Origin of the sequence: Pseudomonas sp. N-137, assembly GCF_034555295.1 — a bacterium.
Lineage (GTDB): Bacteria > Pseudomonadota > Gammaproteobacteria > Pseudomonadales > Pseudomonadaceae > Aquipseudomonas > Aquipseudomonas rhizophila.
The window spans coordinates 55,242-110,730 of record NZ_JAXUDQ010000019.1; the positions used below are offsets into that span (position 1 = coordinate 55,242).

Annotated in this window: 54 protein-coding genes (1 of these 54 running past the window's edge); 22 read left to right on the forward strand and 32 right to left on the reverse strand. The window is 60.3% G+C overall.

The genetic code is table 11. The annotated features are described in order from the left end of the window. Window positions 1-138: 138 nt before the first annotated feature. The 3 genes from T3A99_RS16610 to algW form a co-directional block, all read right to left on the reverse strand. Window positions 139-858, reverse strand: a complete 720-nt coding sequence (locus T3A99_RS16610; RefSeq protein ID WP_047228653.1) for a DUF4198 domain-containing protein — start codon at window positions 856-858, stop codon at window positions 139-141. Window positions 859-870: 12 nt separating this feature from the next. Next, window positions 871-2,976, reverse strand: coding sequence for a TonB-dependent siderophore receptor (locus T3A99_RS16615; protein ID WP_173406565.1), 2,106 nt, complete (start codon window positions 2,974-2,976; stop codon window positions 871-873). Between the two features lie 170 nt (window positions 2,977-3,146). Next, window positions 3,147-4,307: a Do family serine endopeptidase AlgW gene (gene algW, locus T3A99_RS16620; RefSeq protein ID WP_047228651.1), complete on the reverse strand. Its 1,161-nt coding sequence runs from the start codon at window positions 4,305-4,307 to the stop codon at window positions 3,147-3,149. Window positions 4,308-4,411: 104 nt separating this feature from the next. Between algW and T3A99_RS16625 the strand changes: the two genes are divergently transcribed. The 3 genes from T3A99_RS16625 to cysN all read left to right on the forward strand — a co-directional run bounded on the left by T3A99_RS16625 (window position 4,412) and on the right by cysN (window position 8,249). Continuing rightward, complete coding sequence (locus T3A99_RS16625; protein ID WP_047228650.1) at window positions 4,412-5,170, forward strand: Nif3-like dinuclear metal center hexameric protein; 759 nt, start codon at window positions 4,412-4,414, stop codon at window positions 5,168-5,170. A gap of 253 nt (window positions 5,171-5,423) precedes the next feature. Beyond that, a complete protein-coding gene (cysD, locus tag T3A99_RS16630) occupies window positions 5,424-6,341 on the forward strand; it encodes a sulfate adenylyltransferase subunit CysD (RefSeq protein ID WP_003178041.1) in 918 nt (305 codons plus the stop codon). 9 nt (window positions 6,342-6,350) lie between these two features. Further along, the gene (cysN, locus tag T3A99_RS16635; protein ID WP_160893404.1) at window positions 6,351-8,249 is read left to right on the forward strand and encodes a sulfate adenylyltransferase subunit CysN; all 1,899 of its coding nucleotides are present in this window, start codon (window positions 6,351-6,353) and stop codon (window positions 8,247-8,249) included. A 180-nt stretch (window positions 8,250-8,429) separates the two neighbouring features. Here the strand turns inward: cysN and T3A99_RS16640 are convergent, their stop codons facing one another. Genes T3A99_RS16640 through T3A99_RS16650 form a run of 3 tightly spaced genes read right to left on the reverse strand, consistent with a single transcriptional unit; the run spans window position 8,430 to window position 11,835 of the window. Then, the gene (locus T3A99_RS16640) at window positions 8,430-9,338 is read right to left on the reverse strand and encodes an acyltransferase (RefSeq protein ID WP_322834580.1); all 909 of its coding nucleotides are present in this window, start codon (window positions 9,336-9,338) and stop codon (window positions 8,430-8,432) included. Then, entirely contained in the window at window positions 9,339-11,438 is a 2,100-nt protein-coding gene (gene pta / locus T3A99_RS16645) for a phosphate acetyltransferase (protein ID WP_047228647.1), read from the reverse strand. A 58-nt stretch (window positions 11,439-11,496) separates the two neighbouring features. Further along, window positions 11,497-11,835, reverse strand: a complete 339-nt coding sequence (locus tag T3A99_RS16650; protein ID WP_076383569.1) for a DUF3565 domain-containing protein — start codon at window positions 11,833-11,835, stop codon at window positions 11,497-11,499. Here T3A99_RS16650 and T3A99_RS16655 point away from each other — a divergent pair. From T3A99_RS16655 to T3A99_RS16665, 3 genes are all read left to right on the forward strand, one after another. Next, on the forward strand, window positions 11,804-12,289 hold the full coding sequence (locus T3A99_RS16655; RefSeq protein WP_047228645.1) for an FKBP-type peptidyl-prolyl cis-trans isomerase: 486 nt from the start codon (window positions 11,804-11,806) through the stop codon (window positions 12,287-12,289). The genes T3A99_RS16650 and T3A99_RS16655 overlap by 32 nt on opposite strands. A 113-nt stretch (window positions 12,290-12,402) precedes the next feature. Beyond that, window positions 12,403-12,885: a glutathione peroxidase gene (locus T3A99_RS16660; RefSeq protein ID WP_047228644.1), complete on the forward strand. Its 483-nt coding sequence runs from the start codon at window positions 12,403-12,405 to the stop codon at window positions 12,883-12,885. Between the two features lie 159 nt (window positions 12,886-13,044). Further along, window positions 13,045-14,148, forward strand: coding sequence for an NADH:flavin oxidoreductase (locus T3A99_RS16665; RefSeq protein WP_047228643.1), 1,104 nt, complete (start codon window positions 13,045-13,047; stop codon window positions 14,146-14,148). 129 nt (window positions 14,149-14,277) lie between these two features. Here T3A99_RS16665 and T3A99_RS16670 read toward each other — a convergent pair whose 3' ends face one another. Together T3A99_RS16670 and cysZ are read right to left on the reverse strand one after the other, a co-directional pair. Beyond that, entirely contained in the window at window positions 14,278-15,477 is a 1,200-nt protein-coding gene (locus T3A99_RS16670) for a glycosyltransferase family 4 protein (protein ID WP_047228642.1), read from the reverse strand. 39 nt (window positions 15,478-15,516) lie between these two features. Further along, on the reverse strand, window positions 15,517-16,272 hold the full coding sequence (gene cysZ, locus T3A99_RS16675; RefSeq protein ID WP_047228641.1) for a sulfate transporter CysZ: 756 nt from the start codon (window positions 16,270-16,272) through the stop codon (window positions 15,517-15,519). 300 nt (window positions 16,273-16,572) lie between these two features. Here cysZ and trxB point away from each other — a divergent pair, with 300 nt between their 5' ends. After that, window positions 16,573-17,535: a thioredoxin-disulfide reductase gene (trxB, locus tag T3A99_RS16680; protein ID WP_047228640.1), complete on the forward strand. Its 963-nt coding sequence runs from the start codon at window positions 16,573-16,575 to the stop codon at window positions 17,533-17,535. A 187-nt stretch (window positions 17,536-17,722) separates the two neighbouring features. Here the strand turns inward: trxB and T3A99_RS16685 are convergent, their stop codons facing one another. From T3A99_RS16685 to T3A99_RS16715, 7 genes are all read right to left on the reverse strand, one after another. Continuing rightward, window positions 17,723-18,973: an aspartate aminotransferase family protein gene (locus T3A99_RS16685; protein ID WP_322834581.1), complete on the reverse strand. Its 1,251-nt coding sequence runs from the start codon at window positions 18,971-18,973 to the stop codon at window positions 17,723-17,725. Window positions 18,974-19,277: 304 nt separating this feature from the next. Continuing rightward, on the reverse strand, window positions 19,278-19,616 hold the full coding sequence (locus T3A99_RS16690; RefSeq protein ID WP_322834582.1) for a HopJ type III effector protein: 339 nt from the start codon (window positions 19,614-19,616) through the stop codon (window positions 19,278-19,280). Then, the gene (locus T3A99_RS16695; protein WP_076383573.1) at window positions 19,609-19,905 is read right to left on the reverse strand and encodes a DUF1244 domain-containing protein; all 297 of its coding nucleotides are present in this window, start codon (window positions 19,903-19,905) and stop codon (window positions 19,609-19,611) included. The genes T3A99_RS16690 and T3A99_RS16695 overlap by 8 nt, the downstream gene beginning before the upstream one ends. 97 nt (window positions 19,906-20,002) lie before the next feature. Continuing rightward, the gene (folX, locus tag T3A99_RS16700) at window positions 20,003-20,383 is read right to left on the reverse strand and encodes a dihydroneopterin triphosphate 2'-epimerase (RefSeq protein ID WP_047228636.1); all 381 of its coding nucleotides are present in this window, start codon (window positions 20,381-20,383) and stop codon (window positions 20,003-20,005) included. After that, window positions 20,384-20,941: a GTP cyclohydrolase I FolE gene (folE, locus tag T3A99_RS16705; protein WP_047228635.1), complete on the reverse strand. Its 558-nt coding sequence runs from the start codon at window positions 20,939-20,941 to the stop codon at window positions 20,384-20,386. Between the two features lie 20 nt (window positions 20,942-20,961). Further along, the gene (gene folM, locus T3A99_RS16710) at window positions 20,962-21,672 is read right to left on the reverse strand and encodes a dihydromonapterin reductase (RefSeq protein WP_076383574.1); all 711 of its coding nucleotides are present in this window, start codon (window positions 21,670-21,672) and stop codon (window positions 20,962-20,964) included. 134 nt (window positions 21,673-21,806) lie between these two features. Continuing rightward, entirely contained in the window at window positions 21,807-22,376 is a 570-nt protein-coding gene (locus tag T3A99_RS16715) for an antibiotic biosynthesis monooxygenase (RefSeq protein WP_047228633.1), read from the reverse strand. 219 nt (window positions 22,377-22,595) lie between these two features. Between T3A99_RS16715 and T3A99_RS16720 the strand changes: the two genes are divergently transcribed. Beyond that, complete coding sequence (locus T3A99_RS16720) at window positions 22,596-23,555, forward strand: MerR family transcriptional regulator (protein ID WP_322834583.1); 960 nt, start codon at window positions 22,596-22,598, stop codon at window positions 23,553-23,555. A 27-nt stretch (window positions 23,556-23,582) separates the two neighbouring features. Here the strand turns inward: T3A99_RS16720 and T3A99_RS16725 are convergent, their stop codons facing one another. Both T3A99_RS16725 and T3A99_RS16730 read right to left on the reverse strand, forming a co-directional pair. Beyond that, window positions 23,583-24,188: a hypothetical protein gene (locus T3A99_RS16725; RefSeq protein ID WP_047228631.1), complete on the reverse strand. Its 606-nt coding sequence runs from the start codon at window positions 24,186-24,188 to the stop codon at window positions 23,583-23,585. 54 nt (window positions 24,189-24,242) lie between these two features. Further along, a complete protein-coding gene (locus T3A99_RS16730; protein WP_047228630.1) occupies window positions 24,243-24,719 on the reverse strand; it encodes a PAS domain-containing protein in 477 nt (158 codons plus the stop codon). A gap of 157 nt (window positions 24,720-24,876) precedes the next feature. Here T3A99_RS16730 and T3A99_RS16735 point away from each other — a divergent pair, with 157 nt between their 5' ends. The 4 genes from T3A99_RS16735 (at window position 24,877) to T3A99_RS16750 (ending at window position 28,351) form a co-directional block, all read left to right on the forward strand. After that, a complete protein-coding gene (locus tag T3A99_RS16735) occupies window positions 24,877-25,332 on the forward strand; it encodes a flavodoxin (RefSeq protein WP_047228629.1) in 456 nt (151 codons plus the stop codon). A 158-nt stretch (window positions 25,333-25,490) separates the two neighbouring features. Next, the gene (locus T3A99_RS16740; protein ID WP_047228628.1) at window positions 25,491-26,273 is read left to right on the forward strand and encodes a class II aldolase/adducin family protein; all 783 of its coding nucleotides are present in this window, start codon (window positions 25,491-25,493) and stop codon (window positions 26,271-26,273) included. After that, entirely contained in the window at window positions 26,273-27,175 is a 903-nt protein-coding gene (locus T3A99_RS16745; protein WP_139049181.1) for an alpha/beta fold hydrolase, read from the forward strand. The genes T3A99_RS16740 and T3A99_RS16745 overlap by 1 nt, the downstream gene beginning before the upstream one ends. A gap of 264 nt (window positions 27,176-27,439) precedes the next feature. Beyond that, the gene (locus T3A99_RS16750; protein ID WP_076383577.1) at window positions 27,440-28,351 is read left to right on the forward strand and encodes an SDR family oxidoreductase; all 912 of its coding nucleotides are present in this window, start codon (window positions 27,440-27,442) and stop codon (window positions 28,349-28,351) included. 43 nt (window positions 28,352-28,394) lie between these two features. Here T3A99_RS16750 and T3A99_RS16755 read toward each other — a convergent pair whose 3' ends face one another. Both T3A99_RS16755 and T3A99_RS16760 read right to left on the reverse strand, forming a co-directional pair. Further along, window positions 28,395-29,162 carry an N-acetylmuramoyl-L-alanine amidase gene (locus tag T3A99_RS16755; protein WP_047228626.1) on the reverse strand — a complete coding sequence of 256 codons (768 nt, stop codon included), beginning with the start codon at window positions 29,160-29,162 and terminating at the stop codon, window positions 28,395-28,397. A gap of 287 nt (window positions 29,163-29,449) precedes the next feature. Further along, window positions 29,450-30,232, reverse strand: a complete 783-nt coding sequence (locus T3A99_RS16760) for an ATP-grasp domain-containing protein (protein WP_322834584.1) — start codon at window positions 30,230-30,232, stop codon at window positions 29,450-29,452. 761 nt (window positions 30,233-30,993) lie between these two features. On the opposite strand from T3A99_RS16760, the gene T3A99_RS16765 reads away from it, so the two are divergent. The 3 genes from T3A99_RS16765 to T3A99_RS16775 all read left to right on the forward strand — a co-directional run bounded on the left by T3A99_RS16765 (window position 30,994) and on the right by T3A99_RS16775 (window position 36,897). Next, window positions 30,994-32,787, forward strand: coding sequence for a DUF1302 domain-containing protein (locus T3A99_RS16765; protein ID WP_107321887.1), 1,794 nt, complete (start codon window positions 30,994-30,996; stop codon window positions 32,785-32,787). 22 nt (window positions 32,788-32,809) lie between these two features. Further along, window positions 32,810-34,177 (forward strand): DUF1329 domain-containing protein, encoded by a 1,368-nt coding sequence (locus T3A99_RS16770; RefSeq protein ID WP_076383580.1) that lies wholly within the window; start codon window positions 32,810-32,812, stop codon window positions 34,175-34,177. A 167-nt stretch (window positions 34,178-34,344) separates the two neighbouring features. Beyond that, a complete protein-coding gene (locus T3A99_RS16775) occupies window positions 34,345-36,897 on the forward strand; it encodes a helix-turn-helix transcriptional regulator (RefSeq protein ID WP_322834585.1) in 2,553 nt (850 codons plus the stop codon). Between the two features lie 66 nt (window positions 36,898-36,963). On the opposite strand, the gene T3A99_RS16780 is transcribed toward T3A99_RS16775, so the two are convergent. Continuing rightward, on the reverse strand, window positions 36,964-37,776 hold the full coding sequence (locus tag T3A99_RS16780) for an IclR family transcriptional regulator (protein ID WP_047228622.1): 813 nt from the start codon (window positions 37,774-37,776) through the stop codon (window positions 36,964-36,966). Between the two features lie 163 nt (window positions 37,777-37,939). Here T3A99_RS16780 and hmgA point away from each other — a divergent pair, with 163 nt between their 5' ends. The 3 genes from hmgA to maiA are packed head-to-tail and all read left to right on the forward strand — an operon-like array spanning window position 37,940 to window position 41,198. Next, window positions 37,940-39,244, forward strand: coding sequence for a homogentisate 1,2-dioxygenase (gene hmgA / locus T3A99_RS16785; RefSeq protein ID WP_076383582.1), 1,305 nt, complete (start codon window positions 37,940-37,942; stop codon window positions 39,242-39,244). A gap of 3 nt (window positions 39,245-39,247) precedes the next feature. After that, the gene (gene fahA / locus T3A99_RS16790; RefSeq protein ID WP_274089997.1) at window positions 39,248-40,552 is read left to right on the forward strand and encodes a fumarylacetoacetase; all 1,305 of its coding nucleotides are present in this window, start codon (window positions 39,248-39,250) and stop codon (window positions 40,550-40,552) included. Between the two features lie 10 nt (window positions 40,553-40,562). Further along, on the forward strand, window positions 40,563-41,198 hold the full coding sequence (gene maiA, locus T3A99_RS16795; RefSeq protein WP_322834586.1) for a maleylacetoacetate isomerase: 636 nt from the start codon (window positions 40,563-40,565) through the stop codon (window positions 41,196-41,198). Window positions 41,199-41,352: 154 nt separating this feature from the next. On the opposite strand, the gene T3A99_RS16800 is transcribed toward maiA, so the two are convergent. After that, complete coding sequence (locus tag T3A99_RS16800) at window positions 41,353-42,156, reverse strand: SirB1 family protein (protein WP_076383584.1); 804 nt, start codon at window positions 42,154-42,156, stop codon at window positions 41,353-41,355. 186 nt (window positions 42,157-42,342) lie between these two features. On the opposite strand from T3A99_RS16800, the gene T3A99_RS16805 reads away from it, so the two are divergent. Further along, window positions 42,343-43,362: a Glu/Leu/Phe/Val dehydrogenase family protein gene (locus tag T3A99_RS16805; RefSeq protein ID WP_047228617.1), complete on the forward strand. Its 1,020-nt coding sequence runs from the start codon at window positions 42,343-42,345 to the stop codon at window positions 43,360-43,362. 72 nt (window positions 43,363-43,434) lie between these two features. Here T3A99_RS16805 and T3A99_RS16810 read toward each other — a convergent pair whose 3' ends face one another. Then, a complete protein-coding gene (locus T3A99_RS16810) occupies window positions 43,435-43,695 on the reverse strand; it encodes a YebG family protein (RefSeq protein WP_047228616.1) in 261 nt (86 codons plus the stop codon). Window positions 43,696-44,000: 305 nt separating this feature from the next. On the opposite strand from T3A99_RS16810, the gene T3A99_RS16815 reads away from it, so the two are divergent. Next, complete coding sequence (locus T3A99_RS16815) at window positions 44,001-44,501, forward strand: phosphate-starvation-inducible protein PsiE (RefSeq protein ID WP_076383585.1); 501 nt, start codon at window positions 44,001-44,003, stop codon at window positions 44,499-44,501. Here T3A99_RS16815 and T3A99_RS16820 read toward each other — a convergent pair. After that, window positions 44,498-44,815 carry a DUF3509 domain-containing protein gene (locus tag T3A99_RS16820; RefSeq protein ID WP_047228614.1) on the reverse strand — a complete coding sequence of 106 codons (318 nt, stop codon included), beginning with the start codon at window positions 44,813-44,815 and terminating at the stop codon, window positions 44,498-44,500. The two genes, T3A99_RS16815 and T3A99_RS16820, sit on opposite strands and share 4 nt — an antisense overlap. A gap of 499 nt (window positions 44,816-45,314) precedes the next feature. Here T3A99_RS16820 and T3A99_RS16825 point away from each other — a divergent pair, with 499 nt between their 5' ends. Then, window positions 45,315-45,725 carry an HPF/RaiA family ribosome-associated protein gene (locus T3A99_RS16825; protein ID WP_047228613.1) on the forward strand — a complete coding sequence of 137 codons (411 nt, stop codon included), beginning with the start codon at window positions 45,315-45,317 and terminating at the stop codon, window positions 45,723-45,725. Between the two features lie 85 nt (window positions 45,726-45,810). Here T3A99_RS16825 and fecA read toward each other — a convergent pair whose 3' ends face one another. From fecA to T3A99_RS16845, 4 genes are all read right to left on the reverse strand, one after another. Then, window positions 45,811-48,150 (reverse strand): TonB-dependent Fe(3+) dicitrate receptor FecA, encoded by a 2,340-nt coding sequence (fecA, locus tag T3A99_RS16830; RefSeq protein WP_107321891.1) that lies wholly within the window; start codon window positions 48,148-48,150, stop codon window positions 45,811-45,813. 110 nt (window positions 48,151-48,260) lie between these two features. Beyond that, on the reverse strand, window positions 48,261-49,208 hold the full coding sequence (locus T3A99_RS16835) for a FecR domain-containing protein (protein WP_172833786.1): 948 nt from the start codon (window positions 49,206-49,208) through the stop codon (window positions 48,261-48,263). A gap of 8 nt (window positions 49,209-49,216) precedes the next feature. After that, window positions 49,217-49,705: a sigma-70 family RNA polymerase sigma factor gene (locus T3A99_RS16840; RefSeq protein WP_047228610.1), complete on the reverse strand. Its 489-nt coding sequence runs from the start codon at window positions 49,703-49,705 to the stop codon at window positions 49,217-49,219. Window positions 49,706-49,834: 129 nt separating this feature from the next. Further along, window positions 49,835-50,710, reverse strand: coding sequence for a helix-turn-helix domain-containing protein (locus tag T3A99_RS16845; protein ID WP_173406571.1), 876 nt, complete (start codon window positions 50,708-50,710; stop codon window positions 49,835-49,837). 139 nt (window positions 50,711-50,849) lie between these two features. On the opposite strand from T3A99_RS16845, the gene T3A99_RS16850 reads away from it, so the two are divergent. Further along, complete coding sequence (locus tag T3A99_RS16850; RefSeq protein ID WP_274089995.1) at window positions 50,850-51,752, forward strand: DMT family transporter; 903 nt, start codon at window positions 50,850-50,852, stop codon at window positions 51,750-51,752. A gap of 42 nt (window positions 51,753-51,794) precedes the next feature. On the opposite strand, the gene T3A99_RS16855 is transcribed toward T3A99_RS16850, so the two are convergent. The 5 genes from T3A99_RS16855 to norR all read right to left on the reverse strand — a co-directional run. Then, window positions 51,795-52,766: a 2-hydroxyacid dehydrogenase gene (locus tag T3A99_RS16855; RefSeq protein ID WP_173406572.1), complete on the reverse strand. Its 972-nt coding sequence runs from the start codon at window positions 52,764-52,766 to the stop codon at window positions 51,795-51,797. Between the two features lie 263 nt (window positions 52,767-53,029). After that, window positions 53,030-53,779: a YkgJ family cysteine cluster protein gene (locus T3A99_RS16860; protein ID WP_107321895.1), complete on the reverse strand. Its 750-nt coding sequence runs from the start codon at window positions 53,777-53,779 to the stop codon at window positions 53,030-53,032. A gap of 77 nt (window positions 53,780-53,856) precedes the next feature. After that, window positions 53,857-54,183: a hypothetical protein gene (locus tag T3A99_RS16865; RefSeq protein WP_076383591.1), complete on the reverse strand. Its 327-nt coding sequence runs from the start codon at window positions 54,181-54,183 to the stop codon at window positions 53,857-53,859. Window positions 54,184-54,281: 98 nt separating this feature from the next. Continuing rightward, window positions 54,282-55,184, reverse strand: a complete 903-nt coding sequence (locus T3A99_RS16870) for a chemotaxis protein CheV (protein WP_047228604.1) — start codon at window positions 55,182-55,184, stop codon at window positions 54,282-54,284. Between the two features lie 200 nt (window positions 55,185-55,384). Then, a protein-coding gene (norR, locus tag T3A99_RS16875; RefSeq protein ID WP_160893378.1) for a nitric oxide reductase transcriptional regulator NorR crosses the window boundary here: on the reverse strand, window positions 55,385-55,489 show its 3' end. The gene runs 1,452 nt beyond the window's last position; the window shows 105 of its 1,557 coding nt (coding positions 1,453-1,557); its start codon lies off the right edge, out of view; it ends in the stop codon at window positions 55,385-55,387.

The window sequence follows — 55,489 nt, forward strand, 5'->3', positions numbered from 1 at the left end:
CGTTGCGAATACAAATTTTGTAACCAGCAGAGGCACCCTGTGGGAGCGAGCCTGCTCGCGATGGCGTAGTGTCAGTCAACATCCATCTGGCTGATCCACCGCCATCGCGAGCAGACTCGCTCCCACAGTTGTTGGGCCTTACTCGTGATGCTCTTCACCCAGGAAGGTCAGCGAGGTGAACACCCCGCGCGTGGCCACGTCCTTGTTGTCCTTGAGCGCAATTTCCATCTGCGCGGCGATCACATTCAACCCTTCGTTACGCACCAGCACCTTGGCCCGGCCTTCGGCGTCGGTTTCTGCTGATACGGTGTCCGGTGCGCTGCGGTAATCACCCACCAGCTTCACCCCGGCGGCCGGTTTCCCGTCCAGCAGCACCCGTACCGGCAGTGACTGGCCCGGGCCTACGGTCAGCGGGTCGACTTCCGGCAGGATCAGGAACTTGACCTGATCAAGTTTCGGCAACTTCGCTCCCGGCTCGTAGATCGCCAGGCTGTACTTGAAGGTGTGGGTCGATTCAATCGCCCCGGGCACCTTCGTGCGGCCTTCGTTGATCCATTTCTTGTCAGCGGTCTGGGACCACATGCCATTGTCCAGTTCCACGGCCATCACGGCCGGTGGCTTGAGGGGTTGCAAGCGAGCATGGTCGGGCAAGCGTTCGACGGTGACCGGGATCATCTTGCCGCCCAGGTCATAGGCCCACGCACCGCTGATTTTCTGCGCCTTGAAGGCATTGTCCTCGGCGCCGTGGCCGTAGATCACTTCGATATTGCCGCGCCGTTGTTCGGTCCACAGGCCATGGGCCGAGGCTTGTGTGGCCAGGAACAGGCTGAGAAGGGCGAAGGTCTTGGGGTATTTCATTGATTTTCCTTTTTACAGATCAAGGGTGAGGCTGACGGTAAAGTTGCGTGGCTCGCCGGGGTTGACCCAGTAGTTGCTGTACGAGCGCTCGTAGTATTTTTCGTCGAAGACGTTGTTCAGGTTCAGGCCCACGGTGACGTTGTCGCTGGCTTTGTAATGGGCCAGCAGATCCACGGTGTGGTAGGCCGGCAGTTCGAAGTCCTTGCCGGCTTCGCCGGAGCGATCTCCGACGTATGTGAATGCCGCACCCACGTCGGAGCCGCGCAGGTGGCCGTCCTGGAATTCGTAGACGCCGAGCAGGCTGCCGCTGTGCTTGGCGACGCCAAGAATCCGGCTGCCAGTGGGAATGGTTTCGTCACCCTTGGTCACTTCGGCATCGATGTAGGCGAAGGCGCCGATCACCCGGATGGCGTCAGTTACCTGCCCGGTGACCTGCAGATCGAGTCCCTGGCTGCGGGCCTTGCCCATGGCGCGGTTGGAGTCTGTGGCCGGGTCCCGCGCCAGGACGTTTTCCTTTTCGATATGGAACGCCGCCAGGGTGGTGCTCAGGCGATCATCGAACAGCTCGCTCTTGATCCCCACTTCATAGCCAACGCCTTCCTCCGGATCGAAGGTATTGCCCCCGGCATCCAGGCCATTGTTGGGCTTGAACGAGGTGGAGGCGTTGGCGAACAGTCCGACCTCGGGTGTCAGTTGGTACAGCAGGCCGGCCCGTTGCGTGAAGGTGTCATGACGCTGGCGGCTGGTGAGCTGCGTGGTGTGGTCGTCAATGCTCTGCTCGAAATGCTCATAACGCACGCCGAGCATGCCCCGCAGTTTGTCGGTGAAGACGATCTGGTCCTGAAGATTCAGCGCACGGCTTTTCACACGCTCGAAAAAATCGGTGCCGGTACGTTGACCATCAGGTTTCGGCTGGCCATAGACCGGTTGATAGATGTCGATGGGGTAAGTGCCACCGTTGATCGTGGTCACGCGCTCGTTCTTGCGATAGTCCTCGTATTCGGTGCCGATCAGCAATTCGTGCTGCCAGGGCCCGAGGTCAAACAGCCCGCGTAATTCAAGTTGGGTAATGCTGTCGTGCCAATTGTTGTCGCGCTCGCGGTAGCGGCGGTTCACCGTACGACCGTCGGCGTTCAGCGGCCGCGCTTCGGAGGCGAATCCCCAGAGTTCGCCCTGTTTGTAATGGCTGGCCAGGCGCAGTTGCCAGGCGTCGTTGAGCTGATGTTCGAGGGCCGCCTGGAGCATGTTGTTGTGGTTGTCGATGTCGCCGTCGTTGGGTTCGCCCAAAAAGGTCGAGCGGGAAACACCGCTCCAACGGTTGTTCGGCGCCACGATGCCGCGATCGAACGTTGAGCTGTGACGCACGATTTCACTTTCCACCAGCAGGCGCGTATCGGGGCTCAGTTGCCAACTGAGGGAGGGGGCGACGAAGACGCGCTTGCTCTGGACGTGATCGCGAAAGCTGTGATTGTCCTCGATCGCCAAGTTGACCCGCGACAGCAGATTGCCCTCAGCGTCCAGTGGTGTGTTGACGTCCAGCGCGGTGCGGTAGCGATCCCAACTGCCGGCGCTGGTTTGCAGGGTGGTGAAGGCTTCGGGCTGGGGCTTCTTGGTGACGATGTTCACCGTACCGCCGGGGTCGCCGCGCCCGTACAGGCTGGCCGCCGGTCCTTTAAGCACCTCGATGCGTTCAATGTTGGCCGCATCCGGCGTACTCGGATAACCGCGGTTGGCGCTGAAGCCGTCCTTGTAGAACTCCGAAGTGGTAAAGCCACGCACGCTGTATTCGTAGAGTGTCAGGCCGCCGAAGTTGTTTTGCTTTGACACGCCGCCGGCATATTCCAGGGCCCGTTCGACGTTGGTGCTGCCCAGATCATTGAGGACGCTGGCGGGGATCACACTGATCGATTGCGGGATGTCCCGCAGGGCGGTGTCGGTTTTGGTGGCGCTGGCGGAGCGAGTGGCGCGATAGCCCGTCACCGGCCCGGTAGGGGATTCGTAGTCGGCAGAGACGTTGATGGCGTCCAGTTCCATCGGCTGGATTTCCTCGGCGATCACCGGGTCACCCAGCAGACCCAAGGCCAGGCTGGCGAGGGAAATCCGTTTTAGAGATGACATGTTATCTTGTTCCAATTTTTAGTATTGAAACAATATAACACTACTAATGAGAATTTATGCTATTCCTGGCCGACTAAAATAACCGCGGCGAACACGGTTTTTTGTGGCGAGGGAGCAAGCTCCCTCACCACAAGGGACTCTTGGCCAGCAAGGCCGTTGCTATCGCGCAGTTACTCTTCTTCCTTCACCACCACCGGTGCCGGCGGTGGGCGCAAACCGATTTCTGCGGTGAGCTTGAGCTCCTTGCCGTTGCGCATCACCTGGATGGCGACCTTGTCGGTGGGTTTGATCCGCGCCACCTGGTTCATCGAGCGACGGCCGTCACCGGCGGGTTCGCCGTCGATGCTCAGGATCACGTCGCCCAGTTGCAGGCCGGCCTTCTGGGCCGGGCCATCGCGGAAAATGCCTGCTACCACGATCCCGGGACGCCCGGACAGACCGAAGGACTCCGCCAGCTCCTGGGACAGCGGCTGCACTTCAATACCCAGCCAGCCGCGAATCACCTGGCCGTGTTCGATGATGGACTTCATCACTTCCATGGCCAGCTTCACCGGAATCGCAAAACCGATGCCCTGGCTGCCGCCGGACTTGGAGAAGATCGCCGTGTTGATCCCGGTCAGATTGCCGTTGGCATCCACCAGCGCGCCGCCGGAGTTCCCGGGGTTGATCGCGGCATCGGTCTGGATGAAGTCTTCGTAATTGTTCAGGCCCAACTGATTGCGCCCAGTGGCGCTGATGATGCCCATGGTCACGGTCTGGCCGACGCCGAAGGGGTTGCCGATGGCCAGGGTGACATCGCCGATGCGGATGCTGTCCGAACGCCCAATGGTGATGGCCGGCAGGTTCTTCAGGTCGATCTTCAGCACCGCAAGGTCGGTTTCCGGGTCGCTGCCGATCACCCGGGCCAGGGTTTCGCGACCATCCTTGAGCGCCACCACAATCTGGTCGGCGCCGCTGGTGACGTGGTTGTTGGTCAGGATATAACCTTCAGGGCTCATGATCACGCCCGAACCCAGGCTCGACTCCATGCGTTTCTGCTTGGGTGAGTTGTCGCCGAAGAAGCGCCGGAACTGCGGGTCTTCGAACAGGGGATGGCTGGATTTGTTGACGACCTTGGTGGTGTACAGGTTGACCACGGCCGGTGCCGCGATCGTCACGGCATCGGCGTAGGACACCGGCCCTTGTTGCAGTGCCTTGGTCTGTGGCGCCTGCTGCAGGTTGACGTCGAGGCTCGGTAGGCCGACCCACTCCGGATAACGCTGGATAATCAGTAGAGCGACAAGCACGCCGGCCAACAGAGGCCAGCCGGAAAAACGCAGCGCCTTGAGCATTAAGCACGTCCTACAAAGGTTGCAGGCGGTGTGAGACCGCCCATAATGTCGCGCATTATACGAGGCCGCGCGCGCCTCTGAACGGGATATTTAGGAGTCTTTTCATGGCCGTAGCCCTGAACACCCTGGTAGAAGAAGCGGATCGTTACCTGGCCGCCGCCAGGATTGCCGATTACTGCCCCAACGGTTTGCAGGTCGAAGGCGCCCCTCAGGTGACGCGCATTGTCAGCGGTGTCACCGCCAGCCAGGCATTGCTCGATGCTGCAGTGGAGGCTGACGCTGATCTGGTGCTGGTGCATCACGGGTATTTCTGGAAAGGCGAAAATCCGTGCGTCACCGGCATGAAGCAACGTCGCCTCAAAACCTTGCTCAAGCACGATATCAGTCTGCTGGCCTACCACTTGCCGCTGGATCTGCATGCCGAGGTGGGCAATAACGTGCAATTGGCTCGCCAGTTGGACATTACCGTCGAAGGGCCGCTGGACCCGGACAATCCCAAGGTCGTCGGCCTGGTGGGCTCCTTGTCCGAACCGATGACGCCCAGGGACTTCGCCCGTAAAGTGCAGGAAGTCATGGGCCGCGAACCTTTGTTGATCGAAGGCGAGCAGATGATCCGCCGGGTCGGCTGGTGCACGGGCGGAGGCCAGGGCTACATCGATCAGGCCGTGTTGGCCGGGGTTGATCTGTTTCTCAGTGGCGAGGCGTCCGAGCAGACCTTTCACAGCGCCCGGGAAAACGGCATCAGCTTCATCGCCGCCGGGCACCATGCGACCGAGCGCTATGGTGTGCAGGCATTGGGCGATTACCTGGCGCGGCGCTTTGCTTTGGAGCATATCTTCATAGATTGCCCGAATCCCATTTGATCACGTGTAATCCCCTGTGGGAGCGAGCTTGCTCGCGATAGCGGAGGGTCAGTCAACTTCAATGCCGACTGATACACTGCTATCGCGAGCAAGCTCGCTCCCACAAAAGGCTGTTGCAACGCCCGAACCGGCAGGCATATCCATATGCTGTTTCGATCTAGTTGGCGCCCTGATTAGAAGAGGTCGCTGTGCTAGGATTCCCCGCTCGAACACGGCCCGCTGGCCGTTCATAAGAAAGTTTTCGTGAGTAGCCATGGTCGACAAACTGACGCATCTGAAACAGCTGGAGGCGGAAAGCATCCACATCATCCGCGAGGTGGCCGCCGAGTTCGATAACCCGGTGATGCTGTACTCCATCGGTAAAGACTCCGCCGTGATGCTGCACCTGGCACGCAAGGCGTTTTTCCCCGGCAAGCTGCCGTTTCCGGTGATGCATGTCGACACCCGCTGGAAATTCCAGGAAATGTACAAGTTCCGCGACCGCATGGTTGAAGAGCTGGGCCTGGACCTGATCACTCACGTGAACCCGGACGGCGTGGCGCAAGGCATCAACCCGTTTACTCACGGCAGCGCCAAGCACACCGACATCATGAAGACCGAAGGCCTGAAACAGGCTTTGGACAAGTATGGTTTCGACGCCGCTTTTGGTGGTGCCCGCCGCGATGAAGAGAAGTCCCGCGCCAAGGAGCGCGTGTACTCGTTCCGCGACAGCAAGCATCGCTGGGATCCGAAGAACCAGCGCCCGGAGCTGTGGAACGTCTACAACGGCAAGGTCAACAAGGGCGAGTCGATCCGCGTATTCCCGCTGTCGAACTGGACCGAGCTGGACATCTGGCAGTACATCTACCTCGAAGGTATCCCGATCGTGCCGCTGTACTTCGCCGCCGAGCGCGAAGTGATCGAGAAGAACGGCACGCTGATCATGATCGACGACGAGCGCATCCTCGAGCACCTGTCCGATGAAGACAAAGCCCGTATCGTCAAAAAGAAAGTGCGGTTCCGTACCCTTGGCTGCTACCCGTTGACGGGCGCGGTGGAGTCCGAGGCCGAAAGCCTGACGGACATCATTCAGGAAATGCTCCTGACGCGAACTTCCGAGCGCCAGGGCCGGGTCATCGACCACGATGGCGCAGGCTCGATGGAAGATAAGAAACGTCAGGGTTATTTCTAAGGGGTTGTCATGTCGCACCAATCTGATTTGATCAGCGAGGACATCCTCGCTTACCTGGGCCAGCACGAGCGCAAAGAGCTGCTGCGTTTTTTGACCTGCGGTAACGTCGACGACGGCAAGAGCACCCTGATCGGGCGCCTGCTGCACGACTCCAAGATGATCTACGAAGATCATCTGGAAGCCATTACCCGCGATTCGAAGAAAGTCGGCACCACCGGTGACGACATCGACCTGGCGTTGCTGGTCGATGGCTTGCAGGCCGAGCGCGAGCAAGGCATCACCATCGATGTCGCGTACCGCTATTTCTCCACGGCCAAGCGCAAATTCATCATCGCCGACACCCCGGGCCATGAGCAGTACACCCGCAACATGGCCACCGGTGCTTCCACCTGTGACCTGGCGATCATTCTGGTGGATGCCCGCTACGGCGTGCAGACCCAGACCCGTCGCCACAGCTTTATCGCCTCGTTGCTGGGCATCAAGCACATCGTCGTGGCCATCAACAAGATGGACCTCAAGGACTTCGACCAGGGCGTGTTCGAGTCGATCAAGGCCGATTATCTGAAGTTCGCCGAAGGCTTGAAGATGAAGCCCACCAGCATGCACTTCGTGCCGATGTCGGCCCTCAAGGGCGACAACGTGGTGAACAAGTCCGAGCGCTCGCCGTGGTACACCGGCCAGTCGCTGATGGAAATCCTCGAGACCGTGGAAGTGGCGGGTGACCGCAACTTCACCGACCTACGTTTCCCGGTGCAGTACGTCAACCGTCCGAACCTGAACTTCCGCGGTTTCGCCGGCACCCTGGCCAGCGGCATCGTGCACAAGGGCGACGAAGTGGTGGTGCTGCCTTCGGGCAAGAGCAGCCGCGTGAAGTCCATCGTCACTTTCGAAGGCGAGCTGGAACACGCCGGCCCTGGCCAGGCAGTGACGCTGACCATGGAAGATGAGATCGACATCTCCCGTGGCGACCTGCTGGTGCATGCCGACAGCGTGCCGCCGGTCACCGACAGCTTCGAAGCGATGTTGGTGTGGATGGCCGAAGAGCCGATGCTGCCGGGCAAGAAATACGACATCAAGCGCGCCACCAGTTATGTGCCGGGCTCGATTGCCAGCATCGTCAACAAGGTCGACGTGAACACCTTGGAAGAGGGACCGGCCAGCGCGTTGCAGCTCAACGAAATCGGCAAGGTGAAGATCGCCCTGGATGCGCCGATCGCCCTGGACGGTTACGAGAGCAACCGCACCACCGGCGCGTTCATCGTCATCGATCGCCTGACCAATGGCACTGTCGGCGCCGGCATGATCGTCGCCCAGCCGCTGGCTCACGGCACCAGCACGCACCACGGCAAACTGGCTCATGTGTCGGTGGAAGAGCGCGCCCAACGCTTCGGCCAGCAACCGGCCACGGTGCTGTTCAGCGGCCTGTCGGGTGCTGGCAAAAGCACGCTGGCCTATGCGGTGGAACGCAAGCTGTTCGACATGGGTCGTGCGGTCTTCGTGCTCGATGGCCAGAACCTGCGTCATGACTTGAACAAGGGCTTGCCACAGGACCGTGCCGGACGTACCGAGAACTGGCGTCGTGCGGCCCACGTTGCCCGTCAGTTCAACGAAGCCGGGCTGCTGACCCTCGCCGCGTTCGTCGCGCCGAATGCAGAAGGGCGCGAGCAGGCCAAAGACCTGATCGGCAAGGAACGTCTGCTGACGGTCTATGTCCAGGCCTCGCCAATCGTCTGCGCCCAGCGTGATCCGCAAGGTTTGTACGCTGCTGCCGGCGACAACATCCCCGGTGAGTCCTTCCCGTATGACGTGCCGCTGGACGCCGATCTGGTGATCGACACCCAGTCGCTGTCGTTGGAAGAGAGCGTCAAGCAAGTGCTGGATCTGCTGCGCAAGCGTGGGGCGATCTAAGGGAAGCAGTTACAAGCTTCAAGCGGCAAGTAAAAGCCCGCGGATGAGTGATCATCTGCGGGCTTTTTTGTTGTCTGGAGGGACGTCATCGCGAGCAAGCTCGCTCCCACAGTAGATTCGTGGTGTTCACACATACCCTGTGGGAGCGAGCTTGCTCGCGATGAGGCCAGTACAGGCGCCTCAAGACTTGCAGGGATACTCCCGATGCATCTGTTCCAGCAACGCATCCTTGTCCTGCCACAACTGATTGATCCAGCCCTGGAACTCCAGGCGATAGGCGCCGTCCTGGTCGTAGTTCCTGCCGATGAACTGCGGCGGAATCTTCAGTTCCTGGAAATGCACCACCACTTCGTCAACTTTTCCGCAGAGCAAATCCCAGTACCCCGGTCGGCCGCCGGGATAGTGGATGGTCACGTTGATGATCGACTCCAGCTGTTCGCCCATGGCATCGAGCACAAACGCAATCCCACCGGCCTTGGGTTTGAGCAGGTAGCGAAAGGGTGACTGTTGCTGGGCATGCTTGCCTTCGGTGAAGCGTGTGCCTTCGACGAAGTTGAAGATGCCCACGGGGTTGTTGCGAAATTTCGCGCAGGTCTTGCGGGTGGTTTCCAGGTCCTTGCCTTTCTTTTCCGGGTACTTCTCCAGGTAAGCCTTGGAGTAGCGCTTCATGAACGGGAACCCCAGGGCCCACCAGGCCAGGCCGATCACCGGTACCCAGATCAGTTCCTGCTTGAGAAAGAACTTCAATGGGCGAATGCGCCGGTTCAGCACGTACTGCAACACCATGATATCGACCCAACTCTGGTGGTTGCTGGTGATCAGGTACGAGTGCTGGTAGTCCAGGCCTTCCAGGCCGCTGAGGTGCCAGCGGGTGCGGCGCAGCAGGTTCATCCAGGCCTTGTTGTTGCTGATCCAGACTTCATGAATGTGGCCCATCAGCCAGTCGGTGAAACGCTGGGCGGCGGGGAAGGGCAGCAACAGCTTGAAGATTGCCACGATGAACAGCGGGGTGCAGCAGGCGATGGTGTTCAACGCCAACAGCAGCGAGGCAATGACGCCGCGCACAGGAGCAGGCAGGAAATCCAGCATTTAAATATCCATGGGTCGGTTGGCGGCCTGGATCGCGGTCAGGGCGATGGTGTACACGATGTCGTCGACCTGAGCGCCGCGGGGCAAGTCGTTTACGGGTTTGCGCAGGCCTTGCAGCATGGGCCCGAGGCTGACGCAATCGGCGCTGCGTTGCACGGCCTTGTGGGTGGTGTTGCCGGTGTTCAGGTCCGGGAAGATGAACACCGTCGCCCGGCCGGCCACCTGGCTATTGGGCGCCAGTTGTCGGGCCACGGTTTCGTTGGCGGCGGCGTCGTATTGCAGCGGCCCGTCGATCAGCAAGCCGTGTTGCGCCTCGTGGGCCAGCAGGGTGGCTTCGCGGACTTTCTCCACCTCTTCACCGCTGGCCGACTCGCCGCTGGAATAGCTGAGCATTGCCACCCGTGGCGTGATGCCGAACGCGGCAGCCGAGTCGGCGCTTTGCAGGGCAATCTCCGCCAGCTCCGCGGCGCTGGGATGCGGGTTCATCACGCAGTCGCCATAGACCAGCACTTCTTCGGGGAACAGCATGAAAAACACCGAAGACACCAGCGAACATCCCGGGGCGGTCTTGATCAGTTGCAAGGCCGGGCGGATGGTGTTGGCGGTGGAGTGGATAACACCGGATACCAGCCCGTCGACTTCATCGAGCGCCAGCATCATGGTGCCGATCACCACGGTGTCTTCCAGTTGCTGTTCGGCCATCGGCGCGTTCAGGCTTTTGCTCTTGCGCAGCCGCACCATCGGTTCGACGTAACGCTCACGAATCGAATCCGGGTCGAGGATCTCCAGCCCCGGCGGCAGTTCGATGCCCTGGGCTCGAGCCACTGCCTCGACGTCCGCCGGTTTGGCCAGTAGCACGCAGCGAGCGATGCCTCGGGCCTGGCAAATGGCGGCGGCTTGGACTGTCAGCGGTTCACTGCCCTCAGGCAGCACAATGCGTTTGTCGGCGGCCTGGGCGCGCTGGATCAATTGGTAGCGGAACACGGCCGGCGACAAGCGCATTTCCCGTGGCGTACCGCAACGCTGATGCAGCCATTTGGCATCCAGGTGGCTGGCGACAAAATCGGTGATGATCTCCGCACGTTCGCGGTCGTCGATCGGAATTTCCTTGTTCAAGCCATTGAGCAGGTTGGCGGTGTCGTAAGACCCGGTACTGACCGACAGCACCGGAAGCCCCGCCTGTAAGGCGCCTCGACAAAGGTCCATGATGCGCGGGTCGGGCAGGGTGTCGCTGGTCAGCAGCAGGCCGGCCAACGGTACGCCGTTGAGCGCTGCCAGACTCACGGCCAGGATGATGTCGTCGCGATCACCCGGGGTCACCACCAGCACGCCGGGCTTGAGCAGCTCCACGGTGTTGCGCATGGTGCGGGCGCAAATAATGATGTTGCTCATGCGCCGGGTTTCGTAATCGCCGGCATTGAGCACCTGCGCGCCCATCAGGTCGGCCACGTCACGGGTGCGTGGGGCGTTGAGTTCGGGGCGGAACGGGATGCAACCCAGCAGGCGGAAATCGCCGCTGCGCAACAGCGGCGAGTGCTCCTTGAGCCGCGCGGAGAAGGCCTCCATGCTTTCCTCGGTATGGACTTTGTTCAGGATCACGCCGAGGACTTTCGGGTCTTTGGGCCCGCCGAACAACTGCGCCTGCAGCTCGACGCGACCGGAAAGCTCGGTCAGCACTTCGTTCTCCGGCGCCGACACCAGGATGACCTCGGCGTCCAGGCTCTTGGCCAGGTGCAGGTTGACCCGCGCGGCATAGCTGGCGTTGCGGGTCGGGACCATGCCCTCGACGACCAGCACGTCCTTGCCGATGGCAGCCTGCTGGTAGAGGGTGATGATTTCTTCCAGCAACTCATCGAGCTGGCCGTCGCCGAGCATGCGTTCGACGTGCGCCAGGCCCAGCGGCTGCGGCGGCTTGAGGCCGTGGGTGCGGGCCACCAGTTCGGTGGAGCGTTCCGGTCCGGTATCGCCGGGATGGGGCTGGGCGATAGGTTTGAAAAAACCGACTTTCAGCCCGGCCCGTTCGAGTGTGCGCACCAGCCCGAGGCTGATGGAGGTCAGACCCACACCAAAATCGGTGGGCGCGATAAAAAAAGTTTGCATGCGGATTCTCTAAAGGTGCATGGCAAAGGCGAGGCTATAACTGCCGTCTACCGTCAATTCAGGCGCCAAGGTTATCGCTAACCGGGGCCTGTGCGCACCAGCCGCAGTCAAAGGACTGGCCTATTTTTTCAATACGTTGCGCCGGGTCCAGCACCCAGGCCCGGGACTGCCACGGCGGCAGGTGGCGCAGATGCTGGGTGTGGCCACAGGACAGCTCGGCCACCCAGTGCCCGTCCTCATCCTGATGAAAACCGGTGACCGTCGGTCTGTTCGAACAAGCCCGTTTGTCCGGGTTCCGTTCGCTTTCGGGCAAATCCTTGTTTAGACTTGTCCGTTCTTCATTCTTATGCAAAAGGTCTCGCCCCATGCTGATCGCCGCCAATAAGGCTGTCTCCATCGACTATACCCTGACCAACGACGCTGGTGAGGTCATCGACAGCTCTGCCGGCGGCGCTCCGCTGGTCTACCTGCATGGCGCAGGCAACATCATCCAGGGTCTGGAAAAAGCCCTGGAAGGTAAAACTTCCGGTGACGAGCTGAACGTTACCGTTGAGCCGGAAGATGCTTATGGCGAATACTCCGCCGAGCTGGTCAGCACCCTGAGCCGCAGCATGTTCGAGGGCGTGGATGAGCTGGAAGTAGGCATGCAGTTCCACGCTTCGGCCCCCGATGGCCAGATGCAGATCGTCACCATCCGCGACCTGGAAGGCGATGACGTCACCGTTGACGGCAACCACCCGTTGGCCGGTCAGCGCTTGAACTTCCAGGTCAAGATCGTCGACATTCGTGATGCCAGCCAGGAAGAAATCGCCCATGGTCACGTCCATGGCGAAGGTGGTCATCACCACTGATTTGTGCGCTACGCTCAAGTGAACTGGAAAGGCGCCTTACGGCGCCTTTTTAGTCTGTTGCTGTTAGCATCGTCCATGGCTGTTCGAAAAGATCCGCAAACCTGGAGTTCGTCATGAGTGCTTTCCACGACCTTAAACTTAAAGCCCTGGATGGTCAGGAACTTGATCTGGCGCCGTTCAAGGGGCAAGTCGTGCTGGTGGTCAATGTCGCCTCCAAATGTGGCCTGACACCTCAGTACGCTGCGTTGGAAAACCTCTATCAGCAATACAAGGCCAAGGGGTTCTGTGTGCTGGGCCTGCCTTGCAACCAGTTCGCCGGACAAGAGCCGGGGACGGAACAGGAAATCCAGGATTTCTGCAGCCTCAATTATGGTGTGACGTTCCCGTTGTCCAGCAAACTGGAAGTGAACGGGCACGACCGTCATCAGTTGTACCGTCTGCTGGCAGGCGAGGGGGCCGAGTTTCCGGGGGACATCACCTGGAACTTCGAGAAGTTCCTGCTGGGCAAGGACGGTCGGGTGCTGGCGCGTTTCTCACCGCGCACGGCGCCGGATGATCCGGCCGTGATCCAGGCTATCGAAAAAGCCTTGAGCTGAACCTCCGGAGCAACCATCACCCTGTTGTGTGCGGGCACACTCCTCTCGGCTTCCTTTTGATCCACAATCATTCAAATCAATAGTGCTACCCATTGCTTTCCACGGTCCATATTATCGCTGTCATATTCGACCTGCGACCCTGTTTCCGTGGAGTGTCCCATGCCTGTAAAAGCCTTGTTCAAACCCTTCCATCTCGGTGCGCTGGAGCTGCCGACCCGGGTCGTGATGGCGCCGATGACTCGCTCCTTTTCCCCAGGCGGCGTGCCGAACGCCAAGGTCGTGGAATATTACCGCCGTCGCGCGGCGGCCGGCGTCGGTCTGATCATTACCGAAGGCACGACCGTCGGGCACAAGGCCTCCAACGGTTATCCGAACGTGCCGCATTTTTACGGCGAGGCCGCGCTGGCCGGCTGGAAACAAGTGGTTGATGCCGTGCATGCCGAAGGCGGCAAGATCGTTCCGCAGCTCTGGCACGTAGGTAACGTGCGGCGCTTGGGGACCGAGCCGGACGCGAGCGTGCCGGGCTATGGTCCTTCGGAAAAACTCAAGGACGGCCAGGTCGTGGTTCACGGCATGACCCAGGCGGATATCGACGAAGTCATCGCAGCGTTCGCCCAGGCGGCGAAAGACGCCCAGAGCATCGGCATGGACGGCGTGGAGATCCACGGCGCCCATGGTTACCTGGTGGACCAGTTCTTCTGGGAGGGCAGCAACCAGCGCACCGACGGTTATGGTGGAAGTCTGGCCAACCGATCGCGCTTCGCCATCGAACTGATCCGCGCCGTGCGTGCTGCGGTAGGTGAAGGGTTCCCGATCATCTTCCGTTTCTCCCAATGGAAGCAGCAGGACTACACCGCGCGTCTGGTGCAAACGCCAGAGGCCTTGGGCGAGTTCCTCAAGCCTTTGGCAGAGGCCGGTGTGGATATTTTCCATTGCTCGACACGTCGCTTCTGGGAGCCTGAATTCGAAGGCTCCGAGCTGAATCTGGCGGGCTGGACCCGCAAGCTGACCGGCAAGCCAACCATCACCGTCGGCAGCGTTGGCCTGGATGGCGAGTTCCTGCAGTTTATGGTCAACACCGACAAAGTCGCGCAGCCGGCCAGCCTGGAGAAACTGCTGGAGCGCCTGAACAATGATGAGTTCGACCTGGTGGCGGTGGGGCGAGCCCTGCTGGTAGACCCGGATTGGGCGCAAAAAGTGCGTGAAGGCCGGGAGCAGGAGATCTTGCCGTTCAGCCGTGAGGCTTTGATGACACTGGTTTAAGCGGCGCCTGCCATCGCGAGCAGGCTCGCTCCCACACCGGATTTGGGTTGTTCACCGAACGTGTGATCAACACAACACCCTGTGGGAGCGAGCCTGCTCGCGATGGCGGCCCCAGCATCACTGAAAAAATCAGCGCACCGTCGGCGCAGCTGGCATCACCTGTTCACCGACACAAACCCCGCGCAACTGCGTCTCGAACTGCTCGATCACCGATGGCCAGCCCTGGCGACTGGCATGCTGGCGCGCATTGAGCCGCACACAACGCAAGGTTTCACGCTCCTCCAGCAGCCACCGGGCCGCGTCGCAGAACGCCTCTTCATCCCCCGGCATGGCCAGCACGCCGTTGTGACCGTGACGGATGTGTTGCGCCGCCGCGGCCTGATCATAGGCCACCACACCCAACCCGGACGCCAGCGCCTCCAGCACGACATTGCCGAAGGTTTCGGTCAGGCTCGGAAAGACGAATACATCCCCGGACGCATAGTGGCAGGCCAGCGATTCGCCACGCTGGGCCCCACAAAAGATCGCGTCGGGCAGTTCCTGTTGCAGCGCGGCCCGTTGTGGACCGTCGCCTACTACCACCAGTTTCAGCCGCCGCTCCGGGAAAGCGCTGCACAGTGTGTTGAAACTGCGTTTGAGCAGACCCAGGTTCTTCTCCGACGCCAGACGCCCGACGTGGATCAGCGCAATATCGTCATCGCCCAAGCCCCAGGCCTCACGCAGGGTTGTCGAGCGTTTGATCGGATGGAACAGTTGGCTGTCCACACCGCGGGACAACAGCGCCACGCGCTCGAAATGCCGGCGTTCCAGCTCTATGCGCTGGCTGAGGCTCGGCACCAGGGTCAGGCTGGAGCTGTTGTGGAACCAGCGCAGGTAATGGGTGAGGACACGACTCAACAACCCGAGGCCATACTGCTGGGTGTATTGCTGGAAATTGGTGTGGAAGCCACTGACCACCGAGATGCCCAGGCGCCGGGCCGCCCGCAATGCCGATAAACCCAGCGGCCCTTCCGTGGCGATATACAGCACGTCCGGGCGATGACGTTTCCAGCGCCGCAGCAGCTTGTGCATCGAAGCCTGGCCCCACTGCAAGCCCGGATACCCCGGTAGCGGCCAGCCTCGGCACAGCAACAACTGCTCGTCGCTGGCCTGGCGTTGGTCGCCAGCCTGACGGGGCCGTATCAATTCCACCTGATGCCCGCGAGCGCGCAAGCCGTCGCACAGGCGGCCCAGGGTATTGGCCACGCCATTGATTTCCGGCGGGAAGGTTTCGGTGATGAGGGTGATATGCAGGTGTGTGCTCATGACCCCAGTGTCGACCGGGGCCATTTCGCCATTGTGACGCTTGAATGATGGATTTGTGACAGGTCAGCCTTGGCGGGCCAGCGCGGTCTCGGCGCCTTGCTCGCGCACCCAGAACAAGGTCGCGCCGGCTACCGCTGCCGGCATCATCAGGATGTTGACCACCGGGATCAGCAGCACCAGGTACACGCTGCCGCCAAAACCCAGGCTCTGCCAGCGTTTTTCCCGCAGCCAGGCGAGCATTTCGTTCCAGCCCAGCTTGTGGTTGTCCGCCGGGTAGTCGATGTACTGGATCGCCATCATCCACACCCCGAACAGCAGCCATAACGGCGCGGCGACGATATTGATCACCGGAATGAAGGACAGCACCAGCAGGCCCAGGGCGCGGGGCAGGAAGTAGCCGAGCTTGCGTGCCTCCCGGGCCAAGGTGCGAGGGATCATGGCGATCAACTCGCCCCAGCTGAAGGCCGGGAAGTCGTCGGTGCCACGGATCACCACTTCGACTTTCTCGGCGAGAAAACCGTTGAACGGCGCGGCGATGACATTGGCGAGCATGGTGAAGGTGAAAAACACCATCAGCACCACAAGCACCACGAACAGCGGCCACAGGACATAGTTGAGAAAGCTCAGCCAATCCGGTAACGACGGCATCAGCGTGTCGACCCATAGGCTGAACTGATGGCCGGCCAGGTAGATCAATCCGACGAACAGCACCAGGTTGATCACCAATGGCAACAGCACAAACAAGCGCAGACCCGGGCTTAAGACCAGTTTGAGTCCTTCTCGCAAATATTGCGGGCCGGACAGGACGGGGGCGGGCATAAGAGGCTCCGAGCGAAGATGAACGCGCCGACCATACCGGCTTTGCCGGGCTCGGGAAAGCATCGACATGGCGTGTAACAACGTTTGCCGAGTTTATTGAACTGACGGATCTGGATAGAGCTCACCTATGAGCTGGATTGTTAAACCGTATTTCCTTAATCTTCGCTCCCTCGATACGCTGCACCCATTCTTTTCAGGACTGTCGAACCCAAGCCTTCCCCAAGTGCGTCAACAGTCCCTTTTATTCGCGCCGCTCACCCGGCGTTCCGGCCCGCAAGGTCCGGTCAACAGGAGCAGGTCATGTCTGAAGTGCGTCATTCGCGAGTGATTATTCTCGGTTCCGGCCCTGCCGGTTACAGCGCTGCGGTGTATGCCGCCCGTGCCAACCTCAAGCCGTTGCTGATTACCGGCATGCAAGCCGGCGGTCAATTGACCACCACCACCGAAGTCGACAACTGGCCGGGCGACGTCCACGGTCTGACCGGCCCGGTGTTGATGGAGCGTATGAAAGAGCACGCCGAGCGCTTCGAGACCGAGATTGTTTTCGACCACATCAATGCCGTGGACTTCGCCGCCAAGCCGTACACCCTGACCGGTGACAGCGCGACCTACACCTGTGATGCCCTGATCATTGCAACCGGTGCCAGCGCTCGTTACCTGGGCCTGCCATCGGAAGAAGCCTTCATGGGCAAAGGCGTTTCCGCCTGCGCCACTTGCGACGGCTTCTTCTACCGCAACAAGCCAGTGGCTGTGGTGGGTGGCGGTAACACCGCCGTCGAGGAAGCCCTGTACCTGGCCAACATCGCCAGCACGGTCACCCTGATCCACCGTCGCGAAACCTTCCGCGCCGAGAAGATCCTGATCGACAAGCTCAATGCCCGTGTGGCTGAAGGCAAGATCATCCTCAAGCTCAACGCCACCCTGGATGAAGTGCTGGGCGACAACATGGGCGTAACCGGTGCCCGTCTGAAGAACAACGACGGCAGCTTTGACGAGATCAAAGTCGACGGCGTATTCATCGCCATCGGCCACACCCCGAACACCTCGTTGTTCGAAGGCCAACTGGAACTCAAGGACGGCTACCTGGTGGTCAAGGGCGGCCGCGACGGCAACGCCACCGCCACCAGCGTCGAAGGTATCTTCGCGGCCGGCGACGTGGCAGACCACGTCTACCGTCAGGCGATTACCTCGGCGGGTGCCGGTTGCATGGCAGCCCTGGACACCGAGCGTTACCTGGATGGTCTGCAGAACGCTTCGTTCTGATCCGTCGCGCATGAAAAAACCGGCTTCGGCCGGTTTTTTTATGCCTGGATATCTGCCGGCGACCCCCTGTGGGAGCGAGCTTGCTCGCGATGGCGTCAGGTCAGTCGACATTGATGGTGATTGATACACCGTCATCGCGAGCAAGCTCGCTCCCACAGGTTTTTTGTGTGGTCAGAAACAGCGCATTTCAGGCCAACTTCGCCAGGCAAGCCTCCAGAATATCCAACCCTTCCTCCAACACCGCCGCCTCGGTCGTCAACGGCGCCAGCAGCCGAATGATGTGCCGCGATTTACCGCTGGGCATCAGCAACAAACCAGACTCCCGCGCCAAGGCCAGCAATTGTGTCAATTGTGCCGAGGCCGGGCTGCCGTCGGCATGGGCCAGTTCGATGCCGCGCATTGCCCCGACGCCAGTCAGGCGGCCCAGGTAAGGGGACAGCCCGCGACTGCGCCATGACGCGTAGCGGCTGACTATCGCCTCTTCCTGTTGCGTGCCCCAGGCTTGCAGGTTTGCGTCGGTCATTTCCTCCAGGGTTGCCAATGCGGCGGCGCAGGCGATGGGATTGCCTGAGTAAGTGCCGCCCAAGCCACCTTTGGGCAGATTGTCCAGCAGTGCCTTGCGCCCCACTACGGCGCCCAGGGGGACGCCGCCGGCAATGCTTTTACCCAGCAGGATCAGGTCCGGCTCGATGCCCAGTCGCGAGAACGCAAAGCGCTGGCCGGTGCGACCGAAGCCGGACTGGATTTCATCGATGATCAGCACGATACCTTTCTCGTCGCAGAACTGCCGCAGGGCCTGGGCGAAGGCAATATCCATCGGCAGGAAACCGGCTTCGCCCTGCACCGGTTCGACGATGAAACACGCCACGTCATTTACGTCGATCTCGACGCTGAACAACCGCTCCATGGCCTTCAACGCTTCTTCGCAGGTGACGCCGTTGTCCTTGCTGGGGTAGGGCAGGTGATAGACCGGTCCGGGCAGTACGCCGACTTTCTGTTTGTAGGGCGCGACCTTGCCGTTGAGATTGAGAGTGGCCAGGGTTCTGCCGTGGAAGCCGCCATCAAAGGCGATGACGGCCGTGCGCCCCGTGGCGCCGCGCACGATCTTCAAGGCGTTTTCCGCGGCTTCGGCGCCGCTGTTGGTGAGCATGCCGCTGACCGGGTAATCCACCGGGATAAATGCTGCCAGACGCTCCATCAATTCGATGTAGGGTGCGTGCGGGGCGGCGTTGAAGGCGTAGTGCGTCAGCCGGGTTGCCTGTTCGCGGATGGCTTCGACGACACGGGGATGGCAGTGGCCAAGGTTCAACACGCCGATGCCGCCCACGAAATCGATGTAGCGTTTGCCGTCGGTGTCCCAGACCTCGGCATTTTTGCCGTGGCTGAGGCTGACAGGGTGCACGGTGGAAATCGATTGGCTGATGGTTTCACTGCTCATGGATGACGGCTCGGAGGAAGGAAAGATTCCCTTTATCTAAGCCGCGAGCAGAGGTGGCCGGCAAACGAAATAAAGTTGCCGGGTCAATCTTAAAAGTCGGGATGTGAGATCAGTGAGTCTGGCGAGAACTGTTTCTGTGGCGAGGGAGCTTGCTCCCGCTGGACTGCGCAGCAGTCCCAAATCAGCACGCCTGGTGCATCAGTTCACATGCCGGGGCCGTCTGGGGGCTACTTCGCAGCCCAGCGGGAGCAAGCTCCCTCGCCACAGAAAAGCGGACCTCGGCACAGAGGGGAGGCGCGTTGGGTCAGCGCCGCCGCAACGGCTGAGTCTCGAACTTCACACCCGCCAAGCCATGGGCCATCAGCGCCCGGATATTGCCGTGGTCGCTGCCCTCAGGCGTGGCCAGTACCGACCGGTAATGTTCGCCGAACGCCAGCAGCGCTTCTTCAGCGCTCAAGCCTTCGAGCAGGGCCAGGCCCAGGGTCTTGCAGGAACCTTCGTTCTGCCCGGCGGCGTTGTCGACGTCACCGTTTTTAAAAGGCTGAGGCTGGTAGTCGTAGCCGGCGGCGATAAAGGCCAGGGTGTCGGCAAAAATGTGTTCGCCGCTCTTGAGGCTGGCGCGCAGGGTGTTCAGGTCAGGCATCGGGTTTTCCTTTGGCGAACGCCGCTTGCTGTTCGGCGCTGGCTTCTTGCTGGTATTGGGCTTTCCACTCGGCGTAGGGCATGCCGTAAACCACTTCGCGGGCGTCATCGAGGCTGACCTCGATCTGGCGTTCATCGGCAGCTGCCTTGTACCACTTGGACAGGCAGTTACGGCAGAAGCCGGCGAGGTTCATCAGGTCGATATTCTGCACATCCTTGCGGCTGTCCAGGTGGGCAACCAGCCGACGGAAAGCGGCGGCTTCAAGTTCGAGGCGTTGTTGGTCGTTCATGGTGGTCTCTGCGAGACAGCTTCAAGTGGCAAGCTTCAAGCTGCAAGTGGGTTTGCGGTCATCAGGCTTGAAGCTTACAGCTTGTAGCTTTTAGCGGCTACGAAGTAGCCCGGCTGGCGGCGAGCGTAATCGATACCGACTCGGCAAATCGCAAGGCGTGGGGCTTGTCGACTTCGACTTCGGCATACAGCACCGATTCGTTGGCCATGACCAGATCGAGCAGTTCCTGGGTCAGGCGTTCGAGCAGGGCGAAACGGTTGCCTTCCACGTGGGCGATGATCGCCTTGGTGATGGTGCGGTAGTTCAGAGCGTGGTCGATGTCGTTGTCGCGCACCGCATCCTGGGCCGCGTAGAGGATGGTCAGGTTGATCAACACATCCTGTTTGTTGAGGATTTCGTCCTCGTTGATGCCAATGAACGTGCGCAAGCGCAAGTCCTTGACCTTGATGCGCGCCATGGCGGGTTGAAGTTGTGGCATTTACTTGCTCCGTCGAATCAATTGCAGGAACTCCTGGCGGGTGGTGCTGGATTCGCGAAAGACGCCGAGCATCACCGAGGTGTTCATGGTCGAGTTCTGTTTTTCGACACCGCGCATCATCATGCACATGTGCTGGGCTTCGATCACCACCGCAACGCCGGCGGCCTGGGTGACCTGCTGCACCGCGTCGGCAATTTGCCGGGTGAGGTTTTCCTGGATTTGCAGGCGGCGGGCGAACATGTCCACCAGCCGGGCGATCTTCGACAGCCCCAGGACCTTGCCCGTAGGAATATAAGCCACATGAGCCTTGCCAATGAAGGGCAGCAGATGATGTTCGCACAGGGAATAGAGTTCGATGTCGGCGACGATCACCATTTCATCGCTGTCGGAGGCGAACAGGGCGCCGTTGACGATCTGTTCGACGCTTTGTTCATAGCCGTGACAAAGGTACTGCATGGCCTTGGCCGCGCGCACCGGAGTATCCAGCAGGCCTTCGCGTTCCGGGTCTTCACCCAGGCCGATGAGGATCTCGCGATAGTTCTGGGGCGATAGCGCCATGGTGCATCCTCGAAGCAAGGCTATTTGACGTGCCGGCCGCCGTTGACGGTCAGGGTCGTGCCGGTGACGTAGGGGTTGTCCAGCAGATAACGCAGGCTCTGATAGATCACTTCGCTGCCGGGCTCGATGCCCAGTGCGGACTTGGCCAGGGCCTTGGCACGGTAGGCCGCGTCGTCTTCGGGATTGAACAGTAGCAGGGCCGGGGCAATTGCGTTGACCTTGATGTGTGGCGCGTATTTCGCCGCGAACGACAGGGTCAGGCTTTCGAGCCCGGCCTTGGTGGCGCAATAGGCGATATGCCGGCTGCTGCCCTTGCGCGTGACGTCATCGCTGATATGCACGATATCCGCCGGGGTTGAGCGTTGCAGCAGCTCGGCACACTGCAGGTTGATCAGGTAGGGGGCGAGCATGTGCACGGCGAACATGGCGTTGAACGCAGCGGCTTCGTGGCCGGGCGTCTCGGTCAGCCACGCCGAGGCGTTGTGGACGATGGCGCGCAATCGGTCGGTGTGCTGCTTGAGCTGATCAATGAAGGCCGAAATCCCGGTTTCATTGGAAAAGTCAGCGAACAGCACGATCGCCCCCAGATCCCGCAACGCCTGCACGCCCGGGCGCTCGGTGCGGAAAGTGGCGATTACCGGATGACCGTCTTCGAGCAATCGACGGGCGCAGTGCAAACCGACGCGCTGGGCTGCGCCAGTGATCAGGATCGGAGCGGTGGCGCTGGGCATAGGAAGGCTCGGTTCACGGCAATCGCAAAACTATAACAGCGACGCAAGGTGGCGACGACTCTGTGGGAGCAAGCCCGCTCCCACAGTGACCCTTGTTGAACGCGAACGCTGCGGCCGACGAGAGCGGCCCGGCATCACTGATTCTGCGTAGCCGGCTTGGCTGGCAGTGCTTTGGGCGCTGCACCGTTCAACCAACCCGCCAGCAGGTGAGTCGACATCGGAATAAACAGGTAGACCATCAATGGCGTCAGAATGAGTGTGCTGATCAGCACGCGGCTCATCATTCCCAGCTCACTGAGCAATGGCCCCAGCAGAAAGTTGAACAGCAGCGACACCGGAAAGAACGCGAGCCAGATGGCCACGGCCTGTTTCCAGCGCGGTGGCCGTTGATCGCCGGCGCCAAACCAACCGTCGATACCGCGCACCCTGTGTTCCGAAGGGTGGGCAAACAGCTCGCTGCCTCGCGCCAGCCACGCCGTGCGCGAGGCCGAGTGCTCCCAGGCATGCAGGGTCTGCTCGTCGGCAAAGCGGAAAATAATCTGGAATTCATCGCTCTGAGGCGGTGGCGCGAGTACACCGGAACCCAGGTAGCCGGGAAAGTCGGTGGCCAATTGTTCGCCTTCGCGCAACCAGACGATCAGGTCCTGATAGCGCCCATTGGCGACACGACGGGCCACCATCAAGGTGACGGGTGAGGTAGACATTATGTATCTCCGTAAAACAGGTGCGGTACTCCGGGTAGGAGATTCGCGGGAACGCCCCAGGGTGGTGGGGCGCGTCCGTTCGCCAAAAAGCACGCAAGGTTTATTCCTTCTTGAGTGAAAAGCAACAAAATCGCGCATCAGTGGTGTTTGTTCTTGTCATCCTATGACTCAGAGGGAGTACACTGGGATCCAATTTGCCAGCCGGATTTGTCTGCCAAAATGAGCGTAATCACAGAGGATAACTTCGTTTTCCAGGCATCCACTGCCTTGAGACAGGAGGAACTGTTCCCCATTCGCGAAGTTGCGCGGTTGACCGGCGTGAACCCCGTGACCTTGCGCGCGTGGGAGCGTCGCTACGGTCTGATCCAACCCACGCGCACTGAAAGCGGGCATCGCTTGTACTCCGTCGGCGATATCGAAAAGGTGCGCAGCATCCTCGCCTGGATTGAGCGCGGGGTGGCCGTGAGCAAAGTGGGAAAGATCCTGACCAAGACCGAATCGGTGCAACCGGTTTCCGCGCTTATTTCCTCAGATCTGGTGAAAGCCGACTATGCCCAGTGGCAACAACAGGTGGCTGGCGCGGTTGGCAACTTTGACGATATAGAGCTGGACCGTCTCTACGGGCAGATATTTTCCACCTACGCCGTGCCGATCGTATTTCAGGACATCCTGATGCCGGTCTGGCGACAGTTGCAGCAACGCCAGCAGGAGTTCGGACAAACCAGCGAATGGGTGTTTTTCGATGGGTTCCTGCGCTCACGCATCATCCAGCGACTCCTGCTCAAGCGCGAAGCCCAGTCGCGACGGGTGTTGGTCGTGGGCATTGTCGGTCAATGTCGAGAGCTGGAGTTGCTGGTCACGGCGCTGTTCGTCTCCAAGGCGGAAGTCGGCGTCAGGGTGTTGACCATTGGGCTGCCATTCGACGAACTGACCCTGGTGTGCCAAAAGGTCCAGCCGTTGGCGTTGGTGCTGGTTTCCAACCATGCACCGCCTGCCGAGTTACCTAAGCGCCTGAACAAGTTGGCGATGGGCCTGGACTGCCCGCTGATGCTGGCCGGTGACGCGTCCGATCTGCTTCAGGACAGCCTCGCCGGGTCGTCGATCGGTTGCTTGGGCAGTGAAGGGACCTTGATACATCAGCGGTTGCGACAGCTATTGGCGGGAAATCTGGATACCTGATAACCGGCAGGTCAAGCCGTGCACTAACTAGATGTGCATGGCCGGATGGGTCAGACGGTGTTGCTGAAGGATGTATTGGCGCAGGCGCTCGGTCTCATCCTCGTCATTCTGGCTCAGGTGGTAGGCGTATAAGCCCTGATCGGTTTCCCGTTCCAGTGTGCCGCGCAAGGAAATCCTTTCATAACCTGACGGGCTGAACCACAAGGCAAATTGCTTTGGCGGCTTGGTCCGACTGCGGTTTTGCAACAGGATTCCTTTGCAGGACACCTCATGGGCCCAGAGCGGCCCGGGCAGGCCTTTGGCATTTTCCAGCGCCACCGGCTCGTCAAGCGTGAGGCGCCATGGCCGAATTTTCGGCCCATCTTCGTAGATGCTGGGCACACCCAGACGCAGGTGCATTGCGTGGAATTCGTCTTCCACCAGGTGCAACGGAAAAGTCATTTGCTGGTTTTCGAAGTTGGCTTGCAGCGTCACCTGTTCGTTGGCCGCCAGACGCGTCAGCAAGTCACGAATCTGCGACCCGCCGTTTACCAGCAAGCTCGACGTTACATCCCGCTCGTTGAGTTGCGGGTTGTGCTGCATGGTCCGGATGAAATCCAATTCATCCTGCGTCAGTAGGGCGTCGCGCTGCATGATGTGCTCGAAAAGAGGATTTACACTTTCACTGGTGATTGTAGTGACTGACCGCTAATTCGCCGGTTTGTTTGCGCCGTTCGTCGCTTCGAGTCGGGCAATGGTTGCTCGTGCTTCGGCCAGCTCCTTTTCCAGCTGGGCGACGCGTTGCTGAGCCTTGACCTGAGCGGTCACGTCTTTTTGCACGCCCACGAAATAAGTGCGTCCGTCAGCCTCGTTTTTCACCGTCGACAGAGACAACTCATTCCAGAAAGGGCTGCCGTCCTTGCGGTAGTTGCGCAGAATCTCCCGGCAGGCACCGTTCTGCTTGAGGGCCGTGCGAATCTGCTCCAGGGCCGGCTGGTCGCGATCACCTGACTGCAGGAATCGGCAATCCTGATAAAGAATCTCTTCACTGCTGTAGCCGGTCAGCCGTTCGAAAGCCGGGTTTACGTAGATCAGGATATTGTCTTCATCGCCTTCTTTTTCAGCGATGACAATGCCGTCGTTCGAGGCGTTGATGACCAGTTGCATCAGTTGAGCATTAATCATGGGCGACATCCCTTGAACATCCCTGTGTGCGCTGCATTTTAGAAGAACCTACCGCGATGTCTACTGGCCATTATTGGATGTTGAGAGTCAATCGCAGCGTTGCGTCTGAGCCTGCTACTATCGCCGCTCTTTTTTATTCAGGTTCAGGATCAGATTGATGAAAGTCGCCATCCTTTCGGGTTCCGTCTACGGGACCGCCGAAGAAGTCGCTCGGCACGCCGCCAAACTGCTCGGTGAAGCGGGTTTTGAAACGCTGCACAACCCGCGCGCAAGCCTTGCGGACATTCAGGCGTTTGGCCCGGCGGCCTTGCTGGCCGTGACTTCCACGACGGGCATGGGAGAGTTGCCGGACAACTTGATGCCCTTATATTCGACGATTCGCGACCAATTGCCAGCCTCTTTTCGTGACCTGCCGGGTGCCGTGATAGGCCTGGGAGACGCCAGTTATGGCGATACCTTCTGCGGCGGTGGCGAGCAGATGCGCGAGTTGTTCGCCGAGCTGGGCGTGCGCGAGGTATTGCCCATGTTGCGTCTGGATGCCAGCGAAAGCGTCACCCCGGAAACCGATGCCGAACCTTGGCTGGAGGCGTTGATCGACGCGCTGCGTCGCTAACGCAATGTGAGGTGAACGGCCACCCCCGGATGACTCGCTCGGCCAGTAAGCTGGCTGCCAATGCAACTACCGACCTCGCGGGAGCTGACTAGACTGGTTAGCTTGTTCATGACTGTTTCAGAACAAGCACCTATAACTAGAAAGCAGAGGTCAGAGCCGTGAGCGTAGCGCCCGTCCCATCGACACTCAGCATCAAGGATCAGGTCAGTGCCGCCGAATGGCAAACTCGCGTCGATCTGGCCGCCTGTTACCGGCTAGTCGCCCTGTATGGCTGGGATGACCTGATTTTCACGCATATATCCGCCAAGGTGCCCGGGACCGATGATTTTTTGATCAACCCGTTCGGGTTGATGTTTCATGAGGTCACCGCCTCGAGCCTGGTCAAGGTCGATCAGGCCGGCAACAAGCTGATGGACAGCCCCTACGAGATCAATCCGGCCGGTTATACCATCCACAGTGCGGTGCATGAGGTGCGGCACGATGTGGTGTGTGTGCTGCATACCCACACGGCGGCCGGCGTTGCTGTGTCGGCACAGAAGCAGGGTGTGTTGCCTATCAGCCAGCAATCGTTGTTCGTATTGTCGAGTCTGGCGTATCACGCCTATGAAGGCGTGGCCCTCAATCACGAAGAGAAGGCCCGCCTGCAGGCGGATCTGGGCGCCAATAATTTCCTGATGCTGCACAATCACGGTCTGCTGACCTGCGGCGGCACCATTGCCGACACCTTCCTGATGATGTTCACCTTCCAGCGAGCCTGTGACATCCAGGTCCTGGCGCTCAACGGTGGGGCTGAACTGATCGCCATCGAGCCGCAGATACTGGCCGGCGCCCGGGCGATGATTGCCGGGGTGACCAAAAGCGCCCAAGGCATGGGAGGCGCGCTGGCATGGCCGGCGTTGCTGCGCAAGCTGGATCAACAAGATTCGGGTTATAGATGCTGATGCCTCTGGTCCAGATTCCCCTGCGTATTTGGCGCCAGCGCGGCCAGACATTGATGTTCCGTGGCCACGCTATCCGGTATTGGGTGGCGGGGCACGGCGAGCCGTTGTTGCTGATCCATGGTTTCCCCACCGCCAGTTGGGACTGGCATTACCTGTGGCAGCCGCTGGCACAGCGTTATCGGGTGATCGCCTGTGACATGCTCGGTTTTGGCGACTCGGCCAAGCCGACGGATCATGTCTACAGCCTGTTGGAGCAGGCTGACCTGCAGCAGGCTTTGCTGGCACATTTGAATGTGAAGCAAGCCGTGCATGTACTGGCCCATGATTATGGTGACAGCGTGGCCCAGGAACTGATCGCCCGTCACTACGAGGCGCGCATCGAACTCGCCAGTTGTGTCTTTCTCAACGGCGGTCTGTTTCCCGAAACCCATCGTCCGGTGCTGATGCAAAAACTGTTGCTCAGCCCCTTGGGCTGGCTACTGGGCCGAGCTTTTTCCCGAGAAGGCCTGGTCAAGAGTTTTCGCCAGATATTCGGCCCCAGGACTGGCCCGACCGAAAGCGAGCTGGACGATTACTGGAGCCTGGTCGAAACCCATCACGGACCGCGGATCATGCACAAACTCATTGCCTACATTCCCGAACGGCGTGTGCAGCGTGACCGCTGGGTGCAGGCCATGCAGCGCGGCGAGGTGGCGCTACGGGTGATCGACGGCGCGGTCGATCCGATTTCCGGTGAACACATGGTGGCGCGCTACGAGGCGCTGATCCCCAACCCCGACACCGTACTGCTGCCCGACATCGGCCACTACCCGCACACCGAAGCCCCGGTGCAGGTACTCAAGCATTACCTGGAGTTTCGCGAAAACATGGCCGCACCGGTCAGGCAGGTGGTCTGCTCATAACTGCTGAAGGTTGGAGCACTATCGCGAGCAGGCTCGCTCCCACAGAGAGGCGAGTCTACGCAGGCCTGTGTGGGAGCGAGCCTGCTCGCGATGGCAGCGACTCGGTCCCGCCTCTGGTGAGGGTCACGGAGCCCACAGCAGATCCGGCTCGTATCATCCCCTCACCTTATTGGCCACCATTCACTTGCAACCCTGTTGATTGTGACCAACCGCCCTGTGCCCGACACTCGGGGCATTGTCCTATTGCCTGCTGGAGTTCTGCCCATGAGTGAATCTGTGCGCTTCGAAGATAAAGTCGTGATCGTCACGGGAGCTGGCGGTGGCCTGGGGCGAGCCCATGCCCTGTTGTTCGCCAGACAGGGGGCCAAAGTGCTGGTCAACGACCTCGGCGGCTCTGCCCAGGGAGAAGGGGCCAACGCCTCGGCGGCGGATCGGGTGGTCGCTGAAATTCGCCAAGCCGGCGGCATTGCCGAAGCGAACCACGACTCCGTCACCGATGGCGACAAGCTTGTTCAAAACGCGCTCGACGTGTTTGGCCGGGTCGATGTAGTGGTCAACAACGCCGGGATCCTGCGGGACAAGACCTTCCACAAAATGGAGGACGCCGACTGGGACCTGGTCTACCGCGTCCATGTCGAGGGCGCCTACAAAGTCACCCGCGCCGCCTGGCCACACCTGCGTGAGCAGAATTACGGGCGGGTGATCTTTACGGCCTCCACGTCCGGCATCTACGGCAACTTCGGTCAATCCAACTACGGCATGGCCAAGCTCGGCCTTTATGGCCTGACGCGCACTCTGGCCATCGAAGGTCGCAAGAACAATATTCTGGTCAATGCCATCGCGCCCACCGGTGGCACCCGCATGACCGAAGGCCTGATCCCGCCGCAGGTGTTCGAACAGCTCAAGCCTGAACTCGTCAGCCCGTTGGTGGTGTACCTGGCCAGCGAGACCTGCCAGGAAACCTCCGGGTTGTTCGAAGTGGGCGGCGGCTGGATGGGCAAGGTGCGTTGGGAGCGCAGCCTGGGTGCCGGCTTCGATCCAAACAAAGGTTTCTCGCCCGAAGACGTCGCGGCCCACTGGCAGCAAATCTGTGATTTCGAGGGTGCGGTACACCCCAATGACAACCTTGAAGCGTTGAAGGAAATGATGGCGAACTTGCAGCGCTACACCGTTTGACCTTGCGGCCTCGACCCGTTGTCGTCAGACGCGGCAACGGTGGTCAGGGGACGTATTTCTTCACCAGCGCCGCCAGATTCGCGGCAGTCTCGATGTCCATCACACCGTCGTATTTCGCTGGACGAAAGTGCAGCTGAAAGGCTCGCACCAAACGCTGAAAACCCGCACTTGTGGCAGCTGCCGACGTGTCATACCCATATTTGCGGAACAAGCCGAGCAGTTGCTCGCGAGTCGGCAGGCCGTTGCATTGGTAGGCGCGGGTGTAAGCTTTCTGCGTGGGTTCATCGAACCATGCGCCGATGCCCTTCAGATACAGCGTATGCCAAGGGAACATCGGGCCGGGATCGCTTTTCCTGCCAGCAGCAATATCCGAGTGTCCCACCACATTGACCGGGCTGATGTCCGGATAGCGCTTGAGGATGTTCAACGCCAGGTATTCGATCGCCTCGACTTGCTGAGGTTGATAAGGCGGGAAAGTGAATTGCCCGTGGTTATCGGTGGCCAGGTTGACGATTTCAACACCGATCGAGGTGTCGTTCAGATTCGTGCGACCACCCCAACTGCTCACCCCCGCGTGCCAGGCTCGTTGGTTCTCGTCGACCAGATTGAAAATCTGCGGTTCCTGGAAACCTGCTTTCAAGTAACTCGGGTCGCTGAAGTCCGGGATGAGGTAGTGGGCGCTGACAGAGGAACCGGTCAGTGCGTTGATGGAGGATGAAAAGTTCGCGGCGGTGTAATGAAAGACTAGAAAACGAATTCTATTGTTGAAGCCTTTTACCGAGCGATAGCTGTTGTAGTTGATAAGTGTCATAAAAACTCACTGAGGTTTAAAGTCAAAACAGAATGCTGTGACTGACATTCAGCCTAACAGTGAGTTTTTGATGGGGCCGTAGTGGGATTCTTGCTTTGTTGTAGGAACAGGCGTTTGGATGTCCGGGAATTGATCGTTAATGGGAGTGGGGTTTGTTCGCTATTTCTTATGGCGGGCTCTGGCAGTATTGTAGGAATCGAGAAGCTTTAGTTGAGGGTGAGCCTAAATATTAAAAGGTAGCAGTTTAAGTGTGGCGCTGTTTTCGCTGATTAAATGATTCTTCCCGTCTATCTCGCGCAACTCAACATCCAGGCAAAGCGCTCGGCGGACCACTCCTTGCGGTCTGACACTTGGCCATCGCCCAGTTCGATCACCCGCATTACACCGTCTGACCTGAGCGCTATGTCGATCGAGAAAAAAGGACTGTCGATCAGCTGTGCGCATTCGGTCACTAATTCGGGCACTTCATCGGTGGCGCCATAAGCCTGGCCGTGGAGCACAAAGTAGCGACGCTCGGTTTCTTCGAGGTATTCCTCTCGTCGTCTGACACATATACCGCCTTCTATCTGCCCGCGATACTGACGCATGGCCCCAACCAGCGGCGCTATGTCTTCGGGAGTGTCCACCAGGCTGCCTCCACTGGTGTTAAGTGACTTTACGTAGTCCTTGATGAAGTAGCCCGGCCATTGCAACCCTTGGAGGGCCTGATTGAAGTTTGCATCACTGGCCAGTACCACGGTTTCGCTCGTACAGGCAGCCAGCAACGGATACCACTGCGGCAAGTGATGACAATTTTGGTATTGCGTGGCGTTGGTCACCTCAATGGCACCTTTGTCGCGCATGTGCATAACCAACGCAGCATAAGCGTCAGGCGTCAGCATCCACCCCCGGTACAAAATGCAGTCGCCGGGCGTGAGGGGTACAGAAGTCTTGAAAGTCCCTGCTTCGAAATCTTCAAAAGAGAACAGCGCGGTCTGTAGTCCGGTGGTCACTACTGCGTCGTACTCTTCCATGTACTGTTCATCGGGGCGTTTTTTATCAAACGGATCGCTAGGGTAGAGAAGATACATATCGCTTTCTCGATTTACTCAGTGTCGCGTTTTCGGTGGTTTTTGATGTGTCGCTTAGACATCATTGCGTTGATGTTATTGATGTTGTAAATCTCACTGCTCAGGTTTATGTATTGTTTGTGGTGTGTTGATTTCCTTTTCGATACGTGCATTTCAAATGTCCCTGCCAGTACTCACTGTTTTCAGCCGTGCATGTTCATTTATTCGTCACCATCAAGGCGGCGAAAAAGACTATAAGTTCGATTGCATTGGCTGGGCAGGTGAGAGATTCCGACCATGTTGTAGGAATCGAGAAGTTTCACGCAGGAAATCAACCCACATAAAAAAGGCCGCTGCAAAAAGCAGCGGCCTGAAAATGACGTTGCAAAAGGAGCAGAAAACCAACGTCAGTGAACACGGGAGGTGATGGACCGATGCGCCAATCCATCCGAATGACGGTGCGCCGGTCGCGAGGGACGCGATGGCGGCTTGTGCCTGCAGGCCCGTTGCCCTGAAAGCCCGGCCAGCATAGGGATTGGCCATCGTCGGAAACAGCCCGGATCCGGACATGCACCGTTGCAGGGCGCGCAACAGTTAACAGGCCCGATGAATATGCGCGGCGCTGATGACCCATCATCCAGTGCGTCCATGCGCGGCGCAAAGCCCCGTATTCCATGACCTGTAATCCTTTCGGGGTACAGCGCGAATACCTCCTTGGTGCGCTTATCGCCCATGTCGTGCGGCAGTAGGGTGAAGGCTCTGTCACTCACCGGGGAAGACGCATGACAACAATAACAATGCGCGCCATCTTCAAACCGCAGGCGCTGGCCGTCGCGGTGGCCTTGGGTTGCTCTGCCCAGGCGCAGGCCGTTTCATTCAATATTGGCGAGATCGAGGGGCAGTTCGACTCCTCGTTGTCCGTGGGCGCGAGCTGGGGCATGCGCGACGCCGACCGGGACTTGGTCGGCAGCGTCAACGGCGGTACGGGGCAGTCGTCCACCGGTGACGATGGGCGGCTGAACTTCAAGAAGGGCGATACCTTTTCCAAGATATTCAAAGGCCTGCACGATCTCGAACTCAAGTACGGTGATACTGGCGTGTTCGTGCGCGGCAAGTATTGGTATGACTTCGAACTCAAGGACGAAAACCGGCCGTTCAAGGACATCAGCGACAGCAACCGCAAGGAAGGCTCCAAGTCGTCAGGGGCGCAGCTTCTCGATGCGTTTGTCTATCACAATTACTCCATCGCCGACTTGCCGGGTACGGTGCGTGCGGGCAAGCAGGTGGTCAGTTGGGGTGAAAGTACCTTCATCGGCAACTCCATCAACAGCATCAACCCGGTGGACGTCTCCGCGTTCCGCCGGCCGGGTGCCGAGATCAAGGAAGGCCTGATCCCGGTGAACATGCTGTTCGCCTCCCAGGGCTTGACCGACAAGCTCACCATCGAAGGTTTCTACCAACTGGAATGGGATCAGACGGTCGTCGATAACTGCGGCACTTTCTTTGGCAACGACGTGGTGGCCGATGGCTGCACCAGCGGTTACACCGTGGGCAGCCCGGCGATTGCGCCATTCGTACCATTGACTCAGGCCTTTGGCCAAGGCATCCAGGTGAATGACGAAGGCGTTGTCATTGCTCGCAGCGGTGACCGTGACGCCCGTGATTCCGGCCAGTGGGGCACGGCGTTGCGCTGGCTCGGTGACGACACCGAGTACGGCCTGTACTTCATGAACTACCACAGCCGCACGCCAACCGTGGGCACCACCACCGCCGGCCTGTCTACATTGTCGGCATTGCCGGGAATGGTCGCGATTGCAGAAGGGCTTGCCCCTGGCAGCGGTTCGGGGCTGGCGCAAAGCGTGATGCTGGGGCGCGGTCAGTATTACCTTGAATACCCCGAGGACATCCGTCTGTACGGTGCCAGCTTCGCCACCACGCTGCCTACCGGCACCGCGTGGACCGGGGAAATCAGCTACCGCCCCAACGCACCTGTGCAGCTCAACACCAACGATCTGACCCTGGCCTTGCTCAACCCGATCGCAGGCGGTGCAGCTTCGCCCATCGCGACCTCGCCCGGGGCCGATAACACCGGTTATCGTCGTAAGGAATTGACCCAGATCCAGAGCACCCTGACACACTTCTTCGACCAGGTGCTGGGCGCTGATCGCCTGACCGTGGTGGGCGAGGCGGCGGTGGTGCACGTCGGTGGCCTGGAATCCAAGGACAAGCTGCGTTATGGCCGTGACTCGGTCTACGGCCAGTACGGGTTTGGCGGTGACACCGACGGCTTCGTCACCTCGACCTCGTGGGGCTATCGCGCCCGGGCAATTCTTGACTACTCCAACGTCGTTGCCGGTATCAACTTCAAGCCCAACGTCTCCTGGTCCCATGACGTAGCCGGCTACGGCCCCAACGGCTTGTTCAACGAAGGCGCCAAGGCCATCAGCCTGGGTGTCGATGCCGACTACCGCAACACCTATACCGCCAGCCTGAGTTACACCGACTTTTTCGGCGGCGACTACAACGTCCTCGAAGACCGCGACTTCCTCGCGTTGAGCTTTGGCGTGAACTTCTGATCTGGCTGACAAGGAAAAACCAATGCGCAAGATGATTCTGCAATGCGGCGCCCTGGCCCTGAGCCTGCTGGCCGCGAACGTGATGGCGGCAGTTTCGCCGGATGAAGCAAACAAATTGGGCACCAGCCTTACGCCGCTGGGCGCGGAAAAGGCAGGCAATGCCGATGGCTCGATTCCGGCCTGGACCGGTGGCATCGCCAAAAACGCCGGGGCGGTGGACAGCAAAGGCTTTCTGGCCGATCCCTTTGCCGGGGAAAAACCGCTGTTCACCATCACCGCCGAGACCGTGGACAAGTACAAGGACAAGCTTTCCGAAGGCCAGATAGCGATGTTCAAGCGCTATCCGCAAACCTACAAGATTCCGGTCTATCCGACCCATCGTAGTGTCTCGCTACCGCCCGAGATCTACGAGTCGGCCAAGCGCAGCGCCCTCAACGTCACCACCATCAATGACGGCAACGGCCTGGCCAATTTCACCGGTAACCGTTACTACGCATTCCCGATCCCCAAGAACGGCGTGGAAGTGCTGTGGAACCACGTCACCCGCTATCACGGCGGCAACGTGCGGCGCATCATCACCCAGGCCACCCCACAAACCAACGGCAGCTTCACACCGATCCGCTTCGAAGAAGAGATCGCCGTGCCGTTTCTGATCAAAGACGCCGATCCGGAAAAGGCCAGCAATGTGCTGACCTACTTCAAACAGTCGGTCACCGCGCCGGCACGTCTGGCCGGTAACGTGCTGCTGGTGCATGAAACGCTTGACCAGGTGAAGGAGCCGCGCCTGGCCTGGATCTACAACGCCGGCCAGCGCCGTGTGCGTCGCGCCCCGCAAGTGGCCTACGACGGCCCGGGCACCGCCGCTGACGGGTTGCGTACCTCCGATAACTTCGACCTGTTCTCCGGCGCGCCGGACCGCTACGACTGGAAGTTGGTGGGGAAGAAGGAAATGTACATCCCCTACAACAGCTACAAACTGGATTCCCCCAGCCTCAAGTATGACGACGTGATCAAGGCCGGCCACATCAATCAGGATCTGACCCGCTATGAACTGCATCGGGTCTGGGAAGTGGTCGGTACGGTCAAGCCAAACGAACGTCACATCTACGCCAAGCGCCACATGTATTTCGATGAAGACAGCTGGCAGGCGGCACTGGTGGATCACTACGACGGTCGCGGTCAACTGTGGCGGGTGGCCGAAGGTCATGCCCAGTTCTACTACGCCAACCAGAATCCGGGCTACACCCTTGAGGCGCTCTACGACATCATCGCCGGCCGCTACATCGCGCTGGGGATGAAGAACGAAGAGAAGCGCAGCTACGAGTACGGTTTCGAAGCCAGGGCTGCGGACTTCACGCCAGCGGCGCTGCGCTCGACGGGGGTTCGTTAAGACCCGGCGGTTTGAAGCTGACTGTGGCTGACGTTAGATAATCGTGAGGACCGGCAATCGATTTGCCGGTCTTTTTTTATGGGCGCCAATCAGCGCGCTGAATACTTCTCCAAAGGTGAGCGCCACAGGACTAGGGTGATGAAACAATAATAAACTGGACTTCGCACATGACCGCCATGACCCCGTGTCCGGACCGTCCTGGATTGCTGCCCCGCCTGTCTTCGACCCATGTGCCGCGCAGGTCCTTGAGCGAGCCCTTGCTGGCCTCCGAGGCGCGGGTAAAACTGCTTTGCGCACCGGCGGGCAGTGGCAAGAGTGCGTTGTTCGCTGAGTGTTTCCTGCAAGCCCCCGCCGCTTGCCGGCTGCATTGGTTGCCGCTTGGGGGCGCAACGCTGGACGCGGCGCAAATGTGCGAGCGTCTGGCGCAGACCCTCGGGCTGCCGTTGCTGGATGAAGGGGGGCTGCTGGCTCACCTGGCGGGCTTGCAAGCACCGACCTGGCTGTTCCTGGATGATTACTGTCGGGTACCCAACCCCGAGCTGGATCAGTTTCTCGATCGTCTGTTGAGCATCAGCAGTCCGGCGCTTCACCTTTGGTTGAATGGTCGTCGCCGTCCTCACTGTAACTGGCCGCGCCTGCTACTTGATGACGAACTGCATGAATTCGATGCCCAGGCGCTGGTCTTCACCCATGACGATGTCCAGCAGTTGCTCAAACATTTGCCCGGTCCCCAGGGCGCTCGCACCGCGCGCGAGGTGATACAGCGCAGTGGCGGTTGGTGCGCCGGGGTGCGCATCGCCCTGCTTGAACGTTGTGAATGGGCGCGCAGCCACGCGTCGCCGGGGCGACCCGGGACCCTGCATGACTACCTTGAATATGAGCTGTTCAGTACGCTGACCCCGGACCTGGCGCAGGCCTGGCGAGTGCTGGCGCATCTGCCGCGCTTCAATGCCCGGCTCTGCGAGCATCTGTTTGGTGACACGGTGGGCGCCGAATGCCTGCCCTTGTTGTTGGACCTGGGCTGTTTTATCGAACCGTGGGAGCAGTCTTCGGACTGGTTGCAGATTTTCCCGGCGCTGGCTCGACTGGTGCGTGACGAGCCCTGGCCGCAGGGACGCTCCTGGCATCGCCGGGCTTGCCAGTGGTTTGCCGCCGAGCAGGATTGGCAAATGGCATTCGAGCAGGCCATGCAAGCGCAAGAGTTCGAGGCTGCCGTCAGTTTCCTGCAGCATCTGAATTTTGAACACGTACTGCAGCGCAGCAACGTGACGCTGTTGCTGAAGCTGCATGATCAACAAGGTGAAGCGCTGACACTCGGTACACCGCAATCGGTGGGGTTGGTCACGGCTGCGTTGCTATTCGCCGGACGCTTCGATCAGGCATCGGTGTGCATCGACCAACTGGCCAGGTTCATGCCGCAACCTTCGGCCTGCCTGCAGCGGCAACTGCTGGCCCGGTGGCAGGTTCTGCTGGGCTGGCTGCTGCACCTTTCGGGGGATGGCGAGCAGTCCCGCGAGCACTTGCTCCAGGCCCAGGCGAGCCTCGACCCAGAGGCCTGGGCCTTGCGCCTGTTGTGCCAGTTGGGGCTGACACAGCAGGCACTGCTCAAGGGGGAACTGGCCACTGCGCAATGGATCAACCGCCAGGCCCTGTGCCTGGCGCGCGCCCAAGGCTCACTGGTCTTCGAGGGCTTGCTGGAACTGGATCACGCCCAAGTCCTGGAGCAACGCGGCGCTCCTCACCGGGCCGATCATCTGTTGAGCGCAGTTCAGGGGTTGCTCGATAAGCCTGGCCAGGACTTTTCTGCCTTGCTGGGACGTATTGCCTTGCGCCGTGGCCGTCTGGCTTTGCGCATGGGGTTGGCCGAGCAGGCTGCCGAGCAGTTCCAGGCGGGCCTGGAAACGGGCCTGCATTGCCAGGACAAACAAGTGCTTTATGGTTTTCTCGGCAAGGCCACCCTGGCGGCCAATGGTGGCGACTATGGCGAGGCTTTCCTGCAACTGCGCGATGCCGAGCGGATCATGCAACAGCGGCACATCCCCGACACGGTGTACCGTGGCGTGCTGTTGCAAACCAGTTGCCAGTTCTGGCTGCAACAGGGACGCCCGGAACTGGCTCACGAGGCCCTGACCCGGGTCTTGCGTCACTTTCACGGGCCGCAGGCCAAGCATGCCCCACCTGCGACCCTGGAGTTGATTCCGCGACTTGAGTACCTGTTGGTACTGACCGAGGTTTATCTGCATCGGGCGCAAGACCCGCAAGCGCAACTCAAGGCAATGATCGCCCGGGCACAGCACTGTGAAATGCATGGCCTGGAGACCGAACTGTATCTGGCGCTGGCTGAAGTCGTCTGGCTGTCTGCTGATCGTTTCCAGGCACGATCGCTCGTGCAAGAGGGCCTCAAGCGAGTTGCCTGTTGGCGCGCCCAGCAAGCCTTGTGCGAGTTACGCGCACGTCAGCCCGATCTGTTGGGCTGGGCGCAATCGGCTGAGCACATCGAGCAGCCGGCGGTGGCAGTCGAAGACACGTTGTTGAGTCATCGGGAGTTGGAAGTGCTGGAGCTCATTGCGCAGGGCTATTCAAATCAGCAGATTGCCGAACGTTTGTTCATATCCTTGCACACGGTAAAAACCCATTCGCGGCGGATACACAGCAAGTTAGGCGTTCAGCGGCGCACGCAGGCGGTCGCCAAGGCCAAAGTCATGGGCGTGATGAGATAAAGAATTCCCAAGGGCAAGACGATTAGCTGCCGCCGCTACGTATCACCGCTTACATCAATGGTGTGATCAGGATTGGCCCGTTGGCTGATCCGATCCTGCGCCTGCCTCATACCCCATCCGCCAGCTCACGGCCCGGGTCGCGGCCAACAGTCGTTGTGCCGCCGGGCCGTTTTCGTCGGCATGGAACAGGGACGTCGGGCCGACAATGGTCATCACCGCCGTCACTTGGCCGACAGCATTGAATACCGGGGCTGACAGGGCATCCACGCCGGGCATCAGCAAGCCATGCACATGGTGCAGGCCGCGACTGCGTATTTGCTGGCACAGGGTGGCATAGGCCTGGTCGTCGGCCAGGGCGTGGGCGGTGGAAGCGCTCACTTCCTGTTCGCGCAAGCCGATCGTTTCGCGCGTCGGCAGGTAGGCGCTGAACACCAGCCCCGTGGACGAGCTGAGCAGCGGCAATACCGACCCCAGTTGCGTCACCACGGTCACTGCCCGTATGGCGGGTTCGATCCGAACGACCGTGGCGCCGTGATTACCCCACACCGCCAGGAAACAGGTTTCGTTCAAGTCATCGCGCAGTTCGGCCAAGGGCAGGGCGGCCACTTGCAACACGTCCATGCCGTTCAACGCCGCCAGGCCCACGCGCAAGGCTTCGCGCCCGAGGCCGTAGTGGTTGGTGGACGTGTTCTGTTCAGCGAAACCGCTGGCGATCAAGGCCTGCAGGTATCGATGAACCTTGCTCGCCGGCATTTGCACGTGTTCGGCCAGACGCGACAGCGACGTGGAGGGCGACAGTTCGGCCAGGGCCTTGAGGATGTCGGTGCCGACTTCGGCCGAGCGGACTTTCTGTTTACCGTTGCTGAGCGGGGTTTCCATGGAGGCGCTGAGTCCAGAGGCGAATGGGCGTCTTTATAGCTTGACGGTCGCTGTCGAGCAAATTACGTTATGCGTAATTGAATTACGATAAAAATAACCTGTGCGCCTGACGTTTCTTCGTGGAACGACGAGGTCGTACCCAGTCCTGTGTTCAGGAGGCTCCATGACCCTCGATTCCACAGTGTCGGACCTGGCCTATCAGTCAGGCTTTGGCAATGAATTTGCCAGCGAGGCGCTGCCCGGCGCCTTGCCCGTTGGCCAGAACTCCCCGCAAAAAGCCCCTTACGGTCTCTATGCCGAATTATTCTCCGGCACTGCCTTCACCATGGTTCGCAGCGAAGCGCGGCGGACCTGGATGTATCGCATCCGGCCGTCGGCCAATCATCCGGCCTTCGTCAAGCTTGAACATCAGATAGCGGGCGGTCCTCTGGGTGAGGTCACGCCCAATCGCCTGCGCTGGAACCCGTTGGATATTCCTGCCGAGCCAACCGATTTCATCGATGGACTGGTGCGCATGGCGGCCAATGCCGGCTCGGACAAACCGGCCGGTATCAGCGTCTACCATTACCGCGCCAACCGTTCCATGGAACGGGTGTTCTTCAACGCTGACGGGGAATGGCTGATCGTGCCGCAGCTGGGACGGCTGCGGATCGCCACCGAGCTGGGCGTGCTGGAACTGGCGCCGCTGGAAATTGCCGTGATCCCCCGGGGCCTGAAATTTCGCGTCGAGCTGCTTGATCCACAAGCCCGCGGCTATATCGCCGAAAACCATGGCGCGCCGTTGCGCCTGCCGGACCTTGGGCCGATCGGCAGCAACGGCCTGGCCAACCCGCGGGATTTCCTGGCGCCGGTCGCTCATTACGAAAACCTCGCCCGACCGACTGCGCTGGTGCAGAAATTCCTCGGTGAGTTGTGGGGTTGCGAGCTGGATCATTCGCCCTTCGATGTGGTGGCCTGGCATGGCAACAACGTGCCTTACAAATATGACCTGCGCCGTTTCAACACCATCGGTACGGTCAGCTTCGACCACCCGGACCCGTCGATCTTCACCGTATTGACCTCACCCACCAGCGTCCACGGCCTGGCCAATCTCGATTTCGTGATCTTCCCGCCGCGCTGGATGGTCGCGGAAAACACCTTCCGTCCGCCGTGGTTCCACCGCAACCTGATGAATGAATTCATGGGCCTGATCCAGGGCGCCTACGATGCCAAGGCCGAAGGTTTCCTGCCCGGCGGCGCCTCCTTGCACAGTTGCATGAGTGCCCATGGCCCGGACGGCGAGACCTGCACCAAGGCGATCAACGCCGAGCTGACGCCTGCGAAAATCGACAACACCATGGCCTTCATGTTCGAAACCAGCCAGGTCCTGCGCCCGAGCCGTTTCGCCCTGGACTGCCCACAATTGCAAACTGACTACGACGCCTGCTGGGCCTCGCTGCCGGTCACGTTCGACCCGACCCGGAGATAACCCATGACTCAACTTTCCCCTGCCCGTAGCTGGGTCGCCTCCGCCAACGGCCATGCCGACTTCCCGCTGCAGAACCTGCCGCTGGGCATCTTCAGTATCGATGACGGTGCTCCCCGTAGCGGCGTGGCGATTGGTGAGCAGATTTTCGATTTGCAGGCCGCGTTGCAGGCGGGCTTGTTTGACGGCGCGGCGCGCGAAGCCGTCGAAGCCATGAAGGACGGCCAGTTGAATGCATTCTTCGACCTCGGCCGCAGCGCTCGGGTGGCCCTGCGTGAACGCTTGCTGGAGCTGCTGCGCGAAGACAGCTCGCTGCGGGGCAAGATCGAAGCCCAGGGCGCGAAACTGCTGGTCCGCGCAGCCGACTGCCAGATGCATTTGCCGGCCAGGATCAATGACTACACCGACTTCTACGTCGGTATCGAACACGCGCAAAACGTCGGCAAGTTGTTCCGCCCCGACAATCCGCTGTTGCCCAACTACAAGTACGTCCCCATCGGTTATCACGGTCGCGCCTCGACCATTCGCCCGTCCGGTACCGACGTGCGTCGCCCCAAGGGTCAGACGCTGCCCGCCGGCCAGACCGAGCCGACCTTCGGCCCGTGCGCGCGACTGGACTATGAGCTGGAACTGGGCATCTGGATCGGCCAGGGCAACGCCTTGGGCGAACCCATCGCCATCGGTGATGCTGCCGAGCACATTGGCGGTTTCTGCCTGCTCAACGACTGGTCGGCCCGGGATATCCAGGCCTGGGAATACCAGCCGCTGGGGCCCTTTCTGTCCAAAAGCTTCCTGACCAGTATCTCGCCATGGGTGGTGACGGCCGAAGCCCTTGAACCGTTCCGTCGCCCACAACCGGCGCGTCCGGCAGGCGATCCGCAGCCGTTGCCATATCTGCTGGACAAGCGTGACCAGGCCGGTGGGGCCTTCGACATTGAACTGGAAGTCCTGCTGCTGACCGAAGCCATGCGCGAGCAGAACCTGCCGGCCCATCGCCTGACGTTGAGCAACACCCAGTACATGTACTGGACCGTAGCGCAGATGGTCGCCCACCACAGCGTCAATGGTTGCCAGTTGCAGGCCGGTGACCTGTTCGGTTCGGGCACCTTGTCGGGGCCTGAGAGCGGTCAGTTCGGCAGCCTGCTGGAGATTACCGAGGGCGGTAAAAAGCCAATCGAGCTGGCCTCTGGCGAAGTGCGCAAATTCCTTGAGGACGGTGACGAGATCATCCTGCGGGCCCGTTGCCACCGCGAAGGTGTTGCGTCCATCGGCTTTGGCGAATGCCGGGGCAAGATCCTGCCGGCGCGGTGAGGGACAGGGCATGGAACTCTACACCTACTACCGCTCCACTTCGTCCTACCGGGTGCGCATTGCCCTGGCGCTCAAGGGCCTGGATTACCAGGCCCTGCCGGTCAACCTGATCGCTGCGCCTGGGGGCGAACATCGTCAGCCGGCCTATCTGGCGATCAACCCTCAGGGCCGGGTTCCGGCGCTGCGTACCGACGAAGGCGCGTTGCTGGTGCAGTCACCCGCCATCATCGAGTACCTGGAGGAGCGTTATCCACAGGTGCCGTTGCTCAGCGCCGACCTGACGGTTCGGGCTCATGAGCGAGGCGTCGCGGCATTGATCGGTTGCGATATTCATCCGCTGCACAACGTCAGCGTACTCAACCAGCTGCGGCAGTGGGGCCACGATGAAACGCAGGTGGCGCAGTGGATCGGGCATTGGATCAGCCAGGGACTGGCGGCGGTGGAACAGTTGATTGGGGATGACGGCTACTGCTTCGGTGCAGCACCCGGGGTCGCGGACGTGTATCTGATCCCGCAGGTGTACGCGGCAGAACGGTTCAATGTCTCCCTGGAGGTGTATCCACGGATCCGTCGCGTTGCGGCGTTGGCGGCTGCGCATCCAGCGTTTCAACAGGCGCATCCGGCAAATCAGCCTGATACACCTTGAGCCCCCCTGTGGGAGCGAACCTGTTCGCGATGGCGGTGGTTGAGCTTACAAACATGTTGTCTGACACACCGCTATCGCGAGCAGGCTCGCTCCCACAGAGGGAGAGGGGGCGAGCCCTTGGGTTACCACCTCGTCATCCGCGATCTACACCTGCTCAATGCACAATTGAATTGGGCGGCAGATGCCCCAGCCGTTCCGTCAGCCGGATTCGCTGGATCGGGTCTTCGCTGAGCATCAGCGCGTGCTCCAAGTCGAATCGTTCGGCGTTGGGACAGTCGAGCCGTTGGTACAGGCTGGCGCGGGCCAGGTAATCGGCGGCGCTGGCGTTGCCCAGTTCAAGCACCCGTTCGGCGTCGATCAGTGCAGCAATGTAGTCGTCGTTGGTCAGATGCAATTGGCGAAGATTGCGCGACAGGCGCTGGAGCATCTGCATGGGCTCGGCACTGACCAGGTGCTCGGCTTTGAGGGGCATGTTGGCGCCGTATTGGCGTTGCAGCAGTTCCCGACAGTCGTTGGGGTACAACCGGCGTCCGCCACACGGGTCGAGCAGATGATCGGCACCGGGGACCCGCAACAGGAAGTGACCGGGGAAATTGACACCGACCATCGGAATCTCCAGGCCACGAGCCAGCTCCAGGGCGATCAGGCCGAGGGCCAGGGGCTGTCCACGTTTACGCGTCAGCACCTTGTCGAGCAACGCGGCCCGTGGGCGCAGGGGCGTGAAATCGTCCTGGGCGAATCCAAGGTCATTGAGGCGGCGCAGCAAGGGTTGGCCCAGTTCGCTGACGGGCAGCATCGGCAGGTCATGGCTGACACGCTGTTGCAGATCCTTGAAATCGTTCAGCAACGCCGGTACGTCCACTTCGCGATCATGTTCGGCAGCAATCCACAACGCTGCTTCGAACAGCGCCGGTGGGGAGCGGTGCAGGCAATCAAAAAAGGCTTGGCGCGGTGTCATCACAGTCTCCGGGCTATGCCTCGTTTTTAGCTCTGCTGCGGGCTTTCGTCCAGTCTCGTCCGGGGAAGGAATCAGGTTATGCCCAAAAGACTGGCCGTCCGGTCGACTTATTCCGGCGCGCTCCAGCAAATTTTGAGCGCACGCCTATACTGGCGGAACAAACAAAAGTGATTCGGGAGCCTGTCGATGTTTGCTCTCATGCAAAGCTCCCGCCTTGAATCGCTGCACCTGAGCGTAGACCCGGCCACCGGGTTGAAGGCGGTGATTGCCATTCATTGCAGCCGTCCTGGGCCTGCTCTGGGTGGATGTCGTTATCTGTCCTACCCCGACGATGAAAGTGCCGTGGTCGACGCCGTGCGCCTGGCCCAAGGCATGAGCTACAAGGCCGCACTGGCCGGCTTGCCGGTGGGCGGCGGCGTGGCCGTGATCATGCGTCCGGCCCATGTCGAAAGTCGGGCTGCGTTGTTTGAGGCATTTGGGCGCTGCATCGAGCAATTGGATGGCCGCTATATCACCGCCATCGACAGCGGCACCTCGGTGGCGGACATGGACTGCATCGCCCAACAGACCCGTCATGTGACCAGCACCACGGCTTCGGGAGACCCAGCGCCTCACGCGGCGATGGGGGTATTCGCCGGCATCCGTGCCACGGCCATGGCACGCCTGGGCAGCGATAACCTGGAAAGCCTGCGGGTAGCGATCCAGGGCCTGGGTAATGTCGGTTTCGCCCTGGCCGAACAGTTGCACGCCGCAGGCGCCGAACTGTTGGTCAGCGACATTGACCCTGGCAAGGTTCAACTGGCGATGGAGCAACTGGGCGCGCATCCGATCGCCAACGATGCACTGCTCAGTACCCCGTGCGACATCCTCGCCCCCTGTGGCCTGGGCGGGGTGCTCAATAGCCAGAGCGTGGCGCAACTACGCTGCTCGGCGGTTGCCGGGTCGGCCCATAACCAGTTGAGCAACCTGCAGGTGGCCGATCAATTGGAACGGCGCGGGATCCTCTATGCGCCGGATTATGTGATCAACTCCGGAGGCCTGATCTATGTCGCCTTGAAGCATCGCGGCGAAGAGCTGTCGACGATCACCGCGCATTTGTCGAAGATCGGCGCCCGGCTTACGGAAGTCTTTGCCCACGCCCAGGCAGAAAAACGCTCACCGGCCAGGGTGGCCGATGAATTGGCAGAGCGTTTGTTGTACCGATAAAAAAGATCGCAGCCTTCGGCGGCTCCTGGGTGGATTCCATGGAGCCGCCGAAGGCTGCGATCTTTTCAAGGCTTATTCAGCAGGGGCATTGAGCAGTTCGGACAAGGCGTCCGGTTGACTCTTGAACGCCTTGGCGAACACATCGCGATTTTTCGCCATGTAGATGCCGGCTTCCTCAACCTGTTTCTCGCTCAGCGAGGGAACGGCTTTTTGCAATACTTCGGCCAGCAATTCGGCGAGTTCCAGCATTTTGTCATGACGGTCAGCTTCGGCTTTATCCATGAACAAGCGCTCCAGATCTCGGCTGCTGCGGTATACCACTTCGACGGCCATTCACCACCTCACATGCCTTCACATTGGTTATCTTTGTGACTACTGTATTTATATACAGCCAAAAGGATAAGCGAATCCCTTCCCTTTGGATAGTGGCTTTTTAATGTAGACGTATTTGCACATTTGTCGCGAGCGCTGGTGTGTGAGCCAGCCTGCTCACGACAGGGCGGCATCAACATCGCAAAAGTGTCGGGTTGCGGCCCATCGCCATCTCACCCTCAGCCGCTGGCCTTTTTTCTGCATGCAGAACAACCGTCACGTCCAACCCGCATCATCCGGTCGAGTCGACCTAAGGAAACTACATCGTGAAAATCAACTGGGCCGAGAACCTGCGCCAGAACGTACATCAGTTGGCCGAATCCCTGGGCAATCTGTTCGTCGAGACGTTCCATTACCTGGCACTGTTTGCCATCGGAGCGGTGACCGCCTGGGCGGCGGTGATGGAGTTTTTGCAGATGCTCGAGCAGGGGCACATCAAGATCGATGACATCCTGCTGCTGTTCATCTATCTGGAATTGGGAGCGATGGTCGGGATCTACTTCAAGACCAACCACATGCCGGTGCGGTTCCTGATCTACGTGGCGATCACGGCGCTGACGCGCTTGTTGATTTCCAACGTCTCCCACCACAGTCCGCCTGACCTGGGCATCATCTACCTGTGTGGCGGCATCTTGCTGCTGGCGTTCGCGATCCTGGTGGTGCGTTACGCTTCCTCGCAGTTCCCTTCGGTGAAAATCGAGCACCCGCACCGTAAGGTTGGCGCGGGTTCCAGCGAGCACGCCGAAGTGGAGAAGGGCGAGATCTAGAAACCGGCGGGGGCGGATGTCGCGCCCTGCGTCTGCGGTGGTGGCAGCTTGACGTTGTCACCGCCGGTCATGGCTTCGAGGATCGCCACAGCGCTGTGGCCCTGCTCGATGGCGATGCCGAACTGGATGCTCTGGACCAGGCGCCGCAGGCGTTCCGGGTCATTGCGTTGCTGGGCGCTGATCATGCGCTTGGCGACGATGCGCCCGGCCTTGGAGAGGGTCAGCATGATGCTGCCGTCCAGGCCCTGGATGCTCAGATTGATTTGATACTGCGGCGCAAAAGCGTCGGTAATGAGCTGAAAAGGGTTGTCCATGATGCGTCACCGCCTGATTGAACGTGCAGTTGTTGACCGGCCGTGATCGGGATTAGTTCGCGATACCGGACCACCGGCCATTCCATGATCGTGCTTCATCCAGAGCCAGGCAGAGGTTGGATCGGAAGATCCCAACCTGCGACCGCTCCAGCAGAGAGGTAGCAAGGGGCATGCCGGAAAAACTGTCGGACAATGATCACGGCGCATAGGCGCTGAAGGCCTTGGCATGCGGCCTGGGAGGCTGCCCGTTTCTGTGCAGGAATGGGCGAATGGTCGCTGACGGTGCAGGGTGAGCGCAGAATTTTCGTGGGGTAAGCAAGGCGAGGCAACTCCCGACATTAACAGCGCTTTTGTCCGTTGTCCGGCTTTATTTGCGTATGAATATTTATCTTTTCGAAGGGGTTGAATTGTTCTGCCGCCAGCCCGACTCTGTATTCAAGGGGTCGTCGCGCTACCGTCGATTGGCCCCTGGCGAGCTAGCCGAAATAAGGGATGAACTATGCAAATCCAAGTCAACAGCGATAACCATATTCAAAGCAGCATCCGACTGGAGGAGTGGGTACGTACTACCATCGAAAGCACGCTCGAACGTTATGAAGAAGACCTGACACGGGTCGAGGTCCATTTGCGGGACGAGAACGGCGACAAGCCCGGTCCCCATGACTTGCGTTGTCAGCTGGAAGCACGGCCAAAGGGTCTGCAACCGGTCTCGGTGACACACAAGGCCGATACGCTGGAATTGGCCATCGAAGGGGCGGCCACCAAGCTTGAACATGCCCTGGAGCATCTGTTCGGCAAACTGCGCGTCAAACGCGCCACCGCTGAGAAGCCGACCGAGTCGGTGGCCTTGGCCGATGCGATGCTGGAAGAAGAATTCCTGGAGAACGAACGGGCTGCACTCAACGGCTGAGCCCGATCATTTAAAATTACCCACCGAACAGACGGGCCTGCAATCGCAGGCCCGTCTTGTTTCAGCGATCCATCGCAGCCCCTGATCAGAACGCCACGGACGTCTGCACATACAGCGTGCGCGGTTCCCCTACGTATTTGCCCCGGTTGTTATCGTCGAACGAGCGGGTGAAATACTGGGTATTGAAGATGTTCTTCACACCCACCGCCACGTTCAGGTCCGACAGTTGCGGGCCGAAATCATAGGCGGCGCGGCTGCTGAACAGCATATAGCCAGGGATATTGCCGGTACTGCCGTCGGCGCTTTCGGCGCGGGTATTGGCGTTGTCGGCAAACTGCGCGCTCTGATAGGTGCTGTCCAGGTTCAATTTCCACGGCCCGTCCGTGTAACCCACGCCCAGTGTGCCTTTGTGCTTGGAAGAAAATGGCACGCGGTTGCCTTTGTTCGGTCCGTCTTCCCGAATGGTGGCATCGACGAAGGCATACGTGGCATATACGTCAAAACCGGCCAGCGCCGGACTCAGGCCGTCGAGGGCGTAGTTGATGCTGGTTTCGATGCCCTGGTGGCGGGTTTCGCCACGGGCAATCACCGAATCGTTGGTTTGGTTGCTTTCGTATTGGTTGTCGAAGTTGATCAGGAACGCACCGATCTCCGCCCGCAGGTTGCCATTGTCATAGCGGGTTCCAAGTTCCCAGGTGCGGGCTTTCTCCGGTTTCACTTCACCGCTGCTCACACGGTTGGGCATCTGGCTGTACTGCACACTGCCGAATGAACCTTCGGTATTGGCATACAGATTCCATTCATCGGTCAGGTGGTACAGCACATTCAGCGCTGGCAGGGCGGTGTTGTAGTCGCCCTTGTATTTCACGTTGGTCAGATTGTTTGTCTGCTGCGATTCGATCATTTCGTAACGAATACCGGGCGTGATCGTCCATTTGCCAATATCGATCCGATCATCGATGAAAATTGCATTGGCTTCGGTTCCACCCCGTGTATCGCGGTCGTTTCGGCTGGAGGTTGTCGGCAATTCGTTGCTGGCGATCGGCGTGCGATAGCGCAGTTCATGGCCGGCCTCGTTGATGTAGCGATAGCCGACGCCGACTTCGTGGCTGGTCGGCCCGAGGTCGAAACCTTGGGCAAAACGGGTTTCCAGGCCGCGTACCCAATATTCACGAGGCGACAGGGACAGGAAGGTGCCCTGGTCCAGGTAGCCGCTGCGCAAAGTCTTGGTGAAAAACGTGCTGGCGGTAAATTCGCGTCGATCCTGCTGGTAGCGGTAGCCGAAGTTGACCAGGGTGCGACGGCCCCAGAAGCGGTCATTCTGACGGGTGGACTGATACGGGTTGGCGTCGTAGTCGGCCACATTCAGGCCGCCGGGCATGTCGGCCTCGCCTTCGTAGTATTGGGCCATGGCATTAAAACTGTTGGCCTCGTCCAGTTGGTAGTTGCCCTTGAGGATCAAGTCGTCGATTTGTGTGTCGCTGTGTTCGCGCCAGTCGCCGCCGCGAGTGCCGGAGTACAACAGGGCACCGCCAAGGCCGTTGTCGGCGGTGCCGCCGGCCAGCAGGTTGGCGGATGTCTTGAAGCCGTCGTGACTGGAAGACGGGCTGGTCTCGGTCTGGAAGCCGCCCTTTACCGTCGGCGCCTCGGGAATCGCCCGCGTCACGAAGTTGACCACGCCACCGACGTTTTGCGGACCGTAGCGCACCGCGCCGCCTCCGCGCACGACATCCACCGCGTCCATGTTGCCCATGCTGACCGGCGCGAACGATAGCTGCGGTTGGCCGTAGGGTGCGAAAGGCACCGGGATGCCGTCCATCAGCACCGTGGAACGTGAGGCCAGGCGAGGATTGAGCCCGCGGATACCAAAGTTCAGCGCCATGTCATGGCTGCCGGTGCCGTTGTTTTCCGGTGCGTTGACGCCAGGAATGCGATTGAGCACATCCCGGGCCTGGGTCGCGCCCTGGCGTTCGAACGCCTCACGACGGATGACGTCTCGGGCACCGGCGTGTTCGAAGACATTGGTCGGCGCGGCATCGCCGAGCCAGTCACCGACCACGGTGGTGGTGCCGATGTCCAGCGCGGTGCTGGCGGCCGGTTGCAGGCTGAAGGCGTTGTCTGCCTCAGGGCGGGCTTGCAGGCCTGTGCCTTCGAGCAGCGCGCTCAGCCCTTGCTCTGGGCTGTAGCTGCCTTCCAGGCCCCGACTTTGCAGGCCTGCGGTCGTCTGTGAGCTGAAGGAAATCAACACCCCAGCCTCGCGTCCGAATTGATTGAGGGCATTTTCCAGTGACGACGGCGCGATGTGATAGGGCTTGGCATCTGCAGCCTGTACGCAAGGCAGTACGACGAAACTCAAGCTGGCCCCCAGGAGCAATTGACGCACGGTACGGGCGAGCGGGGTGAGACGGGTGGGTTGTTGCGGCATGGATGAGAATCCCGAGAAGGTTGTATCGAAGTGCTTTCCTTCTCTGTCACCCCAGGTGTGGAAAACGGCTCACTGGTGCATCACTTTTTTTCAGCTGGGGTGGCCGTGGTTCAGGCTCGAGCTTCGACCGAGATCCAATAGCGGGTGAAACGACGCACTTTTACCGGCAGGCTGACTTCCAGCAGATCGAGGATTCGCTCGCTGTCGTCCAGCGGATAGGTTCCAGAGATCAGAAGGTTGGCGACCGCCTCGTCGCAGTGCAATTGGCCACGTCGGTAGCGGCCTAGCTCGTCGAGAAAGTCTGCCAGGCGCATGTGCGCCGCTACCAGCATGCCCTCTGTCCAGGCGCCGCTGTTGGCATCCAGAGCCGTGGCGGGCCCGGCGCCGTTGATGCCAAGGCTCAGTTGCCGTGACGTCGCCAGCAACAACGCCGGGCCGTGTCGGCTACGAATGTCCACCTGGCCTTCAAACACCGCCACCTGGGTGTGGTCCGGATACTCGCGTACGTTGAACCGGGCGTTGCGGCTTTCCAGCAGGCCATGGGCGGTCAGCACTTGCAGGGGCCGTGGGTCGCGGGCAGCGGTCAATAACAGTTCCCCCTCCAGCAGGTGGATCAAGCGGCGTTGAGCGTCGAAGCGAACGTCTACCGCACTGCCGCTGTTGAGCTGCAACTGACTGCCGTCATCCAGCGTCAGACGGCGCCGTTCGCCTACCGGGCTGCGAAAATCGGCCATCAATGGGGGTAGCAGTTGGCGTTCACGCAGGCTCCAGGTCAACGCTGAACCGGCCCCAAGCACCAACAACATTTTGAGCGCTCGACGCCGCGCAGCGGACTTCGGTGCATTGAGGGCCGCATGGGCCAACGGAGAGGGCACGCTGCGCAGCCGCTGATTGACCCGCTGGATATGCTCCCAGGCGCGGCGATGTTCGTTGTGAGCATTGAGCCATTGCTCCCAGGCTTTCTGCCGGCGAGTATCGAGTGGGCCTTGCTGCATTTCCAAAAGCCAGTGCACGGCCTGTTCGGCCACTTTCGCACTGACATCTGGTGCGCTGTTCATCGCTGGGGTCATAAGGCGAAGTAGCAGCGCATCGCTGCCTTGTTCAAATGACGCTTGACCGTCGCCAATGAAATTCCCAGTTCACGGGCTATTTCGTTGTAGGTCAGGCCATCGACCTGGGCCAGCAGAAACGCCTGCTTGACCGCTCGCGGCAAACCATCGAGCAGTTGGTCCAGTTCCATCAGGCTTTGCAGGATGATTGCCCGTTCTTCCTCCGACGGCACCACCTGCTCCGGCAGTTGGGCGAGGGTATCGAGGTAGGCGCGCTCAAGGTCCTGGCGTCGGTAGTGGTTGAACAGTACGCGCTTGGCAATGGTCGTAAGAAACGCCCGGGGTTCCAGGACAGGCTGCGGGTCGCGCGCAGTCAGTACGCGCATGAACGTGTCCTGGGCCAGGTCGGCGGCACTGTCGGGGCAGCCGAGTTTTCTTCGCAACCAGCCGTTAAGCCAACTGTGATGGGCGTTGTAGAGCACTTCGACGGTGTGTGCAGGCGGCAACGAGGAGCATCCCGACAGCGATGAGCTGTGCTAGAGAACAAGAATTGTTCGCATTGTAGGGGCGCGGCGGTGGCTACGGCAATCGGGATCAGTACCTGCTTGTTTCATTTGACCGGGGCACGTTGATGCCTAGCGCAAAAACGCCTGTCGATACTCGCCGGGTGTCGCGCCGAGGGCCTGCCGGAAACGATTCGTAAAATGGCTGGCGCTGGCGAACCCGCAGGCCAACGCGACCTCACCCAGCGGTTTTGACGTGCTGCGCAGCCAGTGCCGCGCGTGGGCCAGACGTCGTGCCAGTACGTATTGATGGGGCGGCAGGCCGAAGCTTTCGCGGAACATCCGGGCAAAGTGGTATTCGGACAGCGCACACAGCGCCGCCAGTTGGCCGAGGCTGATGGCGTCGGCCAGATGGCTGTCGATGTAGTCCACCAGCATTCGCCGCTGGTGAGCGGCCAGCCCGCCCTTGAGGCGAAGCCCCTGGCGCTGGCCGACCTGGCTCAATAGCAGATGGTTGAGCAAGTCATGGGCCAGGCTGGTGGTCAGAAGGCGTTCACCGGGCTCATCCCAGTTCAGGGCGATCAACTGGCGAAAGCGCTGTGCCTGTTGCGGGTCGTCGAGAAAGGTGGCTTCGCGCAGTTGCACTTGCCGCGGCTCGCGATCCAGCAGCGTGACGCAACCGAGGGCGAATTGCTCAGGGCTGAAGTACAGGTGCGCGAGGCGAATGTCGCCATTGATGACCCAGGCCGATTCATGCCCGGCCGGCAGGACGCAGAGTTTGCCAGGTGCCCCGGTGGTGTCGGGGCGTTCGCGGCGAAACGTGCCGGTACCACCGGCGATGTAGCACGACAGCGTGTGGTGAGTCGGCGCCTCGTAGTCTTGGGCGTCGTGATGGTTGCTCCACAAAGCGGCCGCCATGCCATCTCCAAGCTCGGCACTGTGCTCAAGGCGAGCATTGGGCGAACTGTTGAGGGCTTGAAAGACTTGCAGGGTTTGCAGTGTGGGCATGATCGGGTCTCTCCAACGCCTTGCATCCTACTCCGTCGGTCGGCTCATGCCAGCCTGCAAAGCGACAAAACCGCAAGTTTACGCAAGCGCCCGGTGGCGGGCGGCGCAACACTGGCGGTCATTGTCAGGAGTTGCCGTCATGAACCTCTCGTTGTATCTACTTACCGTGCTCATCTGGGGCACTACCTGGATTGCGCTGAAATTGCAGTTGGGCGTGGTCGCCATCCCCGTGTCGATTGTCTATCGCTTCGGCCTGGCGGCGCTGATTCTGTTTGTGATGCTCTTGCTCAGCCGACGTCTGCAAGCCATGAACCGGCGCGGTCATTTGATTTGCGTGGCCCAGGGCCTGTGCCTGTTTTGCATCAACTTCATGTGTTTCCTCACTGCCAGCCAATGGATTCCCAGCGGGTTGGTCGCGGTGGTGTTCTCTACCGCCACGCTCTGGAATGCCCTCAATGCCCGCGTATTCTTCGGTCAAAGGATCGCCCGCAACGTCTTGCTGGGCGGCGCCTTGGGCTTGCTGGGGCTGGCGCTGCTGTTCTGGCCGGAGCTGGCGGGTCATAGCGCGAGCCCGCAAACGCTGTTCGGGTTGGCGTTGGCGCTGTTGGGAACCTTGTGCTTTTCGGCGGGCAACATGCTCTCGAGTTTGCAACAGAAGGCCGGTCTCAAACCGTTGACCACCAACGCCTGGGGTATGGCTTATGGTGCGGCGATGCTGGCGGTGTGGTGCCTCTTCAAAGGCATCCCGTTCGATATGGAATGGAACGCGCGCTATGTCGGCTCGCTGTTGTACCTGGTGATCCCAGGTTCAGTGATCGGCTTCACCGCCTACCTGACGCTGGTGGGGCGCATGGGGCCGGAGCGGGCGGCGTATTGCACGGTGCTGTTTCCGGTGGTGGCGTTGAACGTCTCGGCGTTGGTCGAGGGCTACCAATGGACGGCGCCGGCACTGCTCGGGCTGGTGTTGGTGATGTTGGGGAACGTGCTGGTGTTTCGCAAACCCCGGCCCGTGGCGACGCAAGCCGCCCTGGGCGCACGCTGAGCCAGGGTATGGCAGGCCCGGACCCGGCGCCTGCCCGATGGTTTACTTCCAGACTTGTGGGTTGACCAGGTTCTTCGGTCGCTCGCCCAGCAAAGCGCTGCGCAAGTTTTCCACGGCAAGATTGGCCATGGCTTCCCGGGTTTCGTGGGTGGCCGAGCCGATATGGGGCAGGGTTACGGCGTTTTTCAGCTGGAACAGCGGCGATTCGGCCAATGGTTCTTTCTCGTAAACGTCCAGCCCGGCGCCGCGGATGCGGTTTTTCTGCAAGGCTTCGATCAGCGCCGGCTCATCCACCACTGGGCCGCGGGAAATATTGACCAGAATGGCACTCGGTTTCATCAGGGCCAGTTCGCGCTGGCCAATCAGGTGGCGGGTCTTCTCACTCAATGGCACCACGAGGCAAACAAAGTCCGCTTCGGCGAGCAACTGATCCAGCTCGCGAAATTGTGCGCCCAACTGATCTTCCAGTTCGGTCTTGCGGCTGTTGCCGCTGTAGAGAATCGGCATGTTGAACCCCAGCCGGCCACGCCGGGCAATGGCGGCGCCGATGTTGCCCATGCCGACAATCCCCAGGGTCTTGCCGTGCACGTCAGTGCCGAACAGCTGAGGGCCGACCGTCGCCTGCCATTGGCCGGCCTTGGTCCAGGCGTCCAGTTCAGCGACGCGCCGGGCGCTGCTCATCAGCAGGGCGAAGGCCAGGTCAGCGGTGCTTTCGGTGAGCACGTCAGGGGTGTTGGTGAGCATGATTCCACGCTCATTGAAGTAGGCCAGGTCATAGTTGTCGTAACCCACCGACACGCTGGACACCACTTGCAGATTCGCGGCGCTCTGCAGTTGTTCGCGGCCGAGCTTGCGTCCGACACCGATCAGGCCATGCACGTGGGGCAAGGCTTCGTTGAACTGTGCATTGATGTCGCCGTTCGACGGATTGGGCACGATCACGTCGAAATCCTGTTGCAGTCGTTCGACCATCTTGGGTGTGACACGGCTGAAGGCAAGTACGGTTTTTTTCATCGCAGAAGGCTCATCAGGCAAGGAATACCAAGCACGCTAACATTCTGGATGTGGGTTAGGCGAGAGGGGAGCGTCGATTGAGGCGAGTCAGTGGCAGGAATGGAGTACTTATGGGCAGTACCTATGGGAGAGCATCTATGTTGGATGTGGGAGCGAGCCTGCTCGCGATGACGGCGGCACATCCACCATCACTGCAAACTGATCCACCGCTATCGCGAGCAGGCTCGCTCCCACAAGGGATTTCTATTTCATCTCTGGGGTGTTTACGCCGCCCGCAGCGAAATAAACGCGTAGTTGACCGGTGCCTCAGTGGCAACCCGTGCTCCACTGGCCAGGACCTGGCAGGCCACGTCATCACCGGACAAATGGAACTGCCATTCACTGGCCGCTTGCTCCAGTGGCTGCAAACGGACCTGATCAATGACTGCGGCGAATGCGCTCATGTCCGGCAGGTACGCGGTAAACCCGTCGCCCTTCAGCGCGGTGGTGAGGATGCCCAGCGAAGCGCAGATGCGCTCCTTGATCCGGATTTCCTCGCGATCGGCCTGACGTGAGCGTTCGATCAACTGCGCCAGTTCCCTGTCGACCAGTTCACCGCCGAGTATCAGTTGCGGTCCGGTCTCCCACGACTCTGGCGGGCATTCCTTTACGGCAATGTTGAGCGGGATGTGCGGGTTGATTTCCATCGGATAGATACGGCACACCAAGGGGCGGCGCTCGTAGATGCGGCACAGGTTTTCTTCGTCAAGATTGCGGCAGCGCCCGGCGTTATAGGCGGCGAAGGTGATTGCCACCAAGGCCTCGGTGGTGCCGCTGTGGACCCGCGCCGAACGGCGCTCAGCGTGTTCGCGTTGCGCCGCCGGCAGGCCGAGGCCGTTGGGCAGGAAGGCTTCCACCAGGACAATCACCTGGCCGCCGTCGTCAGCCCACATCCGGGCCTCGTCGAGGGTCAGGGGGACATGGTGATCGGTGCAGCATTTGCCACAGCCTACGCAGGAAAACGTTGTGTTCATTGAGCGCCCGGTCAAAAGCTGGAAGGCGGCGACAGAAAAACGCCGCGATTAACCGATGCGAAGCAAGTTGTGCGCCATCACCGGCTGTTGTCGGCGGGGCGGATGGAGTCCCACTCGGTCACGTAGGCAGTCTTGGATTTCTTGCGGTAAAGGCACAGCTCGGTGCCCGTCGCGCCTTTCATGTGTTTCTGCGGATACTGGCCTTGCAGCAACAGCGCGGTATAACCCACCCGGTCATCGAACTGCGCGGCAGTGCCCACAGGCTCGGCGTTCTTCAAGCCGCTGGCCTTGATGCAACTGGCAAGCACGGTTTTGTCATGGGTGGCCCAGGCTTCTGGGCTGGAGGCGTGGGCCTGGGCGGCGAGGGCCGTGAAGCCCAAAAACATGAGTGCGTGGATTTTCATCAGCAAGATCCTTGTTCTGGGAAGCCAGGACAGGAGTATGCCTGAGGTGCCGGGATGATCATTCCCCTATACGCATGGGAATGATCATCAGGCATGACTCAGTGGCCTTGCTCGGCAACCGCCTTGGCGGCCGTGATCAGGCACTTGGTCAGCTCCGGTGAGGAGAACTTGGTCAGCACGCCATTGGCCCCGGATAGCCGAGCCTTCTCGCTGTTCATGGCGCTGTCCAGCGAGGTGTGCAGCAACACATAGAGGTGGGCGAAGTCCGGCGTTTCCCGCAGGGTCCGGGTAAGGGCGTAGCCGTCCATCTCCGACATTTCGATGTCGGAAACGATCAGGTTGATCTGCTGTGCAGTGCCTTGCAGGTCCAGCAGGCATTCGATGGCTTCCTTGGCGCTGCGAGCGGTGTGGCATTGCAGGCCGAGGTTGCGCAAGGTGTGTACCGATTGTTGCAACGCCACCTGACTGTCATCGACCACCAGGATCCGCGCGTTGCCCAGGACTTCGGCGTCTTCCATGCTCAGCTCGGTGGGCGCCGTTTCAATCTGCGCCGGGGCGATACCGTGGATGACTTTTTCGATGTCCAGCACCTGCACCAGCGTGCCATCCACCGACGTCACGCCAGTGATGAAGGCGCGTACGCCGCCTGAGCCGAAAGGCGGGGGTTTGATGTCGGTGGTCAGGCAATGCACGATCTTGCTCACCGCCTGCACATGCAGACCCTGTTTGGATCGACTCACATCGGTGACGATCAGGCAGCCGCCATCCGGATCTTCCAGAGGGCGTTCGCCGATGGCGCGGCTCAGGTCGATCACCGACAACGAGGCCCCGCGCAGGGTGGCGATGCCTTTGACGTGCGGGTGCGACTCCGGCAGTTTGGTCAACGGCGGGCAGGGAATGATTTCGCTGACTTTGAGCAGGTTGATTGCCATCAGCTTGCCGCTGCGCAAGGTAAACAGCAGAAGCGAAAGTGAGTCTGCGCGGGCTTTGTTGGAAGACATAAAAACCTTCTGTGGAAAAAGGTGGGGCGAGCGTGAAGAACGCCAAAACAGCTTTTGATATTGGGTTATCGACCCGATGGGGGCTGGCTTTAGGGCGAAACCCACAGACAATCGATTTCAGCTCAGTGGCCTGAGAATGCATACGCTATGGTCAGGCGATAAATGCCCTCGCCGCATGGGGCGTCGGTGGTACAGAAGGTTTATTTGAGTCCCAACCGCTTGGCCATCCGCCCCAGGTTTGCCCGATCCAGACCCAGTTCCCGAGCGGCGCTGGCCCAGTTGTGCTGATGCCGTTCCAGGCAGGC

What these genes read in the sequence shown, in the direction of transcription:
- T3A99_RS16825 (WP_047228613.1), top strand. Translation starts at nt 45,315, where the DNA reads ATGCAAATCCAAGTCAACAGCGATAACCATATTCAAAGCAGCATCCGA.
- T3A99_RS16670 (WP_047228642.1), bottom strand. Translation starts at nt 15,477, where the DNA reads ATGGCCCCGGTCGACACTGGGGTCATGAGCACACACCTGCATATCACC.
- folX (WP_047228636.1), bottom strand. Translation starts at nt 20,383, where the DNA reads ATGCCACAACTTCAACCCGCCATGGCGCGCATCAAGGTCAAGGACTTG.
- T3A99_RS16695 (WP_076383573.1), bottom strand. Translation starts at nt 19,905, where the DNA reads ATGAACGACCAACAACGCCTCGAACTTGAAGCCGCCGCTTTCCGTCGG.
- T3A99_RS16650 (WP_076383569.1), bottom strand. Translation starts at nt 11,835, where the DNA reads ATGGAGACAGCCTTATTGGCGGCGATCAGCATGGGGCGAGACCTTTTG.
- T3A99_RS16745 (WP_139049181.1), top strand. Translation starts at nt 26,273, where the DNA reads ATGCCTCTGGTCCAGATTCCCCTGCGTATTTGGCGCCAGCGCGGCCAG.
- cysN (WP_160893404.1), top strand. Translation starts at nt 6,351, where the DNA reads ATGTCGCACCAATCTGATTTGATCAGCGAGGACATCCTCGCTTACCTG.
- T3A99_RS16865 (WP_076383591.1), bottom strand. Translation starts at nt 54,183, where the DNA reads ATGAAAATCCACGCACTCATGTTTTTGGGCTTCACGGCCCTCGCCGCC.
- T3A99_RS16845 (WP_173406571.1), bottom strand. Translation starts at nt 50,710, where the DNA reads ATGCCCACACTGCAAACCCTGCAAGTCTTTCAAGCCCTCAACAGTTCG.
- T3A99_RS16765 (WP_107321887.1), top strand. Translation starts at nt 30,994, where the DNA reads ATGACAACAATAACAATGCGCGCCATCTTCAAACCGCAGGCGCTGGCC.
- T3A99_RS16610 (WP_047228653.1), bottom strand. Translation starts at nt 858, where the DNA reads ATGAAATACCCCAAGACCTTCGCCCTTCTCAGCCTGTTCCTGGCCACA.
- T3A99_RS16685 (WP_322834581.1), bottom strand. Translation starts at nt 18,973, where the DNA reads ATGAGCAGTGAAACCATCAGCCAATCGATTTCCACCGTGCACCCTGTC.
- T3A99_RS16775 (WP_322834585.1), top strand. Translation starts at nt 34,345, where the DNA reads ATGACCGCCATGACCCCGTGTCCGGACCGTCCTGGATTGCTGCCCCGC.
- folM (WP_076383574.1), bottom strand. Translation starts at nt 21,672, where the DNA reads ATGCCCAGCGCCACCGCTCCGATCCTGATCACTGGCGCAGCCCAGCGC.
- trxB (WP_047228640.1), top strand. Translation starts at nt 16,573, where the DNA reads ATGTCTGAAGTGCGTCATTCGCGAGTGATTATTCTCGGTTCCGGCCCT.
- T3A99_RS16755 (WP_047228626.1), bottom strand. Translation starts at nt 29,162, where the DNA reads ATGACACTTATCAACTACAACAGCTATCGCTCGGTAAAAGGCTTCAAC.
- folE (WP_047228635.1), bottom strand. Translation starts at nt 20,941, where the DNA reads ATGGCGCTATCGCCCCAGAACTATCGCGAGATCCTCATCGGCCTGGGT.
- algW (WP_047228651.1), bottom strand. Translation starts at nt 4,307, where the DNA reads ATGCTCAAGGCGCTGCGTTTTTCCGGCTGGCCTCTGTTGGCCGGCGTG.
- T3A99_RS16770 (WP_076383580.1), top strand. Translation starts at nt 32,810, where the DNA reads ATGCGCAAGATGATTCTGCAATGCGGCGCCCTGGCCCTGAGCCTGCTG.
- fecA (WP_107321891.1), bottom strand. Translation starts at nt 48,150, where the DNA reads ATGCCGCAACAACCCACCCGTCTCACCCCGCTCGCCCGTACCGTGCGT.
- T3A99_RS16720 (WP_322834583.1), top strand. Translation starts at nt 22,596, where the DNA reads ATGAGCGTAATCACAGAGGATAACTTCGTTTTCCAGGCATCCACTGCC.
- T3A99_RS16725 (WP_047228631.1), bottom strand. Translation starts at nt 24,188, where the DNA reads ATGCAGCGCGACGCCCTACTGACGCAGGATGAATTGGATTTCATCCGG.
- T3A99_RS16860 (WP_107321895.1), bottom strand. Translation starts at nt 53,779, where the DNA reads ATGAACACAACGTTTTCCTGCGTAGGCTGTGGCAAATGCTGCACCGAT.
- T3A99_RS16715 (WP_047228633.1), bottom strand. Translation starts at nt 22,376, where the DNA reads ATGTCTACCTCACCCGTCACCTTGATGGTGGCCCGTCGTGTCGCCAAT.
- cysZ (WP_047228641.1), bottom strand. Translation starts at nt 16,272, where the DNA reads ATGCCCGCCCCCGTCCTGTCCGGCCCGCAATATTTGCGAGAAGGACTC.
- T3A99_RS16735 (WP_047228629.1), top strand. Translation starts at nt 24,877, where the DNA reads ATGAAAGTCGCCATCCTTTCGGGTTCCGTCTACGGGACCGCCGAAGAA.
- T3A99_RS16820 (WP_047228614.1), bottom strand. Translation starts at nt 44,815, where the DNA reads ATGGACAACCCTTTTCAGCTCATTACCGACGCTTTTGCGCCGCAGTAT.
- maiA (WP_322834586.1), top strand. Translation starts at nt 40,563, where the DNA reads ATGGAACTCTACACCTACTACCGCTCCACTTCGTCCTACCGGGTGCGC.
- T3A99_RS16750 (WP_076383577.1), top strand. Translation starts at nt 27,440, where the DNA reads ATGAGTGAATCTGTGCGCTTCGAAGATAAAGTCGTGATCGTCACGGGA.
- T3A99_RS16760 (WP_322834584.1), bottom strand. Translation starts at nt 30,232, where the DNA reads ATGTATCTTCTCTACCCTAGCGATCCGTTTGATAAAAAACGCCCCGAT.
- hmgA (WP_076383582.1), top strand. Translation starts at nt 37,940, where the DNA reads ATGACCCTCGATTCCACAGTGTCGGACCTGGCCTATCAGTCAGGCTTT.
- cysD (WP_003178041.1), top strand. Translation starts at nt 5,424, where the DNA reads ATGGTCGACAAACTGACGCATCTGAAACAGCTGGAGGCGGAAAGCATC.
- T3A99_RS16805 (WP_047228617.1), top strand. Translation starts at nt 42,343, where the DNA reads ATGTTTGCTCTCATGCAAAGCTCCCGCCTTGAATCGCTGCACCTGAGC.
- T3A99_RS16730 (WP_047228630.1), bottom strand. Translation starts at nt 24,719, where the DNA reads ATGATTAATGCTCAACTGATGCAACTGGTCATCAACGCCTCGAACGAC.
- T3A99_RS16835 (WP_172833786.1), bottom strand. Translation starts at nt 49,208, where the DNA reads ATGAACAGCGCACCAGATGTCAGTGCGAAAGTGGCCGAACAGGCCGTG.
- T3A99_RS16690 (WP_322834582.1), bottom strand. Translation starts at nt 19,616, where the DNA reads ATGCCTGACCTGAACACCCTGCGCGCCAGCCTCAAGAGCGGCGAACAC.
- T3A99_RS16870 (WP_047228604.1), bottom strand. Translation starts at nt 55,184, where the DNA reads ATGTCTTCCAACAAAGCCCGCGCAGACTCACTTTCGCTTCTGCTGTTT.
- T3A99_RS16665 (WP_047228643.1), top strand. Translation starts at nt 13,045, where the DNA reads ATGCCTGTAAAAGCCTTGTTCAAACCCTTCCATCTCGGTGCGCTGGAG.
- T3A99_RS16615 (WP_173406565.1), bottom strand. Translation starts at nt 2,976, where the DNA reads ATGTCATCTCTAAAACGGATTTCCCTCGCCAGCCTGGCCTTGGGTCTG.
- T3A99_RS16625 (WP_047228650.1), top strand. Translation starts at nt 4,412, where the DNA reads ATGGCCGTAGCCCTGAACACCCTGGTAGAAGAAGCGGATCGTTACCTG.
- pta (WP_047228647.1), bottom strand. Translation starts at nt 11,438, where the DNA reads ATGCAAACTTTTTTTATCGCGCCCACCGATTTTGGTGTGGGTCTGACC.
- T3A99_RS16850 (WP_274089995.1), top strand. Translation starts at nt 50,850, where the DNA reads ATGAACCTCTCGTTGTATCTACTTACCGTGCTCATCTGGGGCACTACC.
- fahA (WP_274089997.1), top strand. Translation starts at nt 39,248, where the DNA reads ATGACTCAACTTTCCCCTGCCCGTAGCTGGGTCGCCTCCGCCAACGGC.
- T3A99_RS16810 (WP_047228616.1), bottom strand. Translation starts at nt 43,695, where the DNA reads ATGGCCGTCGAAGTGGTATACCGCAGCAGCCGAGATCTGGAGCGCTTG.
- T3A99_RS16780 (WP_047228622.1), bottom strand. Translation starts at nt 37,776, where the DNA reads ATGGAAACCCCGCTCAGCAACGGTAAACAGAAAGTCCGCTCGGCCGAA.
- T3A99_RS16855 (WP_173406572.1), bottom strand. Translation starts at nt 52,766, where the DNA reads ATGAAAAAAACCGTACTTGCCTTCAGCCGTGTCACACCCAAGATGGTC.
- T3A99_RS16655 (WP_047228645.1), top strand. Translation starts at nt 11,804, where the DNA reads ATGCTGATCGCCGCCAATAAGGCTGTCTCCATCGACTATACCCTGACC.
- T3A99_RS16660 (WP_047228644.1), top strand. Translation starts at nt 12,403, where the DNA reads ATGAGTGCTTTCCACGACCTTAAACTTAAAGCCCTGGATGGTCAGGAA.
- T3A99_RS16640 (WP_322834580.1), bottom strand. Translation starts at nt 9,338, where the DNA reads ATGCTGGATTTCCTGCCTGCTCCTGTGCGCGGCGTCATTGCCTCGCTG.
- T3A99_RS16800 (WP_076383584.1), bottom strand. Translation starts at nt 42,156, where the DNA reads ATGACACCGCGCCAAGCCTTTTTTGATTGCCTGCACCGCTCCCCACCG.